The sequence below is a fragment of the Corynebacterium lipophilum genome, assembly GCF_024102595.1.
Taxonomy (GTDB): Bacteria; Actinomycetota; Actinomycetes; order Mycobacteriales; family Mycobacteriaceae; genus Corynebacterium; species Corynebacterium pseudogenitalium.
On sequence record NZ_JAEUWV010000002.1, the window covers coordinates 224,444 to 281,173 of the forward strand.

Here is a 56,730-nt window from a genome sequence, read left to right on the forward strand (position 1 = left end):
AGGTTTTCCAGGTTTTCCGGCTCGGTGGTCATGGTGTTTCTCCTTGGTGTGGCAAAAACTAATCCCGCCTTACCTCGAGGTTGAGGTGGCGGGACAATCACTTGTTGTTCATGTTAGCGGATGAACACCCATTGCATCAACATGGTGCCGAGGCGGTCGGTTCCCCATACGAGTGCGGTGAGCACGATGAGGAATGCGAACACGACGAGGGTGTAGTTGAGCATCTGGTTTCCGGTTGGCCAGATGACTTTACGCATTTCCTGGACGACTTCGCCCGGGAAGGCGCCTGGGCCGCCGCCGAGGGACTCTTCGCGGTCCTCTTCCTGCTTGGCGGGCGCGTGCTTCTCTTCGTAGGAAGCGGATGAAACAGAGGAAACCCCGCGCAGCTGGCGCTTGCCGGTGGGCTGTGCTGGGTTGTGTTCTTGCGGATTAGTCAAAAGAACTCCTCTAACTAAAGTTTTGGCAGGGGCGACAGGACTCGAACCTGCAACCTACGGTTTTGGAGACCGTTGCGCTACCAATTGCGCCACGCCCCTAGGACACTGTGAACAGTGCTCCTAACCCTACCACGGGAAACGCGTTTCCCGTTTTGAGGTGAGTAGCGATGGCGAGAATTGAACTCGCGACACAGCGATTATGAGTCGCTTGCTCTACCACTGAGCTACACCGCCATGTGTTTGCCACCACGAGGGCCATACAAACAACAGAGCCCCCTGTCAGAATCGAACTGACGACCTTTTCCTTACCATGGAAACGCTCTGCCGACTGAGCTAAGGGGGCACAGCCTCTATGTTGTGAACTCACCGTCTTGGTGTTTCCGCTCCGTTGAAGCCTTTGAAAGAGTAACCCGGTTCTATCATTGAACGCAAATCGCCAGGTAGCACTAGCTTTTCGACGCCTTCTTCGCACACCTATAACGCAACACCTGAAGATGAAAAAGGCCCGCCCCTCACTGAACGTGAGGGGCGGGCCTTCGGTGCCAGGTAGAAGATTCGAACTTCTGAAGGCGTACGCCGGCGGATTTACAGTCCGCTTCCTTTGGCCACTCGGACAACCTGGCATGCACCGTAAGTGCGTGGACTACTTTACATCAACGTACCATCAAGAACGCAAATCGCGTGGGTAACAGCACTATCCGACGCGTTCGATGGCGTAGGCGGAGACTTGGCGCAGTGCTTGGTTTGCGGGGCCGTCCGGAAGGAAGTCGAGTTCGCGTTCGACGATGTCGAGGTACTCCTGCACGGTGTCGAGTGAGCGCTGGCGTCCCTGCGTTTGGCGGAGTAGCGCGATGGCGCGCTCGACGTCGGCGTCGTTATCGAGTGGGCCGGTGAGCAGGCCGCGGAGTGCTTCTCCGGCGGGCGAGTCTTCTTCGAGGGCGTAGAGTACGGGAAGGGTGAAAACGCCTTCACGGAGGTCGGTGCCTGGGGTTTTCCCGGACTGGGCGCTGTCGGAGAAGATGTCGATGATGTCGTCGACGATCTGGAAGATCATGCCGATGGCGTTGCCCATCCGAGAGCAGCTTTCGACGATGTCGCGCGACGCCCCGGCGTGCAGCGAGCCGAGGTGGGCCGCGGAGGCGATGAGGACGGCGGTTTTGCCGTCGATAACTTTGAGGTAGTGCTCGACTGGGTCTTCGCCCTGGGCGCCGACGGTTTCGCGCATTTGGCCGGTGACGAGGCCTTGGAAGGTGTCGGCGAAGTGTGCGACGGTGGCGGTGTCGATTTCGCTCATCAGCCGGGAGGCGTGGGCGAAGAGGATGTCGCCGGCCAGGATGGCGACGGTGTTGCTCCACCGCATGTTCGCGGAGTCGACGCCGCGTCGTTTCTCTGCTTCGTCCATGACGTCGTCGTGGTAGAGGGTGGCCAGGTGCACCATTTCGGTGATGGTGGCCCCTTTGATGACGTTGGTTGCGCCCGGGTTGGGCCCGAATTCGCTGCAGAGCAGCGCCACGAGCGGGCGGAAGCGTTTGCCGCCGGCGGCTGCTAGGTGCATCACTTTGTCGGTGATGAACGCTTCGCCTTGCTGAAGGCGCTCCCTGAGCAGAGTTTCGACCTCGCCCATGCCTTGGGTCACACGCTCGGTGAGGGCGTCGTCGCCGAGGTCCATGCGAAATCCATGGCGTGGTGACGGTGTTATGCCGTTGGTCATCGATGATGTCCTTGCAGGTTAAAGTACTCATTGCGCCATGCTCGGGGCATGTGCTGCGCGCGGTTAACATCACTAACCGTAGTCCACACCCTCCATTTTTCGCAGTAATGGGGTGTGCCTGCGCTATCTGGCACAATGTGGACTCGTGACTGAGTTTGTTGATTGCGTAGTTGTGGGTGCGGGCCCGTCGGGGGCTACGGCGGCCATCGCCGCCCAGCGAGCTGGGTTTTCTACCTTGCTTCTCGACGCCGCTTCGCCCGGCCGCGACAAAACCTGCGGCGACGGCCTGACCCCGCGGGCGGTGCATACGCTGCGCCGCCTGGGCTTGGAGCACGTACTGCCCGCCTACCGCAACAAGGGCCTGCGGCTGCACGGGTACGGGGGTGACGTGACTGCCCCGTGGCCGGATGGGATGTATGGCACGGAGGGTTCCGCGAGCCCTCGTGCGACGTTTGATGCGGCGTTGGTCGCGGAGGCCGAGGCGGCGGGGGCCACGGTGTGGCAGGACTGCCCCGCCACGGACGTCACGTTCGGCGCGGACGGATTGATCGAGGCGGTGCACACCACGCGAGGTGAGGTGCGCACCCGCTGGGTGATTGTGGCCGATGGAGTGCGTTCGACCTTCGGAAAGCTGTTGGGTCGCACGTGGCACAAAGGGGAGGTGTTCGGGATCGCGGCGCGCTCCTACTGCACCTCCCCGATGTCCGGGGAGCCGTGGATGCACTCGCACGTGGAGCTTCGCGACGACACCGGCACCATCCAGCCCGGCTACGGCTGGATCTTTCCGCTCGGCGACGGCACGGTGAACCTCGGCTGCGGCGCCCTGTCCACGGATGCCCGCCCGGCGCGCGTGAACACGAAGAAGCTGCTCCACCAGTACGCGGACCAGCAGCGTGACACCTGGGCTTTGGGCGAGCCGCAGCAGGTCACCAGCGCCCTGCTCCCGATGGGCGGGGCAGTCTCGAACGTGGCGGGTCCGAACTGGGTGCTCATCGGGGATGCGGCGGCGTGCGTGAACCCGCTCAATGGCGAGGGCATCGACTACGGCATGGAGACCGCCGTCATGGCGGTGGAACTGCTGCAGGAGGGCAACGACTGCACGCTGGCGTGGCCGCTCATCCTGCGGGAGGCCTACGGCCCGGCGTTCGCGTTGGCGCGCACGGCGGCACGTCTGCTTACCTACCCGCAGTTCTTGCCGGTGGCGGGCCCGCTGGCGCTGCGCGGGGTGGCAGGACGCCACCTGATGCCGGCGGCGGCACGCCTGATGGGCAACCTGGTCACCGAAGAAGACACGGACCTGATTTCGCGTGCGTGGCGCGCGGCCGGACGCGCGGTGCCGGTGAACGCGCCGCTGTGGGACGCTACGCTGTAGGCTTCACGGCGCTGTGCAGCGCCACAATGCCGAGCGAGAGGTCCTGCCAGCCGGCGCCTGCCCACCCGTTGTGGTTGATGGCGGCGGCCAGCTCTTCTTGGTGCGGCCACGCCCGGATGGACTCGGCGAGGTACTCGTAGGCTTCTGCGTTGGAGGAGAACACCTTCGCCAGCAGCGGCAGCGCCACCGGCAGGTACTGCTTGTACAGGGTGCGGAAGCCGGGGACGATGGGCGTCGAAAATTCGTTGACCAGAAGGCGCCCGCCGGGCTTGGTCACGCGCGCCATTTCGCGCAGGCCCGCCTCGAAGTCGTAGACGTTGCGCAGGCCGTAAGAGATGGTCACGGCGTCGAAGGTGTTGTCGGCGAACGGCAGGTGCATCGCGTCGCCGACGACCTTGGGCACGTCGCGGTCGCGACCGGCGGCCAGCATGCCCTGGGAGAAGTCGCAGGCGACGACCCACGCGCCGGACTTCGCCAACTCCACGGTGGACACGGCGGTGCCTGCGGCGAGGTCGAGCACCTTCTCCCCCGGCTTTAGGTTGAGGCGCTCGCGGGCGCGCCTGCGCCAGTACTTGTCCAGCCCGAAGGACAACACGGTGTTGGTGATGTCGTACTTCTCGCCGACGCCGTCAAACATGCCCGCTACGTCGAAGGGCTTCTTCTCCAGATCTGCCTTGGCCATAACGCTCTACTGTAGCGCGCGCTGTGCCTGTTCGTAATACTCGACGAGTTGCCGGCACAGCGCCTCCCACGTTTTGCCGGAAGTGGACTCGCGGGCCGCGACCCGAAGGTCCTGCCACCTGATCTCGTCGAGGCACCACGCGACGGCGTGGGGCAGTTCGGTGGTGAACGTGGGGACGTCGAGAAGGAGGCCGTTGGTGCCCTCGGCGATGAGGTCGATGGGCCCACCGGCGCGCGGCGCGATGGTGGGCACCCCGCTGGCCTGGGCTTCTTGGATGGTTTGGCAGAAGGTTTCAAACTCGCCGGGGTGCACGAAGACGTCGAAGCTGGCGTAGGCGCGGGCGAGCTCCTCGCCGGTGAGCGGGCCACAAAACACCGCGCCCGGCAATACAGCGCGCAGCTCGTCGGCCTCGGGACCACCGCCGACGATCACCACCTGCAGGTCCGCGCGGCCGCAGAGTGGGGCGAGGCGGTGCACGCTCTTCTCGGCGGCGAGGCGGCCGACGAACCCGACGATGCGTTTGCGCCCGCTCGGGTCCCAAGTGCGGCGCAGCTCCTCGCTGCGGCGGCGGGGGTGGTAGAGGGTGGCGTCGACACCTCGGCCCCACGTGTGGACGCGCTCGATGCCGTGCCTGCGCAGCTGCTCCACCGCTGCCGACGACGGCGCGAGCGTGAGCTGGCACGCGTTGTGGAGACGCCGCGTCCAGTCCCACGCGAGCTTCGCCAGCGCCGGCAGGTGGTACTTCGTGGCGAACCCGGCCACATCGGTTTGGTAGAGCGCTACCGCGGGTACCTTCAGCTGGCGCGCGGCGAACGCGCCGGCCGCCCCGAGCACGAACGGGCTGGCCAGGTGCACCACGTCCGGCTGAAAGGAAGTGAGCGCGGCGCGCACGGCACTGGTGGGAACCCCGATGGGCAGCGAGTTGACCATCGGCACGCGCACGGTAGGCACGCGCACCACGCGGAAGCCCCGGTAGTCGGGGATTTCCTCCTGGTGCTCGCGGGCACCGGGGGCGATCACGAGGGCGCCGTGCCCGCGTTCGCGGAGGTGGTCAAGCACGCGCAGGACGGAGTTGGTCACCCCGTTGACGTTCGGCAGGAAGGACTCGGCGACGATGGCCACACGCATCCGCTACGCCTCCCCCTCGTTCTCCCCGCGTACGAAGCGGCCCACGCCCTTCCACGCCGCCGCGGCCACCAGTGTCGCCACCACCGCGACGGACAGCGCAGGGATCAGTGACAGCGTCCAACCGCGGCCCTCAACCTTGACCAGGTCAGGGTCGGTGCGCGAGTACGTCACCCACACCTGCTGTCCCTCGCTAAGCCCGGTTGGGTACAGCAGGCCGGTCGCGGGCGAGTGGGTGCGCCCGCGGTCGTCCTGATATTCCACGGCGGTGCGGATCTTGCTCACGCCGGTCACGGTGGCGAGGCCTCGTCCGGGGTCGCGGGCGATGCGCCAGTCGTTGATGGCTGGCCCTGCGACCATCGCGAGCACGCCGATCATCGCGCAGGTGTACAGCGCCAGCACGAGCTGCTGGGCGCGGCGTTTCCAGCGGATCACTTCTGCAGCCGCTGCGCGAGTGCTCGCCGGGTGGACCGTGTGGTGCACGCTTCCACCACGGTGATGGGGTTGGGCTGCGTCTCCAGTTCAAGCAGCACCTCGTGCAGTTCGGCGAGGGTTTCGGCGCGGCGGTAGTCGACACCGTAGGCTTCCGCCAGCTTTTCGACGTCCACTCCGTGCCTCGTACCAAACGCCCTCTCGAAGTCGTCCCGGACGGACTGCGCCCCGACCTCCAACGTTTCGAAGATGCCGCCGCCGTCGTCGTTGGCCACCACGATGGTCAGGTTGCCTGGGTGCGGCTCCCCCGGCCCGATGAGGAGCCCGCCGGCGTCGTGGAGGAACGTCAAGTCTCCCATGAGTGCGACGGTGCGCGGTGCCCGGATCTCGTCCGGGTGGAGGCGCTGCGTGGCAAGCGCGACGCCGACCGCCTGGGAGACGGTGCCGTCGATGCCTGCGGCGCCGCGTGGGGAGACGGTGGGCACGCCGTCGAACGGCATGCCGACGAAGGAGGCGTCCCGCACTGGGTTCGACGCCCCAAGCACCAGCGTGTCCCCCACCCCGAGGGTGTCGCAGACAGCAGCGGCGACGTGCATGCCGGTGAAACCGTAGTCGGCATCGGCGAGCGCGTCGCGTACCGTGTTCGCGCCGACGCCGCCCGCGGCCTCACAGATGGTGATCCACTGCTGGCGCGGCTGCCCAGTTGCGTTGACGCGGGAGCCACGCAGCTGCGGGTTGCCCGTGAACGTGTCGGTGCGCGAAATGCCGATCACCGTGATGTCCGGGTCGGCGAGCAGCGCCATCACGTCGCGGTGCAGTGTCGGGTGCCCAACCACGATGACCTGCTCCGGCTTCGTCGACGCGGCGAAATCGCCGCCGTCGTGGCTAATCGAGACCTCGCTCTGCGCGAAAAAGCGCGCCTCCAACGGGTGTACCTGGTGGAACGGGGTCGGCGCGGTCGGCTCCGCGATAGTGGGCACGTGCTCCAACCCGGGCACGTCCCAGGCCTCGTCGCCGGCGATGACCAGCGTGTCCTTCGTCAGGTCGACATCCACGGCGCCGTGGTCACGCCACGCCGGCTTCGTGGACAGGCGGCCCGGGCCCACCCGGCGCGGCTGCCCCACCGGCTCCGGCAACGCCTCCGGCACCAGCGGAGTATCCAGAGCCACGTTCACGTGCACCTGGGCGTCGCTAAAGTCCAGCGCGCGGGCATCCTCCACTGTGGTGACCTGCTGAGTGCGCGCGTAGTGGCCAAAAATGCCCTGCTGCCAAATCGTCTGGGAGGCCCCGGTGCCCACCATCCACTCGGGGCGGTCGGCACTGATGACGGCCAGCGGCACGTGCGCCATGTGCGCCTCCACCATGGCGGGCAGCGTGTTGGCGACAGCGGTGCCGGACGTCATCACCACGCCGACGTGGCGGCGCTGCACGCGCGCCATGCCGAGGGCGGCAAAGGAGGCGGAGCGTTCGTCGATACGCATGTGGACTGTGATGTCCCTGCGTGCGAGCAGCGCGTACGCGAGCGGCGAGTTACGCGACCCGGGGCACATCACCACATCGGTGACATGCTTCGAAAGCGTCTCGGCGACCTGGTAGGCAATATCCATCGAGTTCATGGCCACCTACCTTACTGGCCTTGCAGCGCGCTCTCCGCGCCGGAGACGATGTCGTCGAACAGGCCGCGCAGCTCGGTCGGCACCTCGACGGCTGGCTCGGTCGGTGCCACGGTCTCCCCGCTCTCCCCACGCCCCCGGTCCGGCAGCAACTTCGGCCGCTTCGTCGTCGTCTCCGTGACTGTCTCCGTGACAACGGAAGTCGCGGTCACCGTCGAGGTCACCGGCGGCTTGTCCGCCTCCGCTGCGGCGCTGCGCCACAGGAAGAACAGCACCGTGCCAGCGCACAGTGCGATAGCAAGGGCAATCCCCAGCCCGATTGCGAGACCATTGGAGCGCTGCGGCTCCGGCTCATAATAGGACTGGGGTTCGTAATAGGCTTCCGGCTCGTAGTACTGCGTTTGGTGCTCCGGGTCCGGGAAGTACTGCTTTGGACGTTGCTGGTTATCCATGCTGCTAGCGTACCGCTAGAGCACCAAACCAAACACCGGCACGGCCAGGAAGTAGGTCACCACGGTGATCAGGCCCAGGGAGATGATGTTCAGCCACAGGCCGCCCTTGAGCATCTCGCTCATGGTGACGTAGCCCGAGGAGTACGCGATCGCGTTCGGCGGCGTTGCCACCGGGAGCATGAACGCACACGTTGCGGACAGCGCCACCGGGATGGCCAGTAGCAGGATGTTCATCTCGGTTGCCTCGGTCAAGCCGATACCAACCGCGACACCACCCATGATCGGGAGGAAGGTTGCGGCGGTTGCCGTGTTCGAGGTCAGCTCGGTCAGACCGAGCACCAGCGCGGCGACAGCCATGATGAGGAGGATCGTCGGCAGCACAGCGAGGCCCTTTGCGGCTTCACCGATCCAGAGTGACAGGCCGGTGGAGGTGAACATCGCGGACAAGGACAGGCCGCCACCGAAGAGCAGCAGGACGTCCCACGGCATCTCGTTCGCGGTCTCCCAGTCCATCAGGCGCTTGCCTTCCTTCGTGCCAGGCACGATGAACATCAGCAGGCCGGCAATGATGCCGACGATGGCGTCGTCGTACGGGAACTCCCAGCCGAACTTCTTGATGCCAAGCGGGATGAAGATCCAAGCGAGTGCCGCGATCAGGAAGATGATGCCGACGGCCACCTGCGGGAACGTCCAGGCACCCAGCTTGCGGTACTCCTCATCGATGAGCTCCTTACCGCCGGGGATCTGGTCGATCTCAGGCTTGAACACGTTGATGAGGACAACCCAGGCGATGACGGTCAGCAGGATCGCCATTGGCATACCCACCAGCATCCACTGGCCAAACCCGATCGTGATGTCGTGTGCTTCCTTCATGTAGCCGGCCAGCAGAGCGTTCGGCGGTGTACCAATCAGGGTGCCGAGCGAACCGGTGGAGGCGGAGTACGCAATCGCCAGCATGAGCGAGGTGGCGAACTTCTTCTGGTTCTGCATGCCGCCCACGGAGTCGGCAGTCAGGGTCAGCACGGAAACACCAATCGGGAGCATGACCACGGCCGTTGCGGTGTTCGACACCCACATGGACATGAAGCCAGTGGCCAGCATGAAGCCCAGGATGATGCGCTTCGGGCTCGTACCCACAATGCGCACCACCACCAGCGCGAGCCTGCGGTGCAGGTTCCAACGCTGCAGGCCAAGCGCCATGAGGAAGCCGCCCATGAAGAGGAAGATCGTGGCGGATGCGTACGGCCCGGAGACCGCGCTGAACTTCGCCACGCCCATCACGGGGAAGATCGCGATCGGCAGCAAAGCGGTGGCCGCCAGCGGGATCGCCTCGGTCATCCACCACGCCGCCATCAGTACCGTGGTCGCGGCGACGACGCGCATGACGTCGGCGTCGTAGGTCGTTTCAGGGTCGGCCCCCGAGGACTGGCTCACGGTGTCAGCCGCGCTGGCTGGGAAGATGTAATACACCAGCACAGCGAGCAACACGCCCGCAATCAGCCCAATGAGTTGACGGCGCCACTCGCCCGGTTCCGGCGACTTGGCAAGCTCACCGTCAGAAAGTGCAGAGGATTCGTGCATCACGGGAGTCGACATTTTCGATCCTTTCGAACAGGATTCACACAACAGCTAAAAAGGTGATCTTTCACACCCCGACATGGGAGACGTTACGCGCTCACACATCAAATGTCGCAAGAATGCACAGATTAATCAAACATTTCCACCCCCGTCGGGTCGTGTTATTACCCCCGCATGGTGTCCATGCAGTCCCGAACGCGCTGAAACCACCAGTCGCGACGTTCCGCGGGAGCCCGCAGTTCGTGAAGACGCGCCGGATCGGGGGTAACAGGGGCGACCCCCAGACAGCCATCGACGAGCGGTCGCGGCGTTGCGACGTCCTCTACGAACAACCGCTGCGTAGCCAATCCCGCCGCGCGTGAATCCGCAACACACGCCGCCACCAGCCCCGCGTACATCCCCACCGCGGTATCCAGGGCGCTGGCCACCGTCACATCCATCCCCAGGTCTCGCTTCAGCGCTAGCAGGCGGCGCACTCCCCCGAGCGGCGCAACCTTCAGCACGGCCACGTCCGCCGCGCCCAGCTCGGCGACACGCAACGGGTCAGCGGTCCGGCGTATCGACTCGTCCGCCGCAATCGGCGTACGCACCCGCGCCCGCACCTCCGCGAGCTCCTCCACGGACGCACACGGCTGCTCAATGTACTCCAGCTCCCCCAGCGCTTCGGCGGCGCGCACCGCCTCCTCGACGCTCCACCCCCGGTTCGCGTCCACGCGCAGGGTCGCGTCGGGGCGCAGCTCGCGCACACGCTCGACGCGCGCAACATCGTCGGCAAGGGTTTGACCAGCCTCGGCCACCTTGATCTTGAACGTCCCGATCCCCGGGAAACGCTCGAGGACCTCCTCCACCTGCGCGGCATCCACCGCGGGCACCGTGCCGTTCACAGGCACCAGGCCGGAGGCCTCAGGCAGGCCCTCGAACGCGGCCTCCAGGCCGGAGCGCAACCACTGCGCGGACTCCTCAGGGCCGTACTCCACAAAAGGGGAAAACTCGCCCCAGCTGGAGGGGCCGTCGATAAGCAGGGCCTCGCGCGTAGTAATCCCGCGGAACTTCACCGCCATGGGCAGGGCTACAACGTGGGAACGCTCGAGGACCTCGTCAACAGAAGGCAGAACGAAAGGCATACGGCCAGGCTAGCGCCGACCGAGCACCAGCGCGACAGGGCCCGACGTGCACGCCCCGCGCGAGGGGCAGCCACCGCAGCCGCCCGCACAGGAGTCGTTGAGGGCGCGGCGCTGCACTTCGCCGGTGGCCTCAAGGTGGGCCATGACGGCATCGATAGTCATGGGCGACAGGTTGGTGCGGCGCGCGATCTCCTCGCGGCTCACGCAGCCTTCGCGCAGCGCGTCGAGCACAGCAGACATCGGGCCGGCCATCAGAAGAACACCTTCAGCACCTGGAACGCACCGACGGCCAGAGCCCACGCCATCGCCATCTGCAACACGACGCCGAACATCGTCCACTTCAGGCCGATCTCGCGGCGCTGCGCAGCAAGCGTGGCGACGCACGGCGTGTACGCCAGCAAGAAGAGCATGTACGCCCACACTGCTGCCACGGCATGCCCGCCCGAGGCCTGGTTGAAGTCTTCACGGATCGCCTGGCTCAGTGGCGAGTTGCCATCGCCTTCCTCGGGCTCCTCCAGTGCGTAGGTCTGCGCCCAGCTCGAAATGACGGCCTCCTTGGCCACGAAGCCGGTGATCAGCGGGCCAGCCAGGGACCAGGAGTCGAAGCCAGCCGGCGCGAAGACCGGGGCAATCGCGTCAGAGACGGTGCCATACACCGACTCCTGCGGGGCCACCTCGCCGAACTCTGCTTCGGAGGTCACCGGGGTGGACTGCAGCGCCCACACCACGACGACAGTCGCGACGATGATCTTGCCGGCAGTCTCCAGGAAGCCGCGCAGGCGAGCCCACATCACCGACAGCGCCAGGCGCGCGCCCGGCAGCTGGTACACCGGCAGGTCAATGACCAGCGGCTCGGTGCCCATCGTGGACCACAGCGCCTTACGAAGCGCCAAGCCCGTCAGCACGACAAGCAGGATAGAAATGACGTACATCGCGAAGACGACGGTGCCCGCGTGGTCCGGGAAGAACGTCGCAGCCAGCATGACGTACACCGTCAACCGCGCACTGCAGGACGTGAACGGCACCAAGAGGGCCGTCATCAAGCGGTGACGCGGATCCCCCATCACGCGCGTCGCCGAAATCGCCGGCACGTTACAGCCGAAGCCAACAATGAGCGGGATGAACGCCTTGCCAGGCAAGCCCATCGCACGCATCACACGATCCGCAACGACGGCCGCGCGCGCCATATAGCCAGAATCCTCCAGCACAGCGAGACACAGGAACATCAGCGCCATCAGCGGCGCGAACGTGAGCACCATGCCCACGCCGTTAATGAGGCCGTCGACGACCAGCCCTCGCAGCCAGCCGATATCTGGCAGCACCGCGAGCGCCGCATCAGAGACCGGGCCGCCGAAGAATGCCTCCAGGCCATCCTGTAGCGGCTTCGCCACCGTGGTTGTGATCTCGAAGACCAGCCACATCGCCACCAAGAACATCAAGGGGCCAAGCACCGGGTGCAGCGCGAAACGGTCCAGGCGCTCGGTGAAGGTCTGCTGGTGGCCGGTGTCGGTCGCAGCAACTTCGACGGCGGCGTCGACCCAGGCGAAGCGGGCGTCGGCAAGCTCGAAGTCATCAGTGGTAGCCACTGGGCGCAGGGTGACCGCTGGTTCGGAGAGTTGGGCGTCGATAACTTCGCGCAGACCGCGCACATCCCTCTTACGCGGATCGACCGCGACCACGGGCAACCCAAGCGCGTTCTGCAGCGCCGCCGCATCCACCGCAATGCCCTCCGCGCGGGCCACATCCATCTTGGTCAACGCAACCACGATGCGGTACGGCGTCTCCGCGAGCTGCGCCACCATATACAAACCACGCGCAAGGTTCGCCGCATCAACGACGACCACCACCGCATCCGGACGCTCCGCCGGGCAACGCTCCAGCAGCAGCTCGCGAGTGAGCTCCTCGTCAGGGCTCTGCGGATCCAGCGAGTAGGCGCCAGGAAAATCAATCACGTTATAGGAACCCGCCCACACGCCGCGAGAAATCTCCACGGAGGTGCCAGGCCAGTTGCCCATCTTCACGTTCGCGCCAGTCAGCGCATTAAACAAGGTGGACTTGCCGGCGTTCGGAGCTCCGATCAGCGCGATGGTGGGCTCGCCCTTGACGGCGGTATCTGCGTGCGGCCCGCAACACGACGGAACCTGGGTGAAATCGGCCATGGCTATGCCACGCTCACCTTGATGCCACGCAGCGCGTCAGCGCTGAGGGCGTAGCGGGAGGTTGCCACCTTGATCACGCGGCCACCACCAGCCGTGGACTGCATGATGCTCACGCGCTGGCCTGGGCGAAGACCAAGCTCCTGCAGGCGACGCGCGGCCGTCGGGGTGGTGTCAAGCGCCACGATAACGGCGCTGTCGCCGACGGGGATGCGGGCGAGGGTGCCCTCGGCAGATTTGGTTATCAGACTCATACGTTTGATTTAACTCCGAGCATATTAGGTAAGCAATGCCTTATACAGCGGTTGCCTCCCTGTGGGGGTGCCCCGAGCTGCCGTCGGCACCGTAGACTACGAAGCCATGAGCTATTCCACTGCGCAACCATTCGACCCAACCCAATGGCGCGAGGTCGAAGGTTTTGACTTCACCGACATCACCTATCACCGACACGTAGGGACCACGCGCGCCGACGGCATCGTCCGCATCGCCTTCGACCGCCCCGAAGTACGCAACGCGTTCCGCCCCCACACCGTCGACGAACTCTACCGGGCACTCGACCACGCCAGGCGCGACCCTTCTGTGGGCGTGGTGTTGCTGACCGGCAACGGGCCTTCCGAGAAGGACGGCGGCTGGGCGTTCTGCTCCGGCGGCGACCAGCGCATCCGTGGCCGCTCCGGCTACCAGTACGCGGGCGGCGACACCGCCGACACCGTCGATGAAGCGCGCGTCAAGGCCGAGGGCGGACGCCTGCACATCCTTGAGGTCCAGCGCCTCATCCGCACCATGCCCAAGGTGGTCATCGCGGTGGTCAACGGTTGGGCCGCCGGCGGCGGACACTCGCTGCACGTCGTGTGCGACCTGACCATCGCCTCTCGCGAGGAGGCCAGGTTCAAACAAACCGACGCCGACGTCGGCTCCTTCGACGCCGGCTACGGCTCCGCCTACCTGGCCAAGATGGTGGGTCAAAAGTTCGCCCGCGAGATCTTCTTCCTCGGCCGCACCTACTCTGCCGAGGAGATGCAGCGCATGGGCGCCGTCAACATCGTCGCCCCGCACGCTTCCTTGGAAGAGGAGGCCATCCAGGTCGCCCGCGAAATCAACGGCAAGTCCCCCACCGCGCAGCGCATGCTCAAATTCGCCTTCAACCTTGTCGACGACGGCCTCATGGGCCAACAAGTCTTCGCCGGTGAAGCAACCCGCCTCGCCTACATGACCGACGAGGCCGTCGAAGGCCGCGACTCCTTCCTGGAAAAACGCGAGCCCCGTTGGGACGACTTCCCGTTCTACTACTAGGTAGGTATGTGACCTAGCGGTTTTCTCCCCTTCGTGCCCCTTTGAAATAGTTCCCGCCGCCGGGGAACTATTTTGCGTTTGGGGCCGGTTCCGGTCGACCAACGGTTACATTTCCCTAGGTCACAACGGCTGTCCACGAAAATGGTTCCGGCGATCACGAATAGGTTGGGAACTTTCTTCGGGTTTCTAGTTTTCTGTAGCGTGGTGCCATGAAGCGCTATCTGCCTCTCATCACCGCCACTCTCCTGCTGGCTTCCTGCGGCACGGCGCCTGTGCCGGAAGCGCCCGTGCCGGAAACAACACTGGGCACGCCCGCGACTGAAGCACCGGTGCCCTCCACCCGTGATCTGTACGCCGACGCCATCGCGGACCCGGCGCGGTTCTTCGCAGATCTCGACGGCTTGGACGGCACGTTCGCCTACGACGTCTTAGATATCAACGGCGATCTTGAGCCGGAACTGCTGCTGCGCGCTGGTGCTGACGGCCCTTCTCCAATTCGCGTGTTGCGGGCCCAGGACGGCACGCTGAGCTGGACGAAGGACTACCTCATCGACTCGGACGACCCGTACCCGACTGTGTTCACCAACGGCACGCAGCCGGGCTTGGACCAGTACGAAGCCGAAAGCCCTCTCTTGCACGTGACGCACTTCGAGCTGCGGGGTCAGCGTTTGGAGAAGGTGTGGGGTCCGGAGGAGACGGTCGTCGGCAATCCGCTCAGCGAGTTCACCCGTATCACCTGGCACCCGACGACGGCCGCGGCGGCGCTGGGCACAATCAAACCTCCAGAACTCAAAGGTCCAATGGAGGGCACGATGGGTCAGGTATCCGAGGTCGAGCACCTACAGGGGCAGCAGTTCCGTGTCTGGTTCGCGCCAACCGCGGACGGTATCGCGGTGACCTACCCTGAGCTCGGCTGTGCAGGGCAGCTCACGAGAACCGAGGATGGCTTCCGGGAGACGATCACCGAGGGCACCTGCGATAACGGCGGCACGTGGCACTTACTTATCGACGACAACCACGCCCACGCCTTCTACAACTCCCCCGATGGTCGCTACACGGCGGACGGACGCCTCACTCCGGCGGGTTAGCGTCGTACTGGGCGCATCCCGCGCAGCGTCCGCATCAGCAGCACTACAACCACCGCCAGCAGCACCAGCCCCACCGCAGCCGCAACCCACACTCGTGTACCGGTGGCGGTAGCTGGCCATGCGGGGACGGCAAGGATCCATAACGCAGATTGCGCGAGGACGTCGCCGCCGATCGTGGCGGAGACGATCGTGACCAGGATCGCCGCAGCCAGCGCCCATGCCACGCCGAAGCGGACGGTGATGGCAAGTGCGGTGAGGGCCAATACGCTGCCGGCGAGGAACGCGAGGAGTCCGAAGCGCGCGTCGCCAACCACGGCCGCTCCGAACGCGCAGACGAGTGCGACGACTCCAACGCACCAAGTGGCCAATGCGGCGCGGACGTGTGGGTGTTCGACCTGCATGAGCGCCCAGGCGGGACGCAGTTTCGGCCACACGAGGGTGGGCAGCACGCCGGCCCCAACCGGCAGGATGGCGTAGGCGAACAGCGCCTCGCGCACGTCCACCGGGTATGCCAGCGAGAACAGCAGCACCAGGGCGGTGAGCAGGAGCAAGACGCTTATCGACGACACCCTCGCCGCCATCGCAACCCCCTTCACCGCAGCCACGTATCCGGTGGTTTCGGGGCGCGGCGTCGCCGGCCCTGCGGCCATCGGTGCGGTGACGCGGTGGACCCTGCTGCGCCTGAAGATGGGGCGGGTACGTGGTGGTACGAGGGCGGCTGCGACAAAGCCAACCGCTGCCAATACCAAGGTCAGGACGAGGGCGGGAATGGGAGATTCCCCCGCCATCGGGTCGGTGGCGTCGAGGGGTAGCAGGTTGAAGTGCAGGCCCATGGTCGGCAGCGCCAGCCGGGCTGGCCAGGCGCCGGGGTTCATCCTCCACCAGTCGCGCTCGGCGAAGTAGCCGAGGCCGATGGTGAATGCGAAGCCGAGGATGATGGTTTGCAGGATCCCGATGCGTCGCGTGGAGGCGGCGGCGAGACCTGCCGGTCCGAGCATGCCCAGCCACGCAAAAAGACCTACGAGTGCGATCGAGGCCGTGTTGTCCAGGTTGAATACGAGGCCGGCGGCAAACGGCACGACAAAGTCGAAGGCGACGAACGCGGCCAGCGCCAGCCACACCACGACGATACGGGCAGCGCGAGTGCGCATAGGTGGGACCGGCCGCCACAATGTGCCGCCGCCACGGGCGTCACGTTCGCGGGTTTCGGCCAAACCGGCGAACAGCGCGGCGGCGGGAGCAGCCATGCCGGTGACCAACAGTCCTTGCGGGTAGAGCAGGTTCGACGCGGTTTCGACGTTTCCGGCCAGGGCGAACAACGTCAGCAGCACGCCAACCAGCAGGCCTGCTCCGGCGAGCCACCACAGCATGGAGCCGCGCGCACGGATCCATTCGGCGTGTAGGAGGGTCATCGGTCATCACCTGACGTGAGCCGGAAGAATGACTCTTCTAGGTTGGGGCCCAGTTCCGCGAGCTCGCCTGCGAAGCGGACGCCGCCGCCTGCGATCACGGTGGCGTCGTCGGCCATGTGGAGTACTTCGCCGAGTTGGTGGGAACTGACCAGGACGGTGCGCCCAGCTCGCGCGTATTCGCGAAGGTAGTCGCGTAGGTGGGCGATGCCTTCGGGGTCGAGGCCGTTTTGTGGTTCGTCGAGAATAAGCACCTCTGGCTCGCCGAGCAGCGCCTGAGCGAGAGCGAGGCGGCCTTTCATGCCGGTGGAGAAACTGCCGGCTTTCTTCTTGCCCGCGGTTTGGAGGCCAACCAGTTCGAGGACCCGGTCGGCTTCGCTGTCGGGAAGGCCCAGCAGCGTGGTGTGGACGCGGAGGTTGTTGCGGGCGCTGAGGTGGTTGTAAAAGGCGGGGTCGTTGATGGAGGCGCCGACATGGCGCAGTGCCGAGCGGTCAAACGGCTGCCCCATCAGTGTTACCTCGCCGACATCGGGTTCGATCAGGCCGAGCAGCACCGACATCAGCGTCGATTTACCCGCGCCGTTAGGGCCCAACAGTGCGTGGACTCGGCCCGGAGTGGTGGTCAACGACACGTCGCGAAGTACGTGGTGGTCCCCGAAGGACACGGCCACGCCGCGGCAAGCAAGTTGCGTATCAGTCATGGCATTCATGGTCGTCGCTGAGCAAGGCCACCACATCGGCCGGCGGGACCACACCGCCTCCTCCTCTAGGAGGAGATCCCGGCGCGCTGGGAGATCAAGGCAAGCGCCACCCTGTCGCGCGCGCCAAGTTTGGCAAGCAGATTAGAGACGTGCGTTTTCACCGTGGTCTCTGCAATAAACAGTGTGGCGGCGATTTCAGCGTTCGTGGCGCCGCGGCCAATTTCTGCGAGCACGTCGCGTTCGCGTTGCGTCAGCGCCTCCAGCGCGGCGGCGGATTCTTGGGTGCCCGCACCGTCGCGGACCCATTCCATCACGCGGCCTGTGACCCCGGGGGCCAGAACCGATTCGCCGCGGGCGACAGCGCGCACGGCGTTGGCCAGGACGTCGGGTTCGGCGTCTTTGAGAAGAAAGCCGTGCACGCCGGCGTCGATAGCCGCATGGATCAAGGTGTCGTCGTCGAAGGTGGTCAGCATGATCACGCGTGGGCCCATTTCCATGATGGTGCGGGCGGCGGTGATGCCGTCGAGTACTGGCATGCGGATGTCCAGCACCGCCACGTCGATGCGGTGGGCGCGGGTTTGCTCCACGGCCTCGGCGCCGTCGGCGGCGGTGGCGACGACGGTGATGTCGTCCTGGGCGTCCAAGATGGTGCGGAGGGCGCTGAGGAGGAGCGGTTGGTCGTCGGCAAGGAGCAGGCGGATCATGCTGCCAACTCCGCCCACACGGTAAATGTCTCCCCTGACTGCCATGTCTTCAGCGTGCCACCGGCGCTTGCCGCGCGTTCGCGCAGCCCCTCCAGCCCAACACCAGTGCCTGGTTGGGGTCGAATCTGGCCGGTAGAAACGACTTCTACCACTACGGTCTCGCCCGGTGCGATCCGAACCATCACAGCGGGATCGACTTGGTGGCGTGCCGCGTTCGCCAGCGCCTCCGCCACGATGCGATAAATAGCAAGCGAGGTCACCGGGGAGACATCCACTGCTGGTGCTTCCAGCGACACTTCCAGACCGGCGTCGCGGTAGCGCTGCACCAACGACGGCAGGTCAGGGATCCCCGCCGCCGGCGAAAACGCATGATCGCTCTCACGCAGGCCGCGCACAAGCAGGCGAATCTCCGACAACGACTGCCCGGCGGCCTCGTTGATCTGCTGCAGCGCCTCCCGCTCCTGTCCGGCCGCCAACCCTGCATTGGCCTGCGCTTTGATCAGGGTCAGCGAGTGGCCGAGAAGGTCGTGAATATCGCGGGCAATGGCGCGGCGTTCCTCCTCGCGCGCCGCTGCGAGACGTTGCTCTTTCGCGTGTGCTTCTCGACGACGCACCTCATCCTCAGCTGCCACATTCGCCCCAAGGAGATACCCCACCGCACTCGCACCCCAGTGCAGCGCAAGCGTGATCCCGAGATCGACCCCGTGACGGTAGAACAACACAAAGTTGTCGTCCCACGTCCACATGAACGGCGACAGCAGTGCCCACCCGCACGCGGCAGCGAGAACAACTAGCGCGAAGCGCTTCCCTGTAAACAGCCCGGCAATAAAGGTCGCCACCGGGACCGCCAACACCCACGGCGAAAAGCCAAGGTTGACCGGCGCGGCCAGCCACATCACAGACCAGGCAACATTCAGCGCGATAAGCGCAATCGAGGAGAACTTGGGTTTGCTCGTGAGCACCACGCACACCGCGACGAAGCCCCACGACAGCACGGCCTGGCCCCAACTGGCCGCATGCGTGGGTTGGGTAAACGCACTCGCGGTGTACACCGCCGCCAAGATGGCAACAGCGACCGCGAGCACAAGGTCACCCGGTTTGTAGCGCATGGCCGTAAGCCTATCGGCAACACCGAACACGCGCCTCCTCCCAGGGGAGGAGATCTACTTGTTCAGCCCGGGAATCTTCGGAAGCTCCGGCACATTGATGCCGGCGTTCTTGAGCAGCGCGAACAACCCGCCCAGCGCTGCCAGTACCGCAGCGATGATGCCGATGATCTGGCCGAGCTTGGCGTCAAAGTTCTGCGGCTGCTCCGGCTTCGGCGTGGGCTGCTCCGGGGTTGGCGTTTCCGGCGCGGAGGGATCCGCTGGTTGGCCCGGCAGGGTGTTCTTCAGTACCGGCGGTGCTGGCAGGTCCGCGTTTTGGGTGCTGAAGATAAGCGGTGGGTTGTCGCTGCACTGTTGCGCCTGCTTAAGCAGGTAGTAGTACCGGGACTCGAGCGAGTCGGCAGCCTTGGCAAAGTAGGTGCCGGACATGTTCGACGCGAACGCCGTGCGCTTCCAGTCGGGGACGTGATTCAGGAACCGAGCAGTGTTGTCGCCGGTGCGGCCAAACACGTAGTTCGCCCCGAGGCTGGTCACCTCCGGCACGGATCCGTCGATACCGATGTACCAGCGCGCCGAGCCCTGCAGCGCCTTGCCCGCTGGTGAAAGCGGAATCTGGGCGCCCTGCTTCATGTCCAGGTAGAAGTCGGCGTCGGTGGAAACCAGGCCTAGCTTGGCCAGTTTTTCCTTAGTGGCGGCGCGGGCGGCGTCGTAGTCGGGACGCTCGCCGGGCTCCTGCCCTTCCAGGCGGAGTTGCTGGTAGGAGATGATGGCTGGTTGGTCGAGGTGGGCGTCGCCAAGTGGTTTGAGCCCCTCGAAGGTTGCCTCGAATGCTTCGGCGACGGCGGTGGCGTACATGCCGTGCGTGAGCGTTTTTGCGATGCGTTCGGCCTGCCAGGCGGGGCCGCGCTCAGCGTCGTTGAGGACGACGCGGCACTGGCCACTTTCGGTGCGGTCAAGGTGGGCGGCGTGGGACGGGGTCGTAGCGAGGGCAGTGAAGGCGGTCGCCGCAGCGACGGCCGATGCGATGATCTTCTTCATGCCCCTGTAATCGGCACAGACGGTGCCGGGCGTTACGCGGCGACCACAACTCCCCCGCCGGTTCCATCGAACATCCGACCGACTCCGCCTCGGCGTGTCGGCGGCGTGCCTTATATTGAATGACGCCCCAACACGGATGGACAAAGGAGCAGGAATGGGCCGGAATGGGTTTGCGGTCGTCGATTTGGAGACGACAGGGCTGAGCAACCAGGACCGCATTGTGGAGATCGGCGTGGTGCTGCTGTGCCCCGACTTCTCCGTGGAGCGCACGTGGGAGACCCTGATCCAGCCGGAGCGCGACATTCCGAATAGTTACATCCATAAGATCACGGCGACCGATGTGGTGGATGCACCATTATTTTGCGACGTCGCTCCGTACCTGGGCTCGCTGCTCAACGGCCGCACGCTGGTGGCGCACAATGCGTCGTTTGAGCACCGCTTCCTGACCAACGAGTTCGCGCGCGCCGGTGCGGAGAACGGCTTGTGCGAGTGGCTGGACACGATGCGATTGACGAAGCAGTACATGGGCGTGGGCAAGTTGAGTGAGGCGTTGGTCATCGCGAAGATCCGGAACCGGTTCGCGCACTCTGCACTGGCGGACGCCGAGGCGACCGCGGAGCTCCTCCGTTACTTGTGCGTGGGCAACAGAGTGGACGTCGAGAAGTATCCGGCGGCGACGTTCACCACCGCCGCCGCCGAGGCCCCGTGCCTGCCCCGCGGTGGCGCACCGTCCTGGGCTGGGCAACTTTCGCGCACCTTGCCCGCGGCCACCACCAAGCGCGAAGCCGACTACCGCACCGAGCTGACCTGCGCACTTGTAGACCGCGTCATCTCCCGCACCGAAATGCGCCGCCTCGAATCCACCGCCATCGCCGCGGGCCTCAGCGCCGACGACGTCGACGCCATCAACGAGGAGTTCACCCGCCAGCTCGCCGTCGAAGCCTGGGCCGACGGCGTCATCACCGATGAGGAACGCGCCACGCTGCTCGACATCGCCGAGGCGCTCAACGTCGATGCGCAGCTCGTGCGCTCGCTTCTCGACGAGCCCACCTCCGGCCCCACCCCCGCCACCTTCAGCCTGCGCCCGGGCGACCGCGTCGCGTTCACCGGAGCCCTCGACATCCCACGCGACGTATGGACCGACCGCGCCACCGCCGCCGGCCTCGACGTCGGCGGCGTGACCCGCACGTGCGCCGTCCTTGTCGCGGCGAACCAGGATTCGATGAGCGGGAAAGCCAAGCGAGCGCGCGAGAACAGCGTTCCGATCATCAGCGAAACCCACTTCGCCCAACTGCTGAAGGCCATGGAGGATTCGACCGAGGACGCGCCGGTTGCTGCTCCTGATGCTGCTCCGTCTGTTAGTGCTCCTCATGCTCCGGAGCAGTTCTCCTGGTTGACCCCCGGCCAGTCGCACGCTGTTGGCTCGTCAAGGTCGCGCATCGCCGCCGCGTGGATCGACCAGCACCCGGACCGCCCACTGCACGAAATCGCCGACAACCTCGAACCCCACCACATCCCCGAAGCGACCGGGCGCGGCATCGACCGCTACCTCGCCATGTGGAGCCTCGAACACCCAGAGATGCTCAACGCCAGCGCCGACGACCTACTTGATCTGCACGGCGTCGGCCCGAAACGGCGCAGCCAGCTCGTGGAGATGGTGGTGGACCTCGCCGTCGACGGCGTCGAGGAGCCGGTGGAGGCGGAGGCGGTTCCGGAGGCGGAGGTTGTGCCGGCGGTAGCCCCGGAGGCCTCCGATCCAACCCCGGACGAACTGCTCGCCGCAGCGTACTCATCTGCTTACGTACCTAGTGTTCCTCCCTTGTCGGCCCCGGCCCAACCAAGCTCACCGGGACCGCTTCCCGTACTGAAAGAAAAGACCAACGTTGGCGCGACGATTCTCAAATGGTCAGGAATCGTGGGCGGATCTTCATTCGTGCTTGTGGTGCTACTCGCCGTAATCCTTGGTATGGCAGCTGAACACCCAGTTGCCGATTTCCTCATATCGATTAGTGCGCTATCCCTGATCGTCGCAATATTCGCGTCCCCGCTCGCGCTGATCAGGTGGCTATTAAACAAGCGCCGCTAATCAGAATGCTGCGGGACTACAGCTCTTCGTCGTCTTCTGGTCGGGACTCTCCACCGTGTTTCCCCATATTGCCAACATGGAGTGGGTCATTCGCATTACCGGGTGGAGCTACGACGCATTGGCGGATCCCATCGACGTGCTCGCGCAGACTCTTTGAAATTTGGGCCCACATCGGATCTAAGAGAAAATCAATCCCCGATCGTCTGGCATGCTTGGCTGCAGGAACGAAGTCACTATCACCGGAGATCATCACAATCTGATTGACAGTTCCTCGTTCCGCGAGCGTAGCAATGTCAAGACCAATCCTCATATCGACGCCCTTTTGCGCAATATCAAGGTCAAAGTCCTTCTCACCAAGGTCGGAAACGGATACTTTGCCTGCGCAAATCTTTTTGGTCTTTTCTGCGTTCAAAGTGTATCCCCGTTGGGTCTCAAGCTCTTCCCCTCTCCTGAGAGCGACCTTGCGTTTATGAGTCAACGCTTCAAAAAACTCATTGGTCCAAGCGTACTGCTCCGACTTAGCCAGGTTGATCTGCTTCTGCGTCAAAGGATGAAACAGCACTTTAGAAGAGGGTGGGCAATCGTAATAGAAAATACGGTACAAGCTGCTTCTTGATTCCGAAATATGTCGACGCGCATATTTCGCAATTTCTTCGGCTCTATCTTCCGGTGTCTTCTCCCCGAATAATTTGCGAGCACGACGACGATAAAATCCCCCATCAACCAGAACGGCCGTAACGATTGGGCGTTGCCGGTATAACAGGTCACGAGACGAGTTTTTGACCATGAGGTGATCATAACTAAAGCCACAGTCATCGGCACTCTCCTGATTCATGGAGGGTCAACGGCTATGGCTTCTTGCCAGCATAAGTCAGTTTCCCGCCTACTTCAACCCATGGCCGCTGGATACCGCAGTGTGAGACAACGCATCCAACACCGGGACCGGCCAGAACATTCGTCCGACTAATCACCACACTATGTCGTAGCCCGGAAATTGATGAAAAGGTCGTGTTTGAACACCCGACTGACTGTACCCAGCTGAGCCCGAATATTCGGTATGCACTGAACAATGGGAGCAAGAGCTTAGGCTTCGAACCCTACACGCAGCCCAATACGGCCGCCCGTCCACAGCCCACATATCGATGTAACACGTAGCAAAGAGATGGGACTCACATTATCCGCGAATTGCAAAAGCGGGTATGAAATCGTTGCAAAAGCGGGTACAAAACCGTTGCAAAAACGGGTATAGTGCCCATATGCAGTACTTTTCACGCTTTGCAGATCAGGTGTTGGAGGACTCTCTCCAGTTCATGGGAGGCGTCCTCCTTGAGGGACCGCGCGCATGCGGGAAAACCTCTACCACCCTCCAAAAGGCTGCAAGTTCTGTACGTCTCGACCGATCCCCCGAGCTGATTACGCTGGCCGAATTGAACCCCGCAGCCTTACTCAACGGTCCAACCCCTCGTCTCATTGATCAGTGGCAACTCGCACCTTCCCTGTGGAACACTATCCGCCACGAGATCGACGACCGCCAAGGACGCGGAGAGTTCATCCTTTCGGGCTCAGCGACACCAGCCGATGACACCACACGCCACTCGGGGGCGGGGCGCTTTGCCAGGCTACGGATGCGTCCAATGTCGCTCGCGGAGAGTGGGGCGTCGACAAGCCAGGTACGCCTCGCAGAGCTACAACCGGGCGTTAGTGTGAGTGGAGCTTCCAAGCTCACATATAAGGACATGGCCGAGCAGGCCGTTCGTGGCGGATGGCCAGGACTGCTCGGCGCGAGCACTCAGCAGGCGGTCATGTTTAACCGCTCATACCTGGACAACGTTTTCGACGTGGAAGTGCCAGAAAACGTTGGTACACGTCACAACCAGCTAAACATTCGTCGGACCTTGGAATCCATCGCTCGGAATATTTCTGGCGAAGCAACGTTGAAAACACTCGCTGCAGACGTGTCTTTGGGTGCCACAACAGTCGACCCGAAAACGGTCTCCACGTACCTCCAGGCGCTTACCCGGATATTCATCCTCGACGAGTTGCAACCTTGGAGTGTCGCTCTCCGGTCGAAATCACGACTGCGCACCGCGCCGAAGCTCCATCTCGCTGACCCCAGCCTTGCCTGCGCCGCCTTGGGCATCGGCGTTAACCGCCTCGCGAATGACCCAGAGTTCTTCGGCCAGATCTTCAAGTCCATGGTCATTCGAGATCTGCGCGCAGCATCCGCCCTCCAGCACGGGCGCGTCTACCACTACCGTGACAACACGGACCTTGAAGTTGACGCCATCATCGAATACCCCGAAGACGGCAAGTGGGGTGCCTGCGAAGTCAAACTCGGGGCGTCACAAATCCCACAAGCCGAAGCGAACCTCATCAAACTCCGTGACGAACGTGTCGACACTAACAAGGTCGGGTCGCCAGCATACCTAGCCATCGTCACCGCAACGGAATATGCTTACACGCTTCCTAGCGGAGTGCACGTGATTCCTTTGGGGGTCCTGACCGCTTAGCGGCAACAGAGGCTAGCCAAACCATTCTCTCGGAGTTGCAAAACGGGTAGGCCACCCGTGAACTGCAGGTTTACCGCACCACCAGGAACACATCCCCCTGCTCTCGCGCCCCATCGTGCCCTTCGAAATAGTTCCCGGCGCGCCGGGAAGTACTTTGCACCTCGGGCTCATCCCGGTCGACCAACGGTTTCGTTTCCCCAGATCGTCCAGTCTCGGTGGGGAATTTGGCACCTCGTCGCGGGGCTTGAGTGACAAAGGGCGCACGCGTTAACGCATAGCCCTTTTTCTGCCTGTACATTTGGATGGCTAGATATTTTCGGGTTGCGTCTTTTGTCACTGAAGGGGTGCGCGGGAGCGGAGTGCGCACCAAATTCCCGTTCTTGGGGAGGCGGCGGCGCGTTTCCCCAGGTCGCGACGGCCGTCTACAAAGAAAGTTCCCACGCCCGCCGCGTCTTCGCACCAAATTCCAGGTTTTTGGCGAGCGGATTTGAAAACTCCCAGGTCACGGACATGGCGCGAAGGAATTTGGTGCACCAGGCCCGCCCTCACGCCCCAAAGCGCTCAAAGCGCGGGATTCAAAGCGCGCCAGCACATCACTCGCCTAGAGCTGTGAGAACCGCTCCAGGTCGTCTGGGGCACCCGCCATCACTATAAGGTTTGATTGGGAGAGTTCCTGGCCTTGGACAAATGGGCGCCATGTTCCTCCCCCGGAGCGTACGGACACTACTTGCACGTGGTGTTTTTCCCAGAGCCGCTCGCCGTCAAGGGGCCCGTCGAGTAGTGGGCGCGGGGGGACCATTTTGATCACGCCGTAGTTTTCGGCGAGTTCGGCGAAGTCTTGGAAGCGTCCGCCGAGGAGGTGGGCGACGCGGCGGCCGGTGTCGTGTTCGGGGCGTATGACGTGGTGGATGCCGAGGCGTTGCAGGATTCGGGCGTGGGATTCGGAGTCGGCTTTTGCCCAGATGTCGGGGACGCCGAGGTCGACAAGGTTGGAGGCGGTCAGGATTGAGGCTTCCAGTGCGGTGCCGACGGCGATGACGGCGCGTTCGACTTCGTGTACGCCGAGTTGGCGGAGGGCTTCGGGGTCGGTGGCGTCGGCGATGACGGCGTCAGTAAGTTGTGGGGCGTATTCGCGGACGAGGCGTTCGTCGGCGTCGATGCCGAGGACTTCCACGCCGTTGCGGGTGAGCTCGTGGGCGAGCGATCCTCCGAATCGGCCGAGCCCGATGATGACGACGGGTGGGATGTCGATGCGTTGTTTGCCCCGTAGGAGGGGGCTGAGGAATTTAGCCAATGAACGGCCTTTCTACTGGGTAGTCGTATCTGCGCGCAATGTTACGGGTTGCAAGCGCCGCGACGAGGGTGAATGGGCCGATGCGCCCGAGGTACATCAGCAAGCAAAGGACAAGTTGGGAGGGGGCACTTAACGACGCAGTGATACCCGTGGACAGGCCTGTCGTTGCGAAGGCGGAGACGACTTCGAAGGCGACTTGGTCGGCGGTGAATTCGGGGTCGAATACGCGCAGCGCCACGATCCCGAGCGTGACGGAGCCGATGCCGGCGGCGGCGACTGTCATCGCTTGGCGTACTACGGATTTGGGCACGGTGCGGTGCCCGACGGTGGTGGCGTCGCGTCCGTGGAACTCTGCGGACATGGCGGCGAGCAGCACGATTGCTGTGGTGACTTTAATGCCGCCTGCGGTGCCTGCGGAGCCTCCTCCGATGAACATGTAGATGTCGGTGACCATCAGGGTGACGGGGCTGGCGTCGGCGTAGTCGATGGAGTTGAATCCGGCGGTGCGTGGGGTGACGCCGCTGAAGAAGGCGTTGAGCAGTTTCGTGCCAAGTGGCATGTCTGCAAGGAAGCCGCGCCACTCCAGTACGGCGATGAGCAGCATCGCTGTGGCGATGAGGAAAGCGGTGCCTTTCAGAGTCATGCGGGTGGTCACGGAGTACCGGCGCGTGCTGACTGGTGTGCCACGAAGTACGCCGCGTGCTCGTTCCTTGCTACGCCGGACAAGTTCGGAGAGCACCGGGTAGCCGAGTCCGCCGATGATGAGGGCGCCTGCGAGCGGGAGCAGGATCCAGGCGTCGGCGTTGTAGGAGATGAGACTGTCGGAGCGTAGTCCGAAGCCGGCGTTGTTGAAGGCGGAGATGGCGTGGAAGATGCCTTCGCCGACAGCGCGCAGCGGCGGCATGCCGTAGGTGGTGGCGAAACGGCATGCGAGGATGACGGCGACGATGAGTTCGAAGGCGAGCGTGAGCAGCAGCGTCATGATGAGGGTGGCGCGCACTCCACCTTCGAGGATTGGGCGGCCTTCGGCGGCCGTCGAATAGCGGGCGCGTAGTGTGACGCGCCCGGTGAGCAGCATGCCTGTCAGCGACGTGATGCTCATGATGCCTAACCCTCCGATTTGGATGAGGGCGATGACGATGATCCGGCCCCAGATGCTCCAGTGGCTGCCGGTGTCTACGGTGACCAGCCCGGTCAGGGAGGTTGCGGACGTGGCGGTGAAGAGCGCGTCCATCAGTGGCGTTGTGGTGCCGTCGGCGGAGGCGAACGGCATGCAGAGCAGGGCGGTGCCCGCAAAGATCAAGATGAGGAATCCGAGCGCTGTGAGTTGCGCTGGTCGGAACCACCTTGGAGGGGGTGTATTGCTCACCGGCAACAGCATAGTGGGCCAACGGTGATTGGAAAAGGCAATACGCTCGCCCGGCGAGCCGCAACGCTACTACCCCAGCAGCTCCCGCAGGAGGGCGCGCACGCGGGCGTCGATATCGTCGCGTACGAGGCGCATCCGTTCCATGCCTTCGATGCCGCGGGTGGACGGTTCGTCGGTGTGCCAGCGTTCCAGGGTGCCGGCGGCGTCGGCTGGCATGTTGAGCTGGGCGGCGTCGCCAATTATTACTACTCGGTCGACTGTGCGCAGCAGTTCTGGGTCGATGGGTTTTGGTGTGCCGCGCGACATGTCGGCACCGAGTTCTGCAATTGCGGCGACGGATTCCTGGTTCAGCTTCGTGCCCGGTTTCGTGCCTGCGGAGAAGACGCTGACTTGGTCGCCTGCGTAGTGTCGCGCAAGCGCCGCTGCCATTTGTGATTTACCGCCGTTGCCGACGCAGACAAACAAGACGCTGGGGTTCATGAAAGGCTCCTTGCAGCTGGCAGGGTGGGATCGCCTGGGAAGAGTCGCGGCCCGATGCCGCGCATGAGGTAGACGAGGCCGACGAGGACGGGGATTTCGATGAGCGGGCCGATCGTACCTGCCAGCGCCTGGGCCGAGGTAGCACCGAACGTGCCGATCGCCACCGCGATGGCCAACTCAAAGTTGTTGCCCGCGGCTGTAAAGGACACGGAGGCGGATTGGGCGTAGCCCATCCCCGACGCCTTCGACACCACCAAGGCGATCAAGAACATGCCCACGAAGTACCCAAGTAGTGGCAGAGCGACTCGGGCAACGGTCCACGGTTGGGATGTAATCTGCTCGCCTTGCAGGGAGAACAGCAGCACGATCGTGTACAGCAACCCCACGAGTGCAAGCGGGGAAACCGCGGGCAGGAAGGTCTCTTCGTACCACGCACGGCCCTTCACTCGCTCACCGATGATGCGGGAGAGCACTCCGGCAAGTAGCGGGATACCGAGAAACACCAATACGGCGGCGACGATGGAGAAGAAGGAGAACTCCACAGAGGTGGTCTCCAGGCCCAGCCAGCTCGGCAGGATCTGCAGGTAGAACCATCCGAGCACGCCGAACATGAGCACCTGGAATATTGAGTTGATGGCGACCAAAACGGCCGTGGCTTCCCGGTCGGCGCAGGACAGGTCGGACCACACCAGCACCATGGCGATGCAGCGCGCCAGTCCGACGATGATAAGGCCGGTGCGTAGCTCTGGTTGGTCCGGCAGGAACAGCCAGGCCAGGGCAAACATGAACGCGGGGCCGACGATCCAGTTCAAGATGATGGAGACGGTCATGAGCCGTTTGTCGGTGGCAATCTCGCGGGTCTTGTCGTAGCGGACTTTGGCCAGCGGCGGGTACATCATCACAAAAAGGCCCAGCGCGATCGGCAGCGATATCCCGCCGACTTCAAAACGCTCAAGCATACTGCTGAGCCCTGGAGTGACGCGGCCCAGCAGCAGACCGAATGCCATCGCCAAGATGATCCACACTGGCAGGAATCTGTCGAGGAATGACATTCGAGCGGGGGTCGGCGCTGGGTTTGGCATACAATCACCTCACATATTGATAACTATCAATATGACAAAATAGAGGGCCACATAGACCGCTGTCAATATGAGAAGGTAGAAGTCATGCACGAACAATCCCCCGCCCCAGACTGCTGCTCACTCGGCTCCGGCCCGCTACCCCCAGAAGACGCCGAGCGCTTCGCGGCCCTGTTCAAAGTGCTGGCAGATCCCGCCCGGCTGCGCCTCCTCTCCCGCCTCGCAGCAGAAGGGTGCGAGCCGATGAGCGTGACAGCGCTTACCGAGCGCTCAGGACTCAGCCAGCCGACGGTCTCCCACCACCTCAAGAAGCTTGCCGACGCCGGACTACTCAAGAAGTCCCGGACAGGCCGAACCGTCACGCACGAAATCTGCCCAACACCCTTCGCGGAATTGCGCACCGTCCTCCAGATGGACTAGGCGCCAAATTCACGGGGTCTAGCCGCTACACTCAATCGGCATGCTTGACGTTCTGACTGGTTTCGCCATCATCTTCACCGTGATCGCGGCGGGCTGGTGGCTTGCCCAGAAGAAGGTGATCGGCCCGGGCGAGCAGCGGTTGCAGCTCAACCGCATCGCGTTCCATGTGGCGACGCCGTCGTTGATTTTTTCGTCGGTGGCGGTCTCGGATACGGATGCGTTCTTCTCCCCGGTGATCCTGGTGATCGCGATCGCGACAGTGGTCACGATGTTGATCTTCTGGGCGATCAGTGCGGTGTGGTTCAAGCAGGATGCTGCGGAGACGATGGCGGGGGCGGCGTCGTCGAGTTATTACAACTCGGTCAATATCGGATTGCCCATCGCCACCTATGTGCTGGGGGATCCGACGTACGTGATTCCGGCGCTGGTATTGCAGATGGCGGTGCTCTCCCCCATCGTGATCGCTGGCCTGGACCGTGGGGCGTCGGGGCTACTGAAGTCGGTCATCGCGGGGTTGAAGGCGCCGGTGGTGGTTGCGGCGTTTGCGGGGTTTGCGGTCTCAGCGTCGTCGTGGACGGTGCCGGAGCCGGTGCTCGCGCCGCTGCAGATTCTGGGTGGCGCGTCCATCCCGATGATTCTTATGAGCTTCGGCGCCTCGCTCACCGGGGAGAAGGTGCTGCAGAGCCAGCGCTTAGCGACGACCACCGCTACCATCCTCAAGCTGATCGGCATGCCGGCCGTGGCGTGGGGCGTGGCGTCGCTTCTGGGCCTGACCGGCTCCGATATGTACGCGGCCCTCATTCTGTGCGCACTGCCGACGGCGCAGAACGTGTACAACTACGCGGCGACGTACCGTTCCGGCGAGGTGATCTGCCGGGACACCGTCTTCCTCACCACGTTCCTTTCGCTACCTGCGATGTTGTTGATCGCGGGGGTGTTCTAGCCTTGACAAACATGGTGCGGTGGATCACACTCATACAATGGCTAAGACACGGACTACATTTTTTGCCGCAGCGCTGATGGCTGCGGCGTTGCTTGTTGGGTGCTCCTCAACAGGCGGCGCACCCCGCTCCGAGAACACTGAAGGGACCGCTGGTGGCGTCGATACGCCGAGGTACGTGGTGGCCATGGTCACGCACGGTGCGCCGGGCGACACCTACTGGGACCTCGTGCGCAAGGGCGCGGAGGACGCGGCGAAGAAGGACAACATCGAGCTGCGCTACTCCTCCGACCCGCAGGCGCCGAACCAGGCGAACCTGGTGCGCTCGGCGGTGGACGCTGGCGTCGACGGCATCGCCGTGACCATGCCGAACGCCGAGGCAATCGGCCCCGCAGCGCGCAACGCTGTCGACCGTGGCATCCCCGTCGTCGGCCTGAACGCCGGTATGGGCAAGTACCAGGACTACGGGATGACCGGCTTCTTCGGCCAGGACGAGTCGGTGGCGGGCAACGCCGCCGGCGAGCGCCTCAAGGAGCAAGGCAAGTCGAACGTCCTGTGCGTCATCCACGAGCAGGGCAACTCCTCCCAGGAAGCGCGCTGCGAGGGCGTACGCAAAGGCCTCGACGGCAACGTCGAGCTGCTCTACGTCAACGGCCAGGATCTGACCTCCGTGCAGTCCACCATCACCTCGAAGCTGTCGCAAGACAAGAGCTTCGACACCGTCTTCGCTCTCCAGGCCCCGGTGGCGATGCGCGCGACGGAGTCCGTGAAGCAGTCCGGGTCCAAGGCGCAGGTCGCCACCTTTGACACCAACGCCGAGCTTGTCGACGCCATCGCCGACGGCCGCGTCGCCTTCGCCGTCGACCAGCAGCCGTACCTGCAGGGCTACCTGGCCGTCGACTCGCTGTGGATCGCGAAACGCAACGGCGGCACCCTAGGCGGCGGCCGCCCCGTCTACACAGGCCCGAGCTTCGTAGATAAGGACAACGTGGACAAGGTCGCCGAGGCAGCGAAGGCGGGCATGCGATGAGCGCGGCGGTGAGCGAAGGGGCGTCGACAAGCGATGACCGGCTACGAACGCACACTGGCTTTTCCAAGCTCATCCGGCGCCCCGAGTTCGCCTCCATGCTGGGCTTCATCGCGATCTTTGCGTTCTTCCTGACCGTCGCCCCCGCGTTCCGCTCCTTTGAGGCGTTCGCGACCACCCTGTACGCGTCCTCGACGCTGGGCATCGTGGCGCTCGCGGTGGGGCTGCTGATGATCGGTGGCGAGTTCGACCTTTCCTCCGGCGTCGCCGTGACCACGGCCGCGCTGGCCGCGACGATGCTGAACTACAACCTGCACCTCAACTCGTGGGTTGGCGCGTTCATGGCGCTCGGGATCTCGCTGGCGATCGGCGCGCTGAACGGCTACCTGGTCACACGCACCGGCATCGATAGCTTCCTGATTACCTTGGCCGCGTTCCTGATGCTGCAAGGTCTCAACTTGGCGGTGACCAAGCTGGTCACCGGCCAGGTAGCAACCCCGATCATCTCCGACATGGAGGGATTCCCTTCGGCGTACGTGGTGTTCGCTGGCACGTTTGACGTCGGCAATGTGACGCTGAACGTGACGGTGCTGTGGTGGCTGCTGCTCGTCGCGATTGCCTCGTTTGTGCTGTTCCGCACGAAGTTCGGCAACTGGATCACCGCGGTCGGCGGGGACCAGAACGCCGCGCGCGCCGTCGGCGTGCCGGTGCGCCGCGTGAAGATCCTGCTGTTCATGGGCGTGGGCTTCGCGGCCTGGTTCGTGGGCATGCACACCCTGTTCGCATTCGACTCCATCCAGGCAGGCCAGGGCGTGGGCAACGAGTTCCTCTACATCATCGCCGCCGTCATCGGCGGCTGCGCTATGACGGGCGGCCGCGGCACCGCGGTGGGCACCGCGATCGGCGCGCTCGTTTTCGGTCTGACCAACCAGGGCATCGTCTACGCCGGCTGGAACCCTGACTGGTTCAAGTTCTTCCTCGGCGCAACGCTGCTCGTCGCCGTGTTTACGAACATGTCCTTCGCTAAGTACACCAAGGGGCGTTAAGTGGCTGTCATTGAACTGAAGAACATCACCAAGTCCTACGGCAGCTTCGACGCGCTGCGCGGGGTAAACCTCGCCGTCAACGAGGGCGAGGTCACGTGCGTGCTCGGCGACAACGGCGCCGGCAAGTCCACGCTGATCAAGATTCTCGCTGGTCTACACCAGCCGACCTCGGGTGAAGTGCTTATCGACGGCCAGCCAACCACCTTCACCTCTCCCCGAGACTCGATCGACACCGGCATCGCAACGGTGCACCAGACGCTAGCGATCGTGGATGAGCTCAGCGTGTGGCGCAACTTCTTCCTCGGCCAGGAGCTCACCGGCCGCTTCGGCGTCCTCCGCGACGCCGAGATGAAGCAGATCTGCGCCAAGCAGCTCCTCGAGATGGGCATCGACATTCCCGACGTCGAGGTGGACGCCGGGAACCTTTCCGGCGGCCAGCGCCAGGTCGTGGCCATCGCGCGCGCGGTCTACTTCGGCGCCCGCGTCCTGATTCTGGACGAGCCGACGGCGGCGCTCGGCGTGAAGCAGTCTGGGGTGGTGCTGCGCTTCGTCGCCGCCGCCCGCGACCGCGGCATCGCCGTCGTCCTGGTCACCCACAACCCGCACCACGCGTTCCTGGTCGGTGACCACTTCACCATCCTGAAGCTGGGCCGCCAGGAACTCGACGAGCCCCGGGAGAACGTGACCCTGGAGGAGCTGACCCACCAGATGGCTGGCGGCGGGGAGCTCGAGGCGCTCAGCCACGAGCTAGGAAGGTAATAGCGCGTTTCAGGTATACCTGAAACTCTCGCCTGTTTTGGAGAAAGTTTCAGGTATACTCGAAACCCATGAGAGCCCTGCACCCTCGACAGCAGTACCTCGACAACCTGCTGGCAGTCACCGATAGCGACTTCGTTCGCATCATCACCGGTGTGCGCCGCTGCGGGAAATCGACCCTCCTCGAGCTGTACCGCCGCCACCTGCGCAAGCACGGCACCCCAGACGACGCCATCATGGTGATCAACTTCGAGGACCAGGCCAACGCCACCCTGCGGGACCCGGCCGCCTTCCACGACGCCGTGACACACCGGCTCGCACAAGGACTGCGCTACCTGCACGTCGATGAGGTGCAGGAACTGGAGGACTGGGCGCGCGTGATCAACTCACTGCGACTCAACGAACAGCTAGAAATCTGCGTGACCGGCTCCAACGCTTCCTTGTTTGTTGGCGAGTCACTGACCTATCTAGCGGGGCGCTACATCGAGATCCCGATGCTGCCGCTCTCCCTGGCGGAGTTCATGGAGTTCCGCTACCCGGCGGACGCGCGCCCGGGACTTGACCGCGCGTTCCAGGAGTGGGTCACCATCGGTGGCTTCCCTGCCACGGTGCAGCTCTCGGACCCGGTCGTGATTCGCCAGGCGAACTCCTCACTCTTCGATTCCATCTTCACCCGCGACATTTCCCTGCGAGGCCAGATCCGCGACACCGACGTTTTCCTGCGCGTGGCCCGCTTCCTCTTCGACAACGCCGGCAACCCAGTGTCCACGAACCGCATCGTGGGCCACCTCAAGCACGAGGGCCTCAAGGCGTCGAGTGAAACCGTGGACCGCTACCTCGGCCTCATGTCGGACGCGCACCTTATTTATCAGTGCAGGGATTACGACACGAAGGGCAAACGGTGGCTGAGTACAAACGGCAAGTTCTACTTCGTCGACCCGGGCCTGCGCACCGCGCTGCTGGGCTCTCGCCCTTTCAACTTCGGCCACGACTTGGAAAACATGGTTTACCTTGAGCTTCGCCGCCGTGGATACCAGGTTGCCACCGGTAAGGTTCCCGGTGGGGAGATCGATTTCATCGCTAACGACGGCCAGCGCACCCTCTACATTCAGGTGGCGCTCACGGTGGCCGAACCTGCGACGCTCGCGCGCGAGCTCGCGCCGTTCGACGCCCTGCCCGCCGGGTCCCGCTGCATCCTCTTATCGACGGACCGCTTCGCCCCCGACACCGGCAACGTCGCGTGGCGCGACGCCATCGAGGTCCTCGCGGGCGGGGCGCTAGACTAACGCTTCGTGACGAAGCTCCTGGAACTCCTCCCCGTTGACCCCGCCAAGCCGCTCGCGATCCTGCCCGCCATCGAGGAGGCGCTGACCGGCCAGCGTGCACTACTTCCCGTGCCGACGAACGACCCGGCGCGCGCCAACCTGCTGCGCAACACGCAGGGCGTGGGCGAGCCGATCGCCGACGACGTCGCCCTCGTGGTGGCGACTTCCGGATCCACGGGCACCCCGAAGGGAGCGCTGCTGACCCCGACGAACCTGATAGCCAGCGCGGACGCAACCCACCAGGCGCTCGGCGGGCCGGGCCAGTGGCTGCTGGCGATGCCCGCCGCGTTCATCGCGGGCATCCAGGTGTTGGTGCGCAGCATGGTCGCGGGTGTAGAGCCCGCCTTTGTGGACCTGACTCACGGGTTCCACGTGGATGAGTTCGCGGCCCGCACCGCGGAGATCGCGGCGACTGGGGACCGCTGCTACACGGCGCTGACCCCGCTGCAGCTGGACAAGGCGATGTCCACGCTCACCGGCATCGACGCGCTGCGCAGCTTCGACGCGGTGCTCGTCGGCGGAGCGGCCACCAACCCGGCGCTGCTGGATTCGGCGGCGAAGCTGCGCATCAACGTTGTCACCACCTACGGTTCCTCGGAGACCTCCGGCGGCTGCGTCTACGACGGGGAGCCCATCGCCGGCGCCAACGTGCGCATCCGCGACGGCCGCATCTGGCTCGGCGGCCCCATGGTCGCGCGCGGCTACCGCAACCAGCCGGAGCACCCCGACTTCGCCGAGCCGGGGTGGTTCCGCACCTCAGACGCAGGCCAGCTTGCCGACGGCCACCTGACGGTCGAAGGGCGCGTCGATAATGTGATTGATTCGGGTGGGCTGAAGCTGCAGCCGGAGGTGCTGGAGCGCTTCCTGCTGGGTGTGCCCGGCGTGACGGATGCGTGCGTGGTGGGCGTGCCGGACGAGCGTTTCGGGCAGCGTATTTGCGCTGCGTTTGCGGGTGAGGCGCAGGTGCCGGACGTGATGGATGCCCTGCAGGACCTGCCACGGTGGCAGGTACCGAAAGAGCTCAAGCGCGTGGCGGCGCTGCCGCTGTTGGGGCCGGGCAAGGTGGACCGGGCCGCGGTGCGCGACCTGTTCTAGCCTGCGTTGACGACTGCGCTGATGTCCTCTGCGCTGTAGCTTGCGGCGAGCTGGGCGTCGTTGCCCCCGCGAAGGTTTTTGCGCACCAGCGCCACTGACTGCGAGCCCGGCACCAGCGGAAACTCCTTTGGCTTGTCGAAGACCTGCCGCACAAAGTGCCCCGAGCGCACCGCGCACATGTTGAGCCAGACGTCGTCGGCGCTGGGGGCGGCGCGCAGGAAGGCGTCGCCCTGGGCGGCCACGTAGTCCACCATCGCGGGCGGGTACGCCACCCCGGATACGCCGGTGGCGAAGTGTCGCGGGCTCGGCGCGGTGGTGCGCACGCTGCGCCACTGCATATACGGCGCGAACCCCTCGCCCACCAGCGCGATCTCGTGGGCACGGTAAGCTGTCACCGCCAACGGGTCCACCACCAGCTTCTCGACGAACCACCTCGGGTACAACACGTCATCATCCACCGTGATCACGCTCGTCCCCGTACCCGCGAGCTGCCGGAACGTACCGTAGTACTTGGTGTGCGGGCCGTAGTGTCCGTCGGAACGCCGCACCTGCAGGCCGCACTGCACCAGCTCCTGCAGCGGCTCGGGCCAGGGTGCATCGAAGTCCTCCGCGTCCAGCCACAGGATGGTGGGCACGCGGCGAGTCCCCACCAACAGCGATGCGAGGGTGTGGTGGACCGTCGATAAGCGGGTGCCGTGCGAGGTCAGGCTGATCACGGTATGCCCCGCGGCGGGAAACTCCAGACGCCCGGAGCGCACCGCCAACCGTAACGAGGGCAAACGCGCCACCGCGCCTATCGACGCCACCGCCTGCCGCGCCGCATAATCGACCCACATGGCGCACCACTTTAGCCGACAGGCCCGACACGGGGCATGATGGAAACCATGAACGCACAACCCAACCTGCACGCGTGGTGGGAAGCCTCCCGCCCCCACACCTGGCCAAACGCCTTCGCGCCCGTCATCGCCGGCACCGGCGTCGCGGCCTTTACCGCGCACGCCAACCTCGGCCGGGCACTGTTGGCACTGCTCGTGGCGTGGGCCCTCATCATCGGCGTGAACTTCGCCAACGACTACTCCGACGGCATCCGCGGCACCGACGACGACCGCTCCGGCCCCACACGCATCACCGCCAGCGGACTCGCCGACCCCAAGAACGTAAAGCTCGCCGCCTTCATCGCGTTCGGAGTTGCTGGGCTGTTCGGCATCATCCTGTCCGTGTTGGCCGGGGCGTGGTGGCTGATCCTGGTCGGCGCCGCCTGCATCGCCGCCGCATGGTTCTACACCGGCGGTAACAACCCCTACGGCTACATCGGACTCGGCGAAGTCAGTGTCTTCATCTTCTTCGGCCTCGTCGCCGTGATGGGCACCGAGTTCGTCCAGACCGGCTTCCTGTCCTGGGAGGGCCTGCTCGTCGCCGTGGCGATCGGCGCAATCTCCGCATCCGTGAACCTAGTCAACAACATCCGCGACATCCCCACCGACGCCGCCTCCGGCAAGCAGACCATCGCGGTTCGCCTCGGCGACAGCCGCGCCCGCACCCTGTTCACGGTCCTGACCTGCGTCCCGTTCGTAGTCAGCGTACTGCTGGCTCTGGTGTACGCGCCTGCCCTGGTCGGCCTGGTGGCGCTGCCACTGGCGATCGCCGCCATCATGAAGGTTCGCAGCGGTGCGACCGGTGCAGCCCTCATCCCGGTGCTCGGGCTCAACGGCAAGGCCATGCTGGCCTGGGCCGTGCTCACGACGGTTGCGCTGGCGTTCGGCGGGATGGTCGTGCCGTACGCGTAGGGCCTGGGAGCTCTGGGGCTCTGCGCACCAGATTCCTTTGCGCAGCCTGCGTGACCTGGTCTTTTCCAAACCGACGCGGGCAAATCAAGGGATTTGGTGCACACCGCCACCGCGCCAGTGACAAAAGACGCATGGCCCCTTTCGCGACCTGGGGTTTTACCGGGGTCGACCGGCAGAATTGCGTCCATTGTCACTCGCCGCTCGCCCAGGACACCAAATTCCCTCACGCGGCCTGCACGACCTGGTCTTTTCCAAGTCGCGCGAGCAACGCAAATCAAGGAATTTGGTGCTTACGCCAATCTATGCACCAAATCCCTGTCTCTCCCCTTGATGCCGGTCATAGTTGTGCTTCACAAGATCCCCCAGTCTTTCATCGTGTTTCAAAGAATACGCTACAGTGAGGTGCGAAAAGGCCCATCAGCATTTCCTGAGGGGTCAAAGAGTGAAGGAGCGTTCCGTAGTTTTCACTACAGGGGTGCTCCCTCTTTAATTGCTTCCACACCAGCAACGTGAGACCGGGTCTTAAGGGACATTTTGTGTGTAAATACGGCTTCGCCGTCGTCAACCAGGTAGCTTTGTGGGCAACATGACCGGTTCCGCTGCCCGCCTCGGTGGGAGTCCAGGGCCGGTCTTCGATTTTCGGTGAACAGGCGTACTGCCTCCACAGGTTGCGCAGGCGCTGCCGTTCTAGGCAACCAATACTCTCCCCACGGGGTGTCGCTGGGGCATAATATTGCCCATGTCGACATTCACTGATGCCATCGAAGAACTCCGCAAGCTGCCGTCGAAGTCAGAGCAGGGTCTGGCGTTTGAAAAGTTGATGGTCAACTATTTCAAGACAGACCCGACGCTGTCCAGTGAATACTCTGAGGTGTACCGCTGGGTGGACTGGCCGTTCAACGGCGGCAAGGCGGACGTGGGGATTGACCTCGTCGCGAAGCGGATGGATGACGGCGAGTGGACGGCAATTCAGTGCAAGTTTTACCTGCCTACGACGCATATCCAGAAGGGGCAGCTGGATTCGTTTTTTGAGGCATCGGGGCGCTCGTTCCACACTGATCGCGGGGTGGAGCAGTTTGCGAACCGTCTGATTATTTCAACGACGGACCGTTGGTCGTCGAATGCTGAGGCGATGTTGGAGAACCAGTTGATCGCCACGAACCGGATCGGCACGTCGGCGATTGCGGAGTCCCCGATTAACTGGGATATCGCCTACCCAGGCAGTGAGATGTCGGTGAACCTCACCTTGCGGGAGACGTTTGAGCCACGCCCACATCAGGCGACGGCGATTGAAAAGTCGCTGGAGGGGTTCAAGGCGCACGATCGCGGCAAGCTGATTATGGCCTGCGGTACGGGCAAGACGTTTACGGCGCTGCGCTTGGCTGAGCGTTTTGCGGAGGAGCACTATGGCAAGGCGCGAGTGTTGTTTTTGGTGCCGTCGATTAGTTTGTTGTCGCAGTCGTTGAAAGAGTGGACTGCGCAGGCACGGATGGATCTTCGCAGTTACGCGGTGTGCTCCGATAGCAAGGTGGCGCGCAAGGCGGAGGATATCGCCTCATATGACCTTGAGGTGCCGGTGTCCACGAACGGCGCGGACATCGCAGAGCGGTTGTCGAAGCGCAAGCGCGCGGCTGGGTTGAGCGTCGTGTTTTCGACGTACCAGTCGCTGCCCGCGATCCACGACGCGCAAGAAGCTGGCCTCGAGGAGTTCGATCTTGTCATTTGCGACGAGGCCCACCGCACCACAGGGGCCACGCTCGCTGGGGAGGACCCGTCAAACTTCTCCCGCATCCACGACAGTGACTACATCAAGGCGAAGAAGCGCCTGTACATGACTGCCACTCCCCGACTTTTCGACGAGACCGTGAAAGGCAAGGCCGTCGAGCATTCGGCGGAGCTCTACTCCATGGATGACGAGGCCGTGTATGGCCCTGAGTTTCACCGGTTGGGGTTCGGAGAGGCCGTCGATAAGGGGTTGTTGACGGACTACAAGGTGCTCATCATGACTGTGGATGAGTCGCTGGGTGCCGATGCGATGGGCAAGTTCAATGCCGCTGGTGGCAAGGACATTAACTTAACGACGGGCTCCGCGATGATCGGCGTTTGGAATGCGTTGGCGAAGCGCTCGGGAGGTTTGCAGGGCAAGAAGGGCGGCTTCGATGAGGGCGCGGAGCCGATGCACCGCACGGTGGCGTTCGCGAAGGATATTAAGACGTCGAAGGCGATTACGGAGGCGTTCCCCCTGCTGGTGAAGTCGCATCGCGAGCTGCTGCAGGAAAAGGCGGTGATGAACGACATTCAGACGTTGAATATTGATCTTGATGTGCAGGCGCAGCACGTCGACGGCGCGATGAACGCCCTGGAGCGCAACACGAAGCTGACGTGGCTTGAATCCGACATGCCGACGAATGAATGCCGCGTGCTCACAAACGCCAGGTGCCTTTCGGAGGGTGTCGACGTCCCCGCCCTCGATTCGGTGGTGTTTTTCAACCCGCGCAATTCGATGGTGGACGTGGTGCAGTCCGTTGGTCGCGTGATGCGGAAGGCGGAAGGCAAGGACTACGGCTACATCATTTTGCCGGTGGCGGTGGCGCCGGATACATCGCCGTCGGAGGCGCTGAACGACAACCAGCGTTTCAAAGTTGTGTGGCAGATCCTCAACGCGTTGCGTGCACACGACGACCGCTTTAACGCCAAGGTGAACTCGATTGCGCTCAACGAGAACGTGCAGGATGATTTGCCGATTTCCGTCCAGCCAGTTGTTGATCCTGCGCAGGAGGCGAAGAAGAAACTCGCGAACAGTGAGCGGACCGAGGCCCACGAATCCGACCAGGTGACAGCCCAGCAGATCGCGTTGTTCTCGCTTGAGCAGTGGCAGGAAGCGATCTACACCAAGCTGGTGGACAAGGTGGGTACCCGCACCTACTGGGAGGATTGGGCCGACGACGTCGCGGACATCTCCAAGGCGCAGGTCACCCGCATCCGCGCGCTGCTTGACCAGGCGGATGCGACACTGCGTGGTGAGTTCGACACCTTCGTCGAGGGCCTGCGCGGTAACCTCAACGACTCGATCTCTGAGGACGAGGCGATCAGCATGTTGTCGCAGCACCTGATTACCGCCCCAGTGTTTGATGCCCTGTTTAGCGAGCACGATTTCGCCGCCCACAACCCGGTCTCCCAGGTCATGCAGCGCATGGTTGATGCCCTCGACAATAGTGACCTGGATGCCGAGACTGACTCGTTGGAGAAGTTCTACGCCTCGGTGCGTGTGCGCGCATCTGAGGTCACGAGTGCATCCGGGAAGCAGCAGGTGATTAAGGAACTCTACGAGCGCTTCTTCAAAAAGGGATTCAAGCGCGACGCCGACAAGCTGGGCATTGTGTATACCCCGGTGGAGATCGTGGACTTTATCCTGCGCGCCGCCGACGATGTGTCGAAGAAGCACTTCGGCCGCGGTTTAACCGACGAGAGCGTGCATATCCTGGATCCGTTTACGGGCACCGGCACGTTTATGGTGCGCCTGTTGCAGTCCGGGTTGATTGATCCGAAGGATCTAGCCCGCAAGTACGCCAACGAGTTGCACGCCACCGAGATCATGCTGCTGGCTTACTACGTCGCGGCCGCCAACATCGAGACGACGTTTAACGCGTTGCTGGCCGAGGCAGCCAAACGCTCGGAAAGCGCACCCCCCCCCCCGCTACGTTTCCTTCGAGGGCATCGCGCTTGCCGATACGTTCCAGATCCACGAGGAAGGAGACATCCTCGACCTCACGGTATTCAGAAACAACAACGAGCGCATCGTTCGGCAGAAGGAAGCCCCGATCAACGTCATCGTGGGCAATCCGCCGTACTCATCGGGTCAGAAAAAAGCGAATGACAACAACGCGAACCTGAAGTACCCGACGCTGGATGCGCGTATCGCGGAGACGTACGCGGCGAAGTCAACGGCGACGAATAAGAACTCGCTATACGACTCATATTTGCGCGCATTCCGGTGGGCGACGGACCGAATCGGGGATCATGGCGTCGTGGCGTTTATCGCAAATAACGGCTGGGTAGACGGCAACACCGGAGATGGTGTCCGCCTGTCGATGGCCGAGGATTTCACCGACCTCTATGTTTTCAATCTGCGCGGCAACTCTTTGGGTGGTGGCGAACAAGCCAAGCGTGAGGGCGACAATGTCTTTGATATCCGGGTTGGCGTTGCGGTGCTGATCGGTGTGAAGGATCCTTCCAAGACCGGCTTCCACCTGCATTACGCGCAGACTCCTGACTATCAGAAGCGTAAAGAGAAGCTGGCGTTTGCCGAGAATGCGTCAATTGACCGGATTAAGTGGCGTTCAATCACGCCGAATCAGCACGGTGACTGGCTAAATCAGCGTAGTGCCGAGTTTGGGACATGGCCCGTGATCGGCGAGAAGAAGAGCGACGAAACAACATTCTTCACAACGTATTCCTCAGGACTAAAGACAGGTCGCGACTCGTGGTCTTATTCGTCTTCTACCCCACAACTCGTAGAAAACATCGAGACGCACGTTGCGAACTACGATCAGGCGCAAGTTGTGTTGCGAAGCGAAGGGTTCGAGCAAAACAAGCGGGGTGTTGATGCGTTGTTTGCACAGCACCCGGAGCTGATCGACAGCACGAAGGGTTCATGGAATGTAAATCTCAAGCAAGAACTCTCTCGAGGAACAGAAATCACGCTTGATACGGACCGTGCCTACACCTCGATGTACCGTCCCTTCTTTAAGCAACGGAGCTACTTCGCGAAGGAACTGATCGATAGGCAGTACCAGTTGCCGTCGATATTCCCGACGCAGCACCACCACAGCATTGGGTTTGCCCAGATGACCGTGGGCGCAGTGAAGCCTTACAGTATTTTTGCAGCTGATATGCTCCTTGACCTTAATCTGTTTGGTTCAGAAGGGACACAGTTCTTCCCCCGCTTCACCTGGGAGCCCGTGGACGCTGGGGATGGTGGGTTGTTTGGCGAAGGGGCGTCGATAAGCGAAGGCGAAACCTCGATCTATGGGCAGATTGGTGAGGTCGTTGCGGGGTATGTGCGCAAGGACAACATCACCGACGCGATCAAGGCTGTCTACCGTGACGCGCTGGGTGCCGATGTCACTGGTGACGACATCTTCCACTTCGTCTACGGCAAGCTGCACGACCCGAACTATCGGGAGGCGTACGCGACGGACTTGAAAAAGATGCTGCCGCACATTGAGACACCGGGAACGCGGGAAGAGTTCGACAAGTTTGCGCGCGCCGGCAAGGAACTCATGGACCTGCACGTCGGATACGAGGACGTGGAGCCATACCCGCTGGACATCACGGTCAAGGGCGACGAGTCCGACCCGGATACCTGGCGTGTGTTGAAGATGAAGTGGGCACGCAAGAAGGACCCCGAGACCGGGAAGAACATCAACGACGTGACCAAGTTGATTTACAACAAGCGCGTGACCATCACCGGTATCCCGGCTGAGGCTGATGAGTACATGCTGGGGTCACGCTCTGCGCTGGCGTGGCTGATTGATCGCTACCAGGTGAAGAAGGACAAGGCGTCCGGGATTGTCAACGACCCGAACGATTGGGCCGATGAGGTTGGCAACCCGCGCTACATCGTGGATCTGATTGGCAAGGTCACGCGGGTTGCGGTGGAGACGGTGCGGATCGTGGAGGGGCTGCGAGAATAACGCCGTTTGCTTCATTGACAGTTGAGGCTCGAGAGCGTGGCTTCATCACGGATGATCGAAAAGCGGTGCGGTGGCCCCTCAGTCGTCAGGTTGACCTTGAACACCTCACCGAAGATCCGGGCCGTAGCGGACGTGTCATCCACCTCGACCTCAACTCATCAACCGCACCCTCAAGTCTGCATGCGTCTTTAGCGTCTTTAGACGCTTTCCTGGCGTCATCACCAATCTTCAAACCGAAAGAGGAGTCAGCCATGAGAGGCGTATCCCCCACTTGAGCCATGTAGCTTTTAGGCTACACTTGGGCGTGTGGAGATCATTTCCAGCAGCTTGTTTGACGCCTGGTTAGGTGAGCTAAAAGACAAACATGCTCAGCGACGCATTTTGTATGCAATAGCCCGATGCGAAGCACACGGAAGAATGATTGGAGACATCAAACCCGTTGGCGAGAAGGTTAGCGAGATGAGATTTCATTTCGGGCCCGGCTATCGGGTGTACTACACCCGACTAGGCGCAATAACGGTTTTCCTGCTGGCCGGAGGAGATAAATCCAGCCAGGATAAAGATATTCGAACCGCTCAAAAGCTCGCACAACAGGTAAGGGAGGAACAGTCGTGAAGGAAGTAACATTTTCAGCGTTCGATGCAAGCAAATATCTCGATAGCCAAGAAGCAGTGAACGATTACCTGGCTATCGCACTCGAAGACGGCGATACGAAAACCGTACAGGTGGTTTTGCGTGACATTGCAAGGGCACACGGCATGAGCCAGCTCGCTAAAGAGACTCAACTCAACCGTGAATCCCTCTACAAGTCACTATCAAAAGACGGTAACCCGTCCTTTGCGGCTATCACGAAAATCATGAAAGCCCTGGGACTCAAAATAACTCTCGCTACACAAAATGCCTAGATACCTACTGGAATCACATCACCAATAAACCAAACGTGCCTCTGCTCAGCCCGTCCGGCCTCTATCCGCCGATCAGTGGTGGATCGCGGATTTCACGTATGTGCACACCAGCTGCGGTTTCAGCTACGTGGCTTCTGTCACCGACGTATTCACCCGTGAGATCCTGGCGTATGTCGTGGACACCCGAGCCACGAAATCTTTGGCCATCCGTGCGCTGCGACAGGCACTGGCACTACGCCAGCGCCAGGACCCGTACTTTGAGTCGGCCGGGGTGCCCCATCACTCGGGCGGGCTCACAGTACACTCCCACACATCTCCGCCGTCTGCTTGCCGTCCATCAGATAGACGGGTCCATCGGCACTGTCGGCGACGCCTACGACAACGGTCTGATGGAGTCAACGATCGGGCTGTACAAGTCTGAACTCATTGATTTCGAGGCAGAGACGTGGACGAACTGGGGGGGGAGGTGGAACGCGCCACAGCCGGATGGGTCCACTGGTACAATCACGAGCGGTTGCATTCCTCGCTCGGGCATATCCCGCCGATCAAGCACTACACCAACTACCAACGAGAAAACCACGCAGGCCTTCACGCCGCGTAACACGCCACTCTCAAAAAGTCAGGCCGATTCACAACACCAGCAGAAGGATGCTCTTTGACGAGTTTGAACGCGGCGTACTAGGCGAACTTCCCACATCACCGTGGCAGCATACCGAATGGAAACGCGCGAACATCGCCCCCAACTTCCACATCACCGTCAACACTGCACGTTACTTAAGTGCCTTACCAGCTTGTCGGCCGGACTGTCGATGTACGTATCACTGGCAATGAAGTAACCGTCTTTGATGCCGGGCAGCGTGTTGCAACCCACCGGCTTGCCCAAGCCCGGGGGATCTATGTCACCGATGTGGATCATATTCCGGCCAACATGGCTGATACCACAGGATTGTGGACCAGTGAGTACTTCTACCGTGAAGCAGCCAAGATCGGGCCAGCAACCCGGACAGTCATCGAAGAACTCATCAGCGCAAAGGCAATCCCTGCCCAGGCGTATCAGTCGTGGCGAAACGTACTGAATATGGGCAAACACGCCAATAAGGTGATCTTGGAACAAGCCTGTGCACGCCTGATCGCACCTGATGGCGCAAGGCGGGCCGTGTCGTATACCGCGGTGAAAAACATGATGGCCGCGGTACGCAAAGACCAATCAACCCGCCCGACAGGCCATGACCTGCCAGCCACGACACCGCCTGAAACACCACCGGTGGAACACGCACGCGATACCCGCGGCGCATATCTGGGTAGGTCTGCCCAGTTCAGTATGGAAAACCTCACGAAGAAAGGACCTCTACAGTCATGACACAGCCACAACCAGCATCAGCATCAGCGCGCTTTCTTGATGAATCGATCCTGCCTGTCTTCACCGATCTACGTATGACGGCGTTTGGCCGAACCGTGATTGATATTGCAGCAGATCCCATCTTCGACTCGTGGAGCTTTTCTGACAAGGTGCTCTACGCGCTCGATAAAGAAGTCGCGGCCAAGCGTGAACGACGAGTCAACAAATTACTCAAGGCATCCCGATCGCCAAATCTCGATGCGTGTATCGAAGACATCACCTACGCACCCGGCCGCAACCTCAACAAAGAGCAAATCACCAGACTCGCTCACTGCCAATGGTGTCAAAAAGCGCAAAGCATTGTCATCCTCGGCAAATCATCCGTCGGCAAAACCTACCTGGCCCAAGCACTACTTACCGCTGCGTGCAGAAACGACTACTCTGCTCGTTTCTTCCGCACAGACACCCTGGCTAACCAGCTGATGGTGCTACGCCATGATGACACAGCACGCATGGAGTTTCTTCAAGATCTCCACCTGGCTGATGTACTCGTGCTTGATGACTTCTTAACAACGCCGATTGATGCTGCCACAGCACACCAGCTGCTCAACATTCTTGTTGAGCGTGAACACCGGGGTTCAACCATTGTCACCTCCCAGTGCACGCCCGATGAGTGGTACAAGTCCATCCCGGATGCTGTCCTCGCCGAGTCGATACTGAATCGGCTTGTCGTTGGTGCTGAGATCATCACGCTTCAAGGTCCGAACATGCGCTTAGAAGCCAATACGCAGTAGCGGCTCATAGTCAACGCCCGGGTGTTACCCGATACTCACCCGGGCGTTACTGGATACTCACCACGGTGTTACTAAATCCGTGGTCCTAACAGCTATCGCGTCCCCATTCGTGGCCATGTCTCAGTCGTTTAGCAAGCAGGCGAATACGCTCTGGTACGAGATTTTCGATGTCGTCAAAGCCAACTCGCTGGTGGACTACTCGGGGCCGACTCCTGCGGATAACGTGATGGAACGGCTACTTCAGGCACGCTCATAGTTATTGGCGTAGTGCGGGTGCGGTGTGGGCGTAGATGACGACCACTGCAATCAAGGCGATACAGACGGCGAAGGGTGCCAGCGGGTTCCACCCGTAAAGGGCGGTCGAAGCCAGCGGGGCAATCGCGTACGCCAACCCATTATTAGCGTTGATGATGCCAGCCACTGCGCCTTGCTCATCTGCACTCATCTTCAAGGTTGGGCCAGTGTTGTACCCGGGCATCGCCAGTCCCATACCTACCCCCAGCACGATACACCCGACAACCAGTAAAGCGTGCGAGGAGGTAGGCCAAATGAGCACAGTTGCAACTAGTGTAATGGCCAGACCAGTACGTAAAAGCTTCGCTGCTCCCCACCCTGTCTTTGGAGCAATCACCGCTTGGGCAATGATCATGGTCACGCCCATGATGGTCAGGTAAATCGCGGAAATACCTGCGGTCGCAGTTGCCGACAGGGCGAAGCGGTCTTGGACAGTGAATCCAAAAATCGTAGCAACAGAAGAAAACACAAGAAACATCACCAGACCAGTTGCTAGCCAGGGAGCTACACGCGGATCAGTGAAGCGAATCCGTTGAGGCTTTGCAAAAAGTTGCCCTCGGCTTTGAGGTGCGAAACTCACCAAGAGAACAACCAGACCAATCACCATCACAACGGGCATGACCACCAAGGGCAAGAGCAGGCCACCAGCAGCGGCTAACACACCTCCAGTAACACCTCCAACAATGGAGGCCATCCCTTGAGCCGCTCCGATCATGCCCAGTGCTTTTACCCGCCCGTTCTCGCTGGCAGCATGCGTGACCAGGTGGGCTTGCGCGGTCGGGGCGATCGCTGAAATCCCTCCACCATAGAGCAAACCACGAGTGATCACAACACCAAAAACTAGTCCGACACCGCCAACTACCTGGTTCATCCCCAGGTAGGAGACAATACCGAAGGCGCTCAAAGCGATGATCGCGATCACAAGCCCGGCAGCGAGTACACGTTTAGCGCCGACACGTTGGGAAGCTCGCCCCCAATAAGCACTCAAGCTCGCTAGTACAATCGCTGCCAAAGAGATAGTGGCGCCAATATGCCATTCCCGCAATCCCATCTGTCGTGACAGTGGCGCGATGATCGGATTGAGAATCATTTGCCCCATAAAGGCGAGAAAAACGATTCCCACTACCAGGTTTGCTTGCGCTCCTGGATCAATAGAGCTCTGTGTCGGCTTATTACTACGAGGGTCGGGCATCACTACACTCCATTACTAGAACACTGTTTCACTTAGGGATATTGTAGAATGGTGTTCTAGTAAGGGTCAAGGAATAAGTTAGGGTCACCTTATGAACACTGCGCTAACGGGGCGAAGGGCTGGGCTATCACGCGAGCTGATTGTCAAACAAGCTGTACAGTTAAGCGCGATCAGTGGCGTTGAGGGATGGTCAGTACGGGACATTGCCCGTGAACTGGGCGTGGTTCCCTCAGTGATTTATCATTATTTTCCAAACAAGGAAGCCATTTGTGATGCTGTTGTAGACCGGGTATGTGTCGGGATTGAAGTTCCCGACCCGGACCTTGAATGGAAAGCCTGGTTTCGAGCTATGGCTCACAATCTACGCCCCGCATTGTTAGCATATCCGGGGATTACCGACAGGTTCGCGCGGGGCAAGTTCACCGAACAGTTTTTGCCGATGATCGATGGAGCCTGGGCCAAACTACAAGAAGCTGGGTTTGGTGACAATTCGCCTGTGGCCTACACAATTATCGCGAACTCGATCATCCACACGATCGGAGCGAGAAACCTGCGCGCATCCAATCAAATCCAGCCTCGCCACAACCTGCACGAAATGCTTGTCAGGCTTGAGCCTATGATGGCTCAATCTGTTGGACTGACCAGTATTGTCAACTCTTACCTGGAGCCTCTCTCACACCCTGATGAAGAAGAAGCGATGTCCGAGGAATACTACGACCTCGTCATCGATGTGATTCTAGACGGCATCGAACACACCCTGCTGCCTTAACTCTGACCCACTTCTCAATCATCGTCTTAGTGAGCGCCCGCACAGCTGTGTACTTCAACACAGCGGATGTAGCCCAGTTGATAAGCCGGGTCAGTTCACGTTCACCCCCGCGTTCTCATGGTCACGGAGACGGTTAAGTAGTTCTTCCTGATACGGATTATTCATGGTGTGCCCTTCATCCAGGTATGGGTAAAGGGGGGCCAGGGCACACACCCTGACCCCTTCGCTGTCTGCTACGGGCTAGCGTCTACTCGGTAGCACCCGCCGTGGTCGGCTCCACCACATCCTGTTCAGCCGTCGCCAGCGCCTCCGGGCGGATCACGGAACCGCCGTACACCTGGAGGCCCGTAATCGCACGGGTGAAACGGAACGGCAGCATGGACGATTCCTCCACCTCCGTGATCTGGTAGCCGAACGGGGTAGCCATCGGGTGGCCCACAATGACCACCTCACGGCCCGCCACCGTCGGCACCGTCGGCGCGGAAATGATGCGGAACCCGAGCAGGCGACCAATCTCACCGTTCAAGAGATTGCTGTTGTTCACTGCCTTGTCCAGGCGCTCGTCGTACAGCAACGCCGATTCCATCTCCGGGCCAACCATCACGAAACGGTCAGTCTTCGGAACCGAAGTGGCGTTGAGTTTCTTACGCAGCGCCACCAGCGTCTTGTACGCGTCCTTCTTCTCAATGTCGAGCGGGAGGGTGCCCACCTTGTTGGAGTTCTTCACTCCGTCCTTCATGAGCTTGCCGATGTAGGTATCGACCTGCTCGGACATGCCTTCCTCTGCCTCGCTGACTGCCTCCGGCTTCACGTCCAGAGCAGACTGGACGGAAGATACCAGCGGAATCTTGAAGTTGAAGTAGTCGCCCTGGTCGGTCTTGAACTTACGCTCTCCGAACTCGACATCTTCAACAATCATGTCTTCGGACTCGTCGTACTTACGGATGGTGGGGACGGCCAAGGTTGGAGACAACAACCTCGTCACCCTTGCCCTTGATTTCACCTTCGAATTCGCGGTTCGTCACGCCTTCCTGCGCGAATGCCCAGGTCTCCTTGAGCGGCTGCATGAGCGCGGACGCGACAACGGGGCCAATTACCGGATCCCAGTTCTTGTGGGACTGTGGAGTTGCCATAGTGTGTTCCTCCTAGTGGAAACTGTTAGCGGCTGATACGGCCTTCCTCCACTGCCTTGTTGATTTCCTCAAACTTGCCCTGTGCGTACAGGCGGTTGAGGTCATCGGCGGTGAGGATTCGGCCATCGTTGTTGTTCGTGGGGCTGGGGTTCCGCTGGTGCGGGGTGCTACCCCACCCGCCTTGAACTGTGGGAATGAGTTGAGCGTGTTGGTGACGAGTTCGCCAGCCTTACTGTCCCACTCGTCGCTGCCCCACTTCGGGAGATCACCTACACCACGGAGATACGGCACAAGCATGTCGGGGGCTGCCCCGTTTTCCTTCGCCAGCTTGCGTAGGGTGTTGTCCTCGCGCATTCGGTCGAGTTCGGCCTGGAGCTTGTCACGCTCGGCTTCTCGTTCCTGCGCGGCGGCCTTGGCCTGCTTGATTTGTTCCTCCGAGTCTTCGTCGGACGGTTCAAAACCGAGTACCTGCGCGAGTTTCTTCAACGTCGCTGCCTGTTCTTCCGCCTGCTTCGCCTTCACTCGGCGGTCGCCGTTCTCGTTCTTCAACTTGCGGTTTTCCGCTTCGTATCGGGCGAGCTGCTTACGTAGCGCGTCAAGGTCTACGGCTTCGTCCGCCTCGTTGGCCTGCGCCTCGCCTAGGTGTTCACCGGCTTGGGTGTAGTTGCCCTGCTCGGTGTCGTGCTGGGCTTGCTGCGCCTTGTCAGCGGCCTGCTGTGCGAGGTCTGCGGGGGTGGTGTTTTCATCCGACATGTGGTTTGTCTCCTCATTGGGGGCTTGGGTGGTGTTCCACGCCTTGGTGGTAACGGGGAGGAGTATCGCGGAGTCAGGGTGGCGGTCAGTGTTGCGTGACGGTCACCCAGGCGGAATCGTCCTCACACACCTGCCAGTACCACTCCGGCCACGTATCAGCGTTGGAAGGCAAAGCCACAACCCCTGTAGGGGTTACCCAGGCGGGAGCGTCACCAACCACCATGGGCACTGTTTCCTCCGGCATTACCATCGCCTCGTCACCGTAAACAACCACCCGGTTAGACCACAGGCGTTCGGGCAGCGCCTCCCTAGCGCGCTCCACCGCCCGTGCTGCAACGTCAATCAACGCTAATCACCGCCAAAACTTCATCCGTAGGTGTCAAATCGTCCGTGCGCATCATCGTCAGCGAACCCGCCTTCAACTTCTTCAACCGTTCGTCAACATTGATTAGTCCATCTGATGACTGGCCCTCAAACCACTTGATCTCGCCGTCCTCTTTAACCCAGTTCCAGATATGGCCGCTCCTAGTGTGTGCACGGCACGTACCGGGACATCATCGCGGGGTTCCTCGGGACGGTCGAAGGGTTATAGAGCGTGGCGTGGGGTCGGATTGGCCGTTTTAAAAAATAATGCTTTGTTGCCTTAAGAAATCAAACTCTGTCATGCACTGCACTCCCAAACCATTGGCAACGTCAGGCAGCTTGACCCGCGTTTGTTTTCGCGGACTCGGGGTCTCGTTCGTAATCACGGTGAAGTCTCGGGCATGCGCACTCGCCACTATCCAAGAATCTGCAACGCGCAGAAATTCTCGAATTGCGCTTTCTTCATAGGGAGCATCCTTACGATCACGCACCCATTGTGTTACCGCACGATAGGAGTCAACCTCTTCTTGCGTCACAGTGAGAATCTGCGACGTAGGGACGAAGCTTCTCAGCCACTGTGACTTTTCGTCATCTCGTTTCAGCAACTCATCTTCTACAGTCTGGTGAAAATAAAACTGACCATTGGAGAAAAACGAATCGAACTGCCGCCAGTACGTTTCAAAAATGTCCCGTGGCCGATGATTGAACGCACCAATCACGATATTCGTATCGATGAGGTACATCTATGCGACCCCCTGCGCACGAGTAACCGTATTCTTCAACGTCTCGGTCTTGGCAATCCCCAGTTGACGCGAAGCCTCCTCTTCAGAAATTGCACCGTCTACATATGCCCCGGTGACGGTGTCCAAAAATCGGCCACCCAGCCGCGACTTCAACGTGACGAAAAAGTCGCCGCCTCCGCCAACAACCGGAGGCTTGAGGTTCGAGGGACGTTGCCGAAGGAATTCCTGCACTTGTGGTTTGCCAAGGCGACGCTGCCCCACCAGCGACCACAGCGCCGTATCCGCACTCACGCGGTACGCATCGTATGCCCACTGAGTTATGTTATTCAGGTCGGGATTACGGTCCCACTCCTGCAACAACGCATGCTGTGGCAGAAGCAGGGCAGCTGCAAACCTGTTACACCATCGCTCCACATCGTGATGATCATTCATGGCACCTGTGAGACCTTCTGCAGCGAGCAGTACGTGGCCTAGCTCGTGAGCAAGGCTGAAGTACTGCCCAACTTTGTAATCACTGCCGTTAACGAAGATCAAGGGATAGGGACCATCAAACAGTGTGAAAGCTCGAAACTCGTCGATGTCGAGTTTGCGGTGGTTGTTATTTCCAAGTACGGAGTTTCGCATCACTAAGACACCGCAGTGCTCAATTGCATCCGCTAATTCCAGCACATTCTCCCGACCAGTGGGCGCTTTACCCGGCCTCCATCCGACATCGGCAAGCTGGGGTAACAATGCACACACCGCATCGTCCGGGCTATCACGCAGTGTCCAGGCACCACCGAAATTTGGAGGATCAATTCCTTCCACGCGCGCAAATTCTGCATACCAGCTCAAGCGGCGCTCACAGGTATAAATCGTCTCCTTCAACGCTGGGCTGAACTCAGTTACTTTCTTACTATCCACGGTGCGAAAATCTGGGAAATCCGGCTGATCGTCCGTGGGGCCGTCGAGAAGCAAGTAACCAAACGGGATACATGCGAGCGATGCCAAGTGCTCAGCCTGACGCAGCGTCGGCGACACCTTGCCTTCCAGCCATTGCCGGACCAACCGAAAATCACTTCTTTGGGCAAGTTCTTCCACCGTGCTGCCGGTACGCTGCAGCGCCCAGCGCAGCGTCGGCTCTGCAATGTCGACTCGAACAGCCATCACTCACCTCCCGCTAGTTACGTAGTTTTTACCTTAGCGGAGGAGCCCGACAAACATCTCTGGGTAGCTACAGCTAGCAAATTGATACAAACGAGTTTTCATGCTTGTGGAACTAACCTCACGAACGCTAGGATTCATGTCAATCGTTCAGCCCGCCTCCGAGCCAAGCTCAGAGTGTGGGCTGGATTTCTTATTGCAATCTGACGGACCCCTTCGTACTCCGGCGTCGCCCCACCGTCACCGCGCTGACCTGAGCGGTGGGCAATTTCCCCTGTGGATTATTGCCGAGCCTATGGACTTCAGCGACGTCTCCAAACTATATTCGGGGCTCCCATCTGCGGATCAGTTCAAGATTGCGGAACGCCTCGAGATCTCTCCACCAGAACGACGTAAGAAACTCTCGGGGCGTCAAAAAGCGTGCCAGCCGTTGCACACAATAGCGATAGACATTTAAGATAAGGCTAACCTAAGTTACCCAATGAGGGGAGTCTCATCTTGAACGTATCCACACGGCGTCGCGTCGCAACGGGCACTGCTCTATTCGCGCTGTTCAGCACTAACATTGCGGCCGCGCACGCCTTCCCAACTATCGACGCCGCCACCGCCCCCGGCTGCACCGGCGAACTCGACACGCGGCACCCGAACCTCGGCGTGCAATTCGACGTCACCGGCCCCGACACCATCGACCCAACCAAGGACATCACGTTCAAATTGAAGGGTTCGGGAATCAACCCGGCGTCGACGCCCGGGGCGTCCAACGGCGTCTACGTGGTGCTCACGCCGACGCGGGTGTGGCGCCTCAACCACTGCTCCACCATGACCGGCGACGGCGACGCGCTCGTCGCACGCTGGATCCCCGCCGCCGTGATGGAAGAAAACGGCGGGAAGCTGGACCTCGATCTACTCGTGGAGGCAAACACGCTACAACCTGGGCAAACCTACACGGTCGGGATCATGGCGGCGCACGCCCTGGCGCTCAGCGAGCGCTACTTCGACCGCGGCGTCACCTTCAAGGTGCCGTCGGTAACAACAGACCACGTAGCGACGCCATCCAACGTCCGCGGCGAGATCGACCAGCAGCGCAACGTCACCGTCGCGTGGGACTACCCCGAGTCCGTCCCCGGCACCGCGTGGCGCGCCCAGATCGAGTGCGTCGAACACTGCACCAGTGCCAAAACACTACGCAGCCTCGACCTTTCCGACCCCAATGCCCGCACCGCCAAGTTCGACGACGCCGACCCCGGCGTCTACCAAGCCTCCGTCAACGCCAGCCGATGGGTCAACGGCAAGTTCGTCACCACAGACTTCGGGGTGTCGACGCGCTTTGTCGTAGGGGACGTCGATAAGCCGATCAGCCAGCGACTGTACGCGGCCGGCATCGCGCACGAGTACGGCGAGTACGTGGCGCCCGGCACCGACGTCACCCTGGCGAACCCCCTGGCCGCGAAGGCGAAGTGGTCGGTGACCGGGGTGAAGGACTACACCGTCGACCCCGCGACGCAGGCGCTGCGCTTCACCATGCCGACCAACCCGGTGCAGGTCGAAGTCGCAGAGGCGAAGGAGGCACCGACGACCACTCCGACCACCCCGACTTCGACGACCGCAGCGCCTACCGTGCCTGCAGCGCCTACCGTGCCTGCCGAGCCCACTGCCCCTGCTGCCCCTACCAAGTTCCCGGCCTGGGGCGCGGTGCTGATCGCGGGCGGGGCAGCCCTACTCGCCGTCGTTGCTGGCCTGGCTACCCAGTCCCCCGTGATCGCGGCGCTACTGAAGCGCCTGCAGCGTTAGATCTTCGGCAGGATGCTCGCCGCGAGCGTATGCAACGCGGCGAACCCACCCAACAGCGTGGCGATAACCCCCAGCACAATCGCCACAATCGACTCCGGGGCCATACCCTGCTGCTGCACCGACGGCATCTCGACCGGCGGCAGCACCGTCCCATCCGTCAACGTCACGACGAGCTTGCCGTCCTTATCCACCTTCACCGACGCGATACCGCGGCCGTCCTTGCCGTTGTTGCCGTCCGCGCCTGCGGCGCCTTCCTTGCCTGGGGCGCCGTCTTTTCCTGCGGTACCGTCGCGTCCATCCTTACCGTCTCGACCAGCAGGCGCGTCGCGGCCGTCACGACCATCGTGACCGTCCTTACCATCAACACCGTTGCGGCCGTCCTTGCCGTCCTTCCCCACCACTTTGCCGAGGTCCTTGGTCGTGCCGTTGGTGAAGGTCAGGATCAGGTGGCCGTCACGGTTAATCGAGGCATCGCGGATGCCGCCTTCTGGCTGCTGCCCTGGCGCTGGTGCCGGTTCCGGCTCGGCAGGCTTCTCGGGCTTCTCGCCGAGCTCCAGCGTCACAGCAAACGGCGCCGGCTTCTTCTGGTCCTCCCACCTGCTCCCGGAGTTGTAGAACCACGACCGCACCGAGTCCGTCACGTTGTTCACCAGCTCAGTCGGCCATGCATCCGGGTAGGAAATGTCCTCATCCCGCTTATAGACGACCCCTTCGTACTCCGGCGTCGCCCCCACCATCACTGTCTTGCCATCGACGGCAACGTTGGCACCCTTGAACGTCGCGACGGTGACCCGCTTCGCTTCCTTATTATTTGCTGCCTGGTTCGGGTCCGCCGAACTCACGACCGCCGTAATCTTACCGGCGCCCTCCGCATCGACCTCGAGCGCGAAGTCCTTGAAGGAGATCGTTTGCGCCCCGTTAATCGTGTAGGTCACCTGGCCGGTCCACTGCACCGACAGCGCTTTGGTGTCCTCGTCGACCCAGCCGGTCGCCTTCGTCAGCTTCAGGCTCCCATTGTTCGGCTCGGACTCGTCCACCGGGACGACGGAGACTCCCTCCCCTTCCACTGCGGCGTCCCACAGCAGGGCGCGTTTGCTCAGTTCCCACTCCAGGGTTTGGGGTTGGGCGTCAGCAAGCGGTGTTGACCCAGCGGGCTGAGCTGCGGCGACGGACGCGGCGGCCGTAGTGTCAGCCTCCTGTGCTTGGGCAGGGACGGCCAGCGGCGCGACGGCGAGACTTGCCGCGAGCACAACCGCGGGCAGCACTGGCAGCGCTGGTAGCGTGGCGTAGATCCTGCGTTGGGACTTCTTCATAAGGTTCACCCTCCTCGTGTAAATATTAGGCTTGCCTTACCTTAGTGCAATATATGGTTTGGAGTAAAGGTTTCCGGGCAGATTTTGAGGCGTTCGTTCCCGTCGACCTCTTCCGGTCGACGGGAACACCTGGCTCCGCACACGGGGAATACCGCTACATCTGGTCATCAGCGGGCCTCTGAACGATGCTGTCGCGCTCCGGCAACAGCGTAAAAAAGAAGGAACCCCTCCCGATGTTCCGACGCTTCGTCGGTATTCGGGAGAGGTTCCTTCTGCAAGAGCGCACTCGAGTCGGAGACTCTACTCGCTCTCTCGCTTGACGCGTTAACCGAGGAGCGAATAGGAAGCAAGACATCACTCACGTTTCTCAGCTAATCCCGTACCGTTTTGGTTGACGAGTCCGTTTGAGTATATAAGCAAGGCAGTTCACATCGCCCCCAAGAAGGATGAAAGTCAGATCCTCATTCATCAATACGTAACACGATAGAAAACATTCAGTTAAGCTGCGCCGACAAGTAGTGAGCTGTAAGTTTACATGCAGCTGCATTTGCCCCTTCACTCAAGGATTTACAATATTGTTCAAACGTACGACTGCAATCATGTCGGTTATAAGCATCTCCCTGGCATTGGTAACCTCTCCGGCCGATGCATTAGATATCCAAGCTGATCTTCAAACACTCTGCTCCACGCCTACAGCTATTTGGGTGCGAGGTTCGGGAGTTGAAAGAAATGATCAAAGTGTGCGGCAGATGGAGAAGTATGCCAAAGAATATCTAGGCATTGCCCCTGACAGCGCTAATCTTCTGGAACTAGGTCGATTCGTTGGAGATGGGTACGAGAATTCCGAAAAATATGCCGTGTTCGACAGGGCTGCAGCCCAAGCAGGCATCGAAGCAGCAGATGAGAGCCACCGCTCGATTCCGCCAGCGTTGACCTACCCAGCCGCCACTGTAGGTACAAAAGCCCCTGATCTAAATGAACCAGTCAAAGACGAGGCTTACTTCCATACTCCTCGTATTCTAAATTCGCTCGGTGCTCGAATCTCAGCTGGTTATGGCCACCGCTACGGGAAAAGTGTATGGACGGGCGTGGCAGAACTTACAAACCTGATCGAGCGCCGTGTAAATGTTTGCGAACAGATTGACATCACACCCAAATTCCTGCTTTTCGGCTTCTCTCAAGGTGCTCAAGTAGTTGGCGATACCATCGCCACCGACCAGGCAGTAAATGGACATCTCCTGATTGATAGCAAGAAACCGCACCGTGA

General features: G+C 61.9%; 56 protein-coding genes, 4 tRNA genes and 2 pseudogenes (2 of these 62 only partly in view). 25 read left to right on the forward strand and 37 right to left on the reverse strand.

From position 1 onward, the window contains the following. The 7 genes from nusG to JMN37_RS03015 all read right to left on the reverse strand — a co-directional run. Positions 1-32, reverse strand: partial view of a transcription termination/antitermination protein NusG gene (gene nusG / locus JMN37_RS02985; protein WP_252930987.1) — the beginning only. Its footprint begins 904 nt before the window's first position; the window shows 32 of its 936 coding nt (coding positions 1-32); its start codon is at positions 30-32; its stop codon lies beyond the left edge, outside the window. Between the two features lie 81 nt (positions 33-113). Further along, on the reverse strand, positions 114-437 hold the full coding sequence (gene secE / locus JMN37_RS02990; RefSeq protein WP_252930988.1) for a preprotein translocase subunit SecE: 324 nt from the start codon (positions 435-437) through the stop codon (positions 114-116). A gap of 23 nt (positions 438-460) precedes the next feature. After that, positions 461-536: transfer RNA gene (locus tag JMN37_RS02995), tRNA-Trp, on the reverse strand. Positions 537-599: 63 nt separating this feature from the next. Further along, a tRNA-Met gene (locus tag JMN37_RS03000) sits at positions 600-671 on the reverse strand. A 36-nt stretch (positions 672-707) separates the two neighbouring features. Next, positions 708-780, reverse strand: a tRNA-Thr gene (locus JMN37_RS03005). A 197-nt stretch (positions 781-977) separates the two neighbouring features. Next, positions 978-1,060 (reverse strand) — tRNA-Tyr (locus tag JMN37_RS03010). A 71-nt stretch (positions 1,061-1,131) separates the two neighbouring features. Continuing rightward, positions 1,132-2,148, reverse strand: coding sequence for a polyprenyl synthetase family protein (locus JMN37_RS03015; RefSeq protein WP_252930989.1), 1,017 nt, complete (start codon positions 2,146-2,148; stop codon positions 1,132-1,134). 145 nt (positions 2,149-2,293) lie between these two features. Here JMN37_RS03015 and JMN37_RS03020 point away from each other — a divergent pair, with 145 nt between their 5' ends. Continuing rightward, complete coding sequence (locus tag JMN37_RS03020) at positions 2,294-3,520, forward strand: geranylgeranyl reductase family protein (RefSeq protein WP_252930990.1); 1,227 nt, start codon at positions 2,294-2,296, stop codon at positions 3,518-3,520. Here the strand turns inward: JMN37_RS03020 and JMN37_RS03025 are convergent. The 10 genes from JMN37_RS03025 to JMN37_RS03070 form a co-directional block, all read right to left on the reverse strand. Next, complete coding sequence (locus JMN37_RS03025) at positions 3,510-4,202, reverse strand: demethylmenaquinone methyltransferase (RefSeq protein WP_071569437.1); 693 nt, start codon at positions 4,200-4,202, stop codon at positions 3,510-3,512. The genes JMN37_RS03020 and JMN37_RS03025 overlap by 11 nt on opposite strands. A 6-nt stretch (positions 4,203-4,208) precedes the next feature. Further along, on the reverse strand, positions 4,209-5,330 hold the full coding sequence (locus JMN37_RS03030; protein WP_252930991.1) for a glycosyltransferase family 4 protein: 1,122 nt from the start codon (positions 5,328-5,330) through the stop codon (positions 4,209-4,211). 3 nt (positions 5,331-5,333) lie between these two features. Continuing rightward, on the reverse strand, positions 5,334-5,759 hold the full coding sequence (locus JMN37_RS03035; RefSeq protein ID WP_370295903.1) for a DUF3592 domain-containing protein: 426 nt from the start codon (positions 5,757-5,759) through the stop codon (positions 5,334-5,336). Further along, entirely contained in the window at positions 5,759-7,375 is a 1,617-nt protein-coding gene (gene menD / locus JMN37_RS03040) for a 2-succinyl-5-enolpyruvyl-6-hydroxy-3-cyclohexene-1-carboxylic-acid synthase (RefSeq protein WP_252930992.1), read from the reverse strand. The genes JMN37_RS03035 and menD overlap by 1 nt, the downstream gene beginning before the upstream one ends. A gap of 11 nt (positions 7,376-7,386) precedes the next feature. Next, positions 7,387-7,824 (reverse strand): hypothetical protein, encoded by a 438-nt coding sequence (locus JMN37_RS03045; RefSeq protein ID WP_252930993.1) that lies wholly within the window; start codon positions 7,822-7,824, stop codon positions 7,387-7,389. A 15-nt stretch (positions 7,825-7,839) separates the two neighbouring features. Beyond that, positions 7,840-9,420, reverse strand: coding sequence for an SLC13 family permease (locus tag JMN37_RS03050; protein ID WP_252930994.1), 1,581 nt, complete (start codon positions 9,418-9,420; stop codon positions 7,840-7,842). 146 nt (positions 9,421-9,566) lie between these two features. Next, positions 9,567-10,526, reverse strand: a complete 960-nt coding sequence (locus JMN37_RS03055; RefSeq protein ID WP_252930995.1) for an o-succinylbenzoate synthase — start codon at positions 10,524-10,526, stop codon at positions 9,567-9,569. Positions 10,527-10,535: 9 nt separating this feature from the next. Further along, a complete protein-coding gene (locus JMN37_RS03060; protein ID WP_252930996.1) occupies positions 10,536-10,778 on the reverse strand; it encodes a FeoC-like transcriptional regulator in 243 nt (80 codons plus the stop codon). Then, positions 10,778-12,685, reverse strand: a complete 1,908-nt coding sequence (gene feoB, locus JMN37_RS03065; protein ID WP_252930997.1) for a ferrous iron transport protein B — start codon at positions 12,683-12,685, stop codon at positions 10,778-10,780. Before feoB ends, JMN37_RS03060 begins: the two co-directional genes overlap by 1 nt. A gap of 2 nt (positions 12,686-12,687) precedes the next feature. After that, entirely contained in the window at positions 12,688-12,936 is a 249-nt protein-coding gene (locus JMN37_RS03070; RefSeq protein ID WP_252930998.1) for a FeoA family protein, read from the reverse strand. A 106-nt stretch (positions 12,937-13,042) separates the two neighbouring features. Between JMN37_RS03070 and JMN37_RS03075 the strand changes: the two genes are divergently transcribed. Further along, positions 13,043-13,975, forward strand: a complete 933-nt coding sequence (locus JMN37_RS03075) for a 1,4-dihydroxy-2-naphthoyl-CoA synthase (protein WP_252930999.1) — start codon at positions 13,043-13,045, stop codon at positions 13,973-13,975. A 209-nt stretch (positions 13,976-14,184) separates the two neighbouring features. Continuing rightward, a complete protein-coding gene (locus JMN37_RS03080; protein WP_252931000.1) occupies positions 14,185-15,063 on the forward strand; it encodes a hypothetical protein in 879 nt (292 codons plus the stop codon). On the opposite strand, the gene JMN37_RS03085 is transcribed toward JMN37_RS03080, so the two are convergent. From JMN37_RS03085 to JMN37_RS03105, 5 genes are all read right to left on the reverse strand, one after another. Further along, entirely contained in the window at positions 15,060-16,475 is a 1,416-nt protein-coding gene (locus tag JMN37_RS03085; RefSeq protein WP_252931001.1) for an ABC-2 family transporter permease, read from the reverse strand. The genes JMN37_RS03080 and JMN37_RS03085 overlap by 4 nt on opposite strands. Next, on the reverse strand, positions 16,472-17,173 hold the full coding sequence (locus JMN37_RS03090; protein WP_252931002.1) for an ATP-binding cassette domain-containing protein: 702 nt from the start codon (positions 17,171-17,173) through the stop codon (positions 16,472-16,474). Before JMN37_RS03090 ends, JMN37_RS03085 begins: the two co-directional genes overlap by 4 nt. A gap of 65 nt (positions 17,174-17,238) precedes the next feature. Continuing rightward, a complete protein-coding gene (locus JMN37_RS03095; protein WP_252931024.1) occupies positions 17,239-17,877 on the reverse strand; it encodes a response regulator in 639 nt (212 codons plus the stop codon). After that, positions 17,874-18,986 carry a sensor histidine kinase gene (locus JMN37_RS03100; protein ID WP_143110524.1) on the reverse strand — a complete coding sequence of 371 codons (1,113 nt, stop codon included), beginning with the start codon at positions 18,984-18,986 and terminating at the stop codon, positions 17,874-17,876. The genes JMN37_RS03095 and JMN37_RS03100 overlap by 4 nt, the downstream gene beginning before the upstream one ends. Before the next feature lie 54 nt (positions 18,987-19,040). Further along, entirely contained in the window at positions 19,041-20,021 is a 981-nt protein-coding gene (locus JMN37_RS03105; protein ID WP_252931003.1) for a hypothetical protein, read from the reverse strand. A gap of 154 nt (positions 20,022-20,175) precedes the next feature. Here JMN37_RS03105 and JMN37_RS11370 point away from each other — a divergent pair, with 154 nt between their 5' ends. Beyond that, a complete protein-coding gene (locus JMN37_RS11370) occupies positions 20,176-22,107 on the forward strand; it encodes an exonuclease domain-containing protein (protein WP_269010880.1) in 1,932 nt (643 codons plus the stop codon). A 16-nt stretch (positions 22,108-22,123) separates the two neighbouring features. On the opposite strand, the gene JMN37_RS03115 is transcribed toward JMN37_RS11370, so the two are convergent. After that, positions 22,124-22,942 (reverse strand): NYN domain-containing protein, encoded by an 819-nt coding sequence (locus tag JMN37_RS03115; protein ID WP_369822189.1) that lies wholly within the window; start codon positions 22,940-22,942, stop codon positions 22,124-22,126. Between the two features lie 421 nt (positions 22,943-23,363). Between JMN37_RS03115 and JMN37_RS03120 the strand changes: the two genes are divergently transcribed. Further along, positions 23,364-24,617, forward strand: a complete 1,254-nt coding sequence (locus JMN37_RS03120; protein WP_252931004.1) for an ATP-binding protein — start codon at positions 23,364-23,366, stop codon at positions 24,615-24,617. Positions 24,618-25,218: 601 nt separating this feature from the next. On the opposite strand, the gene JMN37_RS03125 is transcribed toward JMN37_RS03120, so the two are convergent. The 4 genes from JMN37_RS03125 to arsB all read right to left on the reverse strand — a co-directional run bounded on the left by JMN37_RS03125 (position 25,219) and on the right by arsB (position 28,842). Then, positions 25,219-25,911, reverse strand: coding sequence for a potassium channel family protein (locus JMN37_RS03125; protein ID WP_252931005.1), 693 nt, complete (start codon positions 25,909-25,911; stop codon positions 25,219-25,221). After that, positions 25,904-27,280, reverse strand: a complete 1,377-nt coding sequence (locus JMN37_RS03130; protein ID WP_252931006.1) for a TrkH family potassium uptake protein — start codon at positions 27,278-27,280, stop codon at positions 25,904-25,906. The genes JMN37_RS03125 and JMN37_RS03130 overlap by 8 nt, the downstream gene beginning before the upstream one ends. A 69-nt stretch (positions 27,281-27,349) precedes the next feature. Next, the gene (locus tag JMN37_RS03135) at positions 27,350-27,760 is read right to left on the reverse strand and encodes an arsenate-mycothiol transferase ArsC (protein WP_252931007.1); all 411 of its coding nucleotides are present in this window, start codon (positions 27,758-27,760) and stop codon (positions 27,350-27,352) included. Next, a complete protein-coding gene (gene arsB, locus JMN37_RS03140; RefSeq protein ID WP_252931008.1) occupies positions 27,757-28,842 on the reverse strand; it encodes an ACR3 family arsenite efflux transporter in 1,086 nt (361 codons plus the stop codon). Before arsB ends, JMN37_RS03135 begins: the two co-directional genes overlap by 4 nt. 84 nt (positions 28,843-28,926) lie before the next feature. Here arsB and JMN37_RS03145 point away from each other — a divergent pair, with 84 nt between their 5' ends. The 7 genes from JMN37_RS03145 (at position 28,927) to menE (ending at position 35,448) form a co-directional block, all read left to right on the forward strand. Next, positions 28,927-29,259, forward strand: coding sequence for an ArsR/SmtB family transcription factor (locus JMN37_RS03145; RefSeq protein WP_252931009.1), 333 nt, complete (start codon positions 28,927-28,929; stop codon positions 29,257-29,259). 40 nt (positions 29,260-29,299) lie between these two features. Beyond that, complete coding sequence (locus tag JMN37_RS03150) at positions 29,300-30,202, forward strand: AEC family transporter (protein ID WP_252931010.1); 903 nt, start codon at positions 29,300-29,302, stop codon at positions 30,200-30,202. A 37-nt stretch (positions 30,203-30,239) separates the two neighbouring features. Continuing rightward, on the forward strand, positions 30,240-31,229 hold the full coding sequence (locus JMN37_RS03155; protein ID WP_252931011.1) for a substrate-binding domain-containing protein: 990 nt from the start codon (positions 30,240-30,242) through the stop codon (positions 31,227-31,229). After that, the gene (locus JMN37_RS03160; RefSeq protein WP_252931012.1) at positions 31,226-32,272 is read left to right on the forward strand and encodes an ABC transporter permease; all 1,047 of its coding nucleotides are present in this window, start codon (positions 31,226-31,228) and stop codon (positions 32,270-32,272) included. The genes JMN37_RS03155 and JMN37_RS03160 overlap by 4 nt, the downstream gene beginning before the upstream one ends. Then, positions 32,273-33,031 carry an ATP-binding cassette domain-containing protein gene (locus tag JMN37_RS03165; protein ID WP_252931013.1) on the forward strand — a complete coding sequence of 253 codons (759 nt, stop codon included), beginning with the start codon at positions 32,273-32,275 and terminating at the stop codon, positions 33,029-33,031. 68 nt (positions 33,032-33,099) lie between these two features. Next, positions 33,100-34,314 carry an ATP-binding protein gene (locus JMN37_RS03170; protein WP_252931014.1) on the forward strand — a complete coding sequence of 405 codons (1,215 nt, stop codon included), beginning with the start codon at positions 33,100-33,102 and terminating at the stop codon, positions 34,312-34,314. A gap of 6 nt (positions 34,315-34,320) precedes the next feature. After that, positions 34,321-35,448: an o-succinylbenzoate--CoA ligase gene (gene menE / locus JMN37_RS03175; protein WP_071572833.1), complete on the forward strand. Its 1,128-nt coding sequence runs from the start codon at positions 34,321-34,323 to the stop codon at positions 35,446-35,448. On the opposite strand, the gene JMN37_RS03180 is transcribed toward menE, so the two are convergent. Then, positions 35,445-36,284 carry a glycosyltransferase gene (locus JMN37_RS03180; protein ID WP_071572834.1) on the reverse strand — a complete coding sequence of 280 codons (840 nt, stop codon included), beginning with the start codon at positions 36,282-36,284 and terminating at the stop codon, positions 35,445-35,447. The two genes, menE and JMN37_RS03180, sit on opposite strands and share 4 nt — an antisense overlap. Positions 36,285-36,332: 48 nt before the next feature. Here JMN37_RS03180 and JMN37_RS03185 point away from each other — a divergent pair, with 48 nt between their 5' ends. Further along, on the forward strand, positions 36,333-37,235 hold the full coding sequence (locus JMN37_RS03185; protein WP_143110526.1) for a 1,4-dihydroxy-2-naphthoate polyprenyltransferase: 903 nt from the start codon (positions 36,333-36,335) through the stop codon (positions 37,233-37,235). A gap of 739 nt (positions 37,236-37,974) precedes the next feature. Then, a pseudogene (locus tag JMN37_RS03190) lies at positions 37,975-42,931 on the forward strand (DEAD/DEAH box helicase). Between the two features lie 11 nt (positions 42,932-42,942). Here the strand turns inward: JMN37_RS03190 and JMN37_RS11290 are convergent. Further along, on the reverse strand, positions 42,943-43,074 hold the full coding sequence (locus tag JMN37_RS11290) for a hypothetical protein (protein ID WP_255364819.1): 132 nt from the start codon (positions 43,072-43,074) through the stop codon (positions 42,943-42,945). A gap of 163 nt (positions 43,075-43,237) precedes the next feature. Between JMN37_RS11290 and JMN37_RS03195 the strand changes: the two genes are divergently transcribed. From JMN37_RS03195 to JMN37_RS03215, 7 genes and pseudogenes are all read left to right on the forward strand, one after another. Next, positions 43,238-43,546 carry a type II toxin-antitoxin system RelE/ParE family toxin gene (locus tag JMN37_RS03195; RefSeq protein ID WP_070482101.1) on the forward strand — a complete coding sequence of 103 codons (309 nt, stop codon included), beginning with the start codon at positions 43,238-43,240 and terminating at the stop codon, positions 43,544-43,546. Then, positions 43,543-43,836 carry an addiction module antidote protein gene (locus JMN37_RS03200; RefSeq protein WP_070362126.1) on the forward strand — a complete coding sequence of 98 codons (294 nt, stop codon included), beginning with the start codon at positions 43,543-43,545 and terminating at the stop codon, positions 43,834-43,836. Before JMN37_RS03195 ends, JMN37_RS03200 begins: the two co-directional genes overlap by 4 nt. A gap of 79 nt (positions 43,837-43,915) precedes the next feature. Then, positions 43,916-44,257, forward strand: a pseudogene (locus JMN37_RS11405) (DDE-type integrase/transposase/recombinase); the annotation flags it as partial. A gap of 45 nt (positions 44,258-44,302) precedes the next feature. Further along, positions 44,303-44,437, forward strand: coding sequence for an integrase core domain-containing protein (locus JMN37_RS11410; protein ID WP_177221753.1), 135 nt, complete (start codon positions 44,303-44,305; stop codon positions 44,435-44,437). Positions 44,438-44,614: 177 nt separating this feature from the next. Continuing rightward, positions 44,615-45,196 (forward strand): Mu transposase domain-containing protein, encoded by a 582-nt coding sequence (locus JMN37_RS03205; protein ID WP_071572837.1) that lies wholly within the window; start codon positions 44,615-44,617, stop codon positions 45,194-45,196. Next, positions 45,193-45,969: an ATP-binding protein gene (locus JMN37_RS03210; RefSeq protein ID WP_252931015.1), complete on the forward strand. Its 777-nt coding sequence runs from the start codon at positions 45,193-45,195 to the stop codon at positions 45,967-45,969. Before JMN37_RS03205 ends, JMN37_RS03210 begins: the two co-directional genes overlap by 4 nt. Positions 45,970-46,084: 115 nt before the next feature. Then, positions 46,085-46,225 carry a hypothetical protein gene (locus tag JMN37_RS03215; RefSeq protein ID WP_232745367.1) on the forward strand — a complete coding sequence of 47 codons (141 nt, stop codon included), beginning with the start codon at positions 46,085-46,087 and terminating at the stop codon, positions 46,223-46,225. Here JMN37_RS03215 and JMN37_RS03220 read toward each other — a convergent pair whose 3' ends face one another. Next, on the reverse strand, positions 46,226-47,455 hold the full coding sequence (locus JMN37_RS03220; RefSeq protein WP_070495012.1) for an MFS transporter: 1,230 nt from the start codon (positions 47,453-47,455) through the stop codon (positions 46,226-46,228). A 91-nt stretch (positions 47,456-47,546) separates the two neighbouring features. On the opposite strand from JMN37_RS03220, the gene JMN37_RS03225 reads away from it, so the two are divergent. Next, positions 47,547-48,224, forward strand: coding sequence for a TetR/AcrR family transcriptional regulator (locus JMN37_RS03225; protein ID WP_071569465.1), 678 nt, complete (start codon positions 47,547-47,549; stop codon positions 48,222-48,224). A 247-nt stretch (positions 48,225-48,471) separates the two neighbouring features. On the opposite strand, the gene JMN37_RS03230 is transcribed toward JMN37_RS03225, so the two are convergent. From JMN37_RS03230 to JMN37_RS03255, 6 genes are all read right to left on the reverse strand, one after another. Next, positions 48,472-49,200: a hypothetical protein gene (locus JMN37_RS03230; RefSeq protein ID WP_177224253.1), complete on the reverse strand. Its 729-nt coding sequence runs from the start codon at positions 49,198-49,200 to the stop codon at positions 48,472-48,474. Next, the gene (locus JMN37_RS03235) at positions 49,163-49,357 is read right to left on the reverse strand and encodes a hypothetical protein (protein ID WP_071566606.1); all 195 of its coding nucleotides are present in this window, start codon (positions 49,355-49,357) and stop codon (positions 49,163-49,165) included. The genes JMN37_RS03230 and JMN37_RS03235 overlap by 38 nt, the downstream gene beginning before the upstream one ends. A gap of 12 nt (positions 49,358-49,369) precedes the next feature. Beyond that, positions 49,370-50,110 (reverse strand): hypothetical protein, encoded by a 741-nt coding sequence (locus tag JMN37_RS03240; RefSeq protein WP_071566607.1) that lies wholly within the window; start codon positions 50,108-50,110, stop codon positions 49,370-49,372. 85 nt (positions 50,111-50,195) lie between these two features. Continuing rightward, positions 50,196-50,456, reverse strand: a complete 261-nt coding sequence (locus JMN37_RS03245) for a hypothetical protein (RefSeq protein ID WP_070465412.1) — start codon at positions 50,454-50,456, stop codon at positions 50,196-50,198. Positions 50,457-50,730: 274 nt separating this feature from the next. Beyond that, positions 50,731-51,216 (reverse strand): DUF4411 family protein, encoded by a 486-nt coding sequence (locus JMN37_RS03250; protein WP_071569468.1) that lies wholly within the window; start codon positions 51,214-51,216, stop codon positions 50,731-50,733. Further along, positions 51,217-52,362: an ImmA/IrrE family metallo-endopeptidase gene (locus JMN37_RS03255; RefSeq protein WP_071572840.1), complete on the reverse strand. Its 1,146-nt coding sequence runs from the start codon at positions 52,360-52,362 to the stop codon at positions 51,217-51,219. It lies immediately after the preceding gene. A 136-nt stretch (positions 52,363-52,498) separates the two neighbouring features. On the opposite strand from JMN37_RS03255, the gene JMN37_RS11295 reads away from it, so the two are divergent. Beyond that, positions 52,499-52,816 carry an Abi family protein gene (locus tag JMN37_RS11295; RefSeq protein ID WP_255365781.1) on the forward strand — a complete coding sequence of 106 codons (318 nt, stop codon included), beginning with the start codon at positions 52,499-52,501 and terminating at the stop codon, positions 52,814-52,816. A 41-nt stretch (positions 52,817-52,857) separates the two neighbouring features. After that, positions 52,858-54,150 (forward strand): hypothetical protein, encoded by a 1,293-nt coding sequence (locus tag JMN37_RS03265; RefSeq protein ID WP_071572842.1) that lies wholly within the window; start codon positions 52,858-52,860, stop codon positions 54,148-54,150. Here JMN37_RS03265 and JMN37_RS03270 read toward each other — a convergent pair. Continuing rightward, entirely contained in the window at positions 54,147-55,463 is a 1,317-nt protein-coding gene (locus JMN37_RS03270) for an HtaA domain-containing protein (protein WP_071572843.1), read from the reverse strand. The two genes, JMN37_RS03265 and JMN37_RS03270, sit on opposite strands and share 4 nt — an antisense overlap. Before the next feature lie 575 nt (positions 55,464-56,038). Here JMN37_RS03270 and JMN37_RS03275 point away from each other — a divergent pair. Then, positions 56,039-56,730, forward strand: the beginning of a protein-coding gene (locus JMN37_RS03275) for a PKD domain-containing protein (protein WP_083433177.1). The gene runs 2,023 nt beyond the window's last position; only the first 692 of its 2,715 coding nucleotides appear in the window; the start codon lies at positions 56,039-56,041; its stop codon lies beyond the right edge, outside the window.

Bases quoted from the DNA above. Each gene is read 5' to 3' on its own strand.
- JMN37_RS03090 (WP_252931002.1), bottom strand. From the start codon at position 17,173: ATGACTGATACGCAACTTGCTTGCCGCGGCGTGGCCGTGTCCTTCGGG.
- JMN37_RS03240 (WP_071566607.1), bottom strand. From the start codon at position 50,110: ATGTCGGATGAAAACACCACCCCCGCAGACCTCGCACAGCAGGCCGCT.
- JMN37_RS03250 (WP_071569468.1), bottom strand. From the start codon at position 51,216: ATGTACCTCATCGATACGAATATCGTGATTGGTGCGTTCAATCATCGG.
- JMN37_RS03030 (WP_252930991.1), bottom strand. From the start codon at position 5,330: ATGCGTGTGGCCATCGTCGCCGAGTCCTTCCTGCCGAACGTCAACGGG.
- JMN37_RS03255 (WP_071572840.1), bottom strand. From the start codon at position 52,362: ATGGCTGTTCGAGTCGACATTGCAGAGCCGACGCTGCGCTGGGCGCTG.
- JMN37_RS03055 (WP_252930995.1), bottom strand. From the start codon at position 10,526: ATGCCTTTCGTTCTGCCTTCTGTTGACGAGGTCCTCGAGCGTTCCCAC.
- JMN37_RS03080 (WP_252931000.1), top strand. From the start codon at position 14,185: ATGAAGCGCTATCTGCCTCTCATCACCGCCACTCTCCTGCTGGCTTCC.
- JMN37_RS03270 (WP_071572843.1), bottom strand. From the start codon at position 55,463: ATGAAGAAGTCCCAACGCAGGATCTACGCCACGCTACCAGCGCTGCCA.
- JMN37_RS03135 (WP_252931007.1), bottom strand. From the start codon at position 27,760: ATGAACCCCAGCGTCTTGTTTGTCTGCGTCGGCAACGGCGGTAAATCA.
- JMN37_RS03025 (WP_071569437.1), bottom strand. From the start codon at position 4,202: ATGGCCAAGGCAGATCTGGAGAAGAAGCCCTTCGACGTAGCGGGCATG.
- JMN37_RS11295 (WP_255365781.1), top strand. From the start codon at position 52,499: ATGTCAATCGTTCAGCCCGCCTCCGAGCCAAGCTCAGAGTGTGGGCTG.
- JMN37_RS03105 (WP_252931003.1), bottom strand. From the start codon at position 20,021: ATGAAGAAGATCATCGCATCGGCCGTCGCTGCGGCGACCGCCTTCACT.
- JMN37_RS03225 (WP_071569465.1), top strand. From the start codon at position 47,547: ATGAACACTGCGCTAACGGGGCGAAGGGCTGGGCTATCACGCGAGCTG.
- JMN37_RS03045 (WP_252930993.1), bottom strand. From the start codon at position 7,824: ATGGATAACCAGCAACGTCCAAAGCAGTACTTCCCGGACCCGGAGCAC.
- JMN37_RS03235 (WP_071566606.1), bottom strand. From the start codon at position 49,357: ATGGCAACTCCACAGTCCCACAAGAACTGGGATCCGGTAATTGGCCCC.
- JMN37_RS03145 (WP_252931009.1), top strand. From the start codon at position 28,927: ATGCACGAACAATCCCCCGCCCCAGACTGCTGCTCACTCGGCTCCGGC.
- JMN37_RS03070 (WP_252930998.1), bottom strand. From the start codon at position 12,936: ATGAGTCTGATAACCAAATCTGCCGAGGGCACCCTCGCCCGCATCCCC.
- JMN37_RS03185 (WP_143110526.1), top strand. From the start codon at position 36,333: ATGAACGCACAACCCAACCTGCACGCGTGGTGGGAAGCCTCCCGCCCC.
- JMN37_RS03180 (WP_071572834.1), bottom strand. From the start codon at position 36,284: ATGTGGGTCGATTATGCGGCGCGGCAGGCGGTGGCGTCGATAGGCGCG.
- JMN37_RS03115 (WP_369822189.1), bottom strand. From the start codon at position 22,942: ATGAATCAGGAGAGTGCCGATGACTGTGGCTTTAGTTATGATCACCTC.
- JMN37_RS11370 (WP_269010880.1), top strand. From the start codon at position 20,176: ATGGGCCGGAATGGGTTTGCGGTCGTCGATTTGGAGACGACAGGGCTG.
- JMN37_RS03160 (WP_252931012.1), top strand. From the start codon at position 31,226: ATGAGCGCGGCGGTGAGCGAAGGGGCGTCGACAAGCGATGACCGGCTA.
- JMN37_RS03220 (WP_070495012.1), bottom strand. From the start codon at position 47,455: ATGCCCGACCCTCGTAGTAATAAGCCGACACAGAGCTCTATTGATCCA.
- JMN37_RS03120 (WP_252931004.1), top strand. From the start codon at position 23,364: ATGCAGTACTTTTCACGCTTTGCAGATCAGGTGTTGGAGGACTCTCTC.
- JMN37_RS03150 (WP_252931010.1), top strand. From the start codon at position 29,300: ATGCTTGACGTTCTGACTGGTTTCGCCATCATCTTCACCGTGATCGCG.
- JMN37_RS03210 (WP_252931015.1), top strand. From the start codon at position 45,193: ATGACACAGCCACAACCAGCATCAGCATCAGCGCGCTTTCTTGATGAA.
- JMN37_RS03170 (WP_252931014.1), top strand. From the start codon at position 33,100: ATGAGAGCCCTGCACCCTCGACAGCAGTACCTCGACAACCTGCTGGCA.
- feoB (WP_252930997.1), bottom strand. From the start codon at position 12,685: ATGGCCGATTTCACCCAGGTTCCGTCGTGTTGCGGGCCGCACGCAGAT.
- JMN37_RS03095 (WP_252931024.1), bottom strand. From the start codon at position 17,877: ATGATCCGCCTGCTCCTTGCCGACGACCAACCGCTCCTCCTCAGCGCC.
- JMN37_RS03060 (WP_252930996.1), bottom strand. From the start codon at position 10,778: ATGGCCGGCCCGATGTCTGCTGTGCTCGACGCGCTGCGCGAAGGCTGC.
- JMN37_RS03075 (WP_252930999.1), top strand. From the start codon at position 13,043: ATGAGCTATTCCACTGCGCAACCATTCGACCCAACCCAATGGCGCGAG.
- JMN37_RS03015 (WP_252930989.1), bottom strand. From the start codon at position 2,148: ATGACCAACGGCATAACACCGTCACCACGCCATGGATTTCGCATGGAC.
- arsB (WP_252931008.1), bottom strand. From the start codon at position 28,842: ATGCCAAACCCAGCGCCGACCCCCGCTCGAATGTCATTCCTCGACAGA.
- JMN37_RS03050 (WP_252930994.1), bottom strand. From the start codon at position 9,420: ATGTCGACTCCCGTGATGCACGAATCCTCTGCACTTTCTGACGGTGAG.
- JMN37_RS03155 (WP_252931011.1), top strand. From the start codon at position 30,240: ATGGCTAAGACACGGACTACATTTTTTGCCGCAGCGCTGATGGCTGCG.
- JMN37_RS03085 (WP_252931001.1), bottom strand. From the start codon at position 16,475: ATGACCCTCCTACACGCCGAATGGATCCGTGCGCGCGGCTCCATGCTG.
- JMN37_RS03100 (WP_143110524.1), bottom strand. From the start codon at position 18,986: ATGCGCTACAAACCGGGTGACCTTGTGCTCGCGGTCGCTGTTGCCATC.
- JMN37_RS03215 (WP_232745367.1), top strand. From the start codon at position 46,085: ATGTCTCAGTCGTTTAGCAAGCAGGCGAATACGCTCTGGTACGAGATT.
- menD (WP_252930992.1), bottom strand. From the start codon at position 7,375: ATGAACTCGATGGATATTGCCTACCAGGTCGCCGAGACGCTTTCGAAG.